Here is a 41,311-nt window from a genome sequence, read left to right as displayed (position 1 = left end):
CTTCGCCTCGCAGTACACGCGTATGTCGCGCTCCTCGATGATCGAGCAACTCCAGGAGGAACACGTCCGCACCGCCCGCGCGGATCGTCAAGGTCACGCCTTGCCGTAGTTGAAACCGCAGTCCTTCTTCACTCCGTTGGCGCCATCGCGGCGGCAGACCGTGATCTCCACCGTGGCGCCTTCCGGAACCTGCTTCCGCGCGATGTGTGCCGGCTTGTCGTCGCAGAAGGCAGACGAGCCGTCGGCGTCCGACAACGTGACCGAGCCGCCGTTCCACGACCAGTGGGCCCAGACGCGCATACCGTCCGACTCCGTGTCACATACCTGGAACGCCTCCTTGTCGTAGCCGCCCCAGAAGATCGCCTTACCGGCCATGGTGCTGCCGCCATCGCTTGTGTAGACGACGGTCGTGCTTCCGGCCGCCTGCGCGGGAGCCACGGTGAGAAGGAAGGCCGCGGGTACGGCGGCGAGTGTCGTGGCTATGTGCTTGGCGCGTACCCCGCGAATGGAGCGCATACATCCCTCCAGATGCTGTGTTCTGGTTCATGGGGACCTCTGGCCATTGCTTGTCGGCCCCCGGCCAGGAGTCCCCATCCATGTGCTTGTGCAGGCCGTCGCGCGGGCGGGGCAGGCAGCCCAGCCCGGCGCACGGCGCGGCGGGCCGCACCTCAGGTCGAACGGTGAGATCTGAACAGATTCAGGGTGTGGTCTGGCCCACAGAAACGATCGCGGCAGGCCGCAGCCATGACTCCCCCGGTTCTTCTCATCGCACGAGTGGTCGAATCGTGCGGCACCGCAGGGAGGGTAGATCAGCGCGTCCACCGATGCCACCTGCGAAAACCTGTGAAAGCTACGCCTTTGCTACTGCCCGCCACGATCCGCCCGACTTAAACAGCGGATATATGTGACGATCACGGCAAGAACCGATCACAAGCACCTCGGTGATGCCACTGTGCGTAAACCCTGAGGATGACTGAGTGAACTCAGTCACAACAGCAGCCGCCGCACACCCCGCAGCAGACCGCACCCACCTGGGTATCCCCACCCTGACCGAATTCGGCCACCCCCTCAGCCGGGATACGGCGGAAATACACCGGCCAGCTCCCGCACCTCTTCACGCGCCTTCTGGCTTTCGGTCTCCCCGCGCAGCACCCGCGCCAGCACCCCGGCCAGCCACGCCATCTCCTCATCCCCCATGCCCTGCGTGGTCACGGCCGCCGTCCCGAGGCGCAGGCCGCGGGCGTCGCCGTGCGGCAGGGCGCAGCAGTCCAGCACGATCCCGGCCGCCGCGAGCCGCCCGCGCGCGTCGCGGCCGTCGATGCCGAGCGGTGCCGGGTCGGCCGTGATCAGGTGGGTGTCGGTCCCGCCGGTGGTGACGACCAGCCCCTCCGCGGCCAGCCCGGCCGCCAGGACCCTCGCGTTGGCGACCACCCGATGGGCGTACGCGGTGAACGCCGGGGTTGCCGCCTCGCCGAACGCGACGGCCTTGGCGGCGATGGTGTGCATCTGCGCGCCGCCCTGGGTGAAGGGGAAGACGGCGCGGTCGACGCGCTCGGCGAGGTCCGAGCCGCACAGGATCATGCCGCCGCGCGGGCCCCTGAGCACCTTGTGGGTGGTGGCGCACACGACATCGGCGTACGGCACCGGGTTCGGCGCCGCTCCCCCCGCGACGAGCCCGATGGGGTGGGCGGCGTCGGCGATGAGATACGCGCCCACCTCGTCGGCGATGTCGCGGAAGAGGGCGTAGTCGATGTGGCGCGGGTAGGCGATGGAGCCGCAGACGACGGCCTTCGGCCGATGGTTGCGCGCCAGCGTGCGCACCTGGTCGTAGTCGATGAGCCCGGTCTCGGCGTCCACCCCGTATCCCACGAAGTCGAACCAGCGGCCGGAGAAGTTGGCCGGCGAGCCGTGCGTGAGGTGTCCGCCGTACGGCAGTCCGAGGGCGAGGACGGTGTCGCCGGGCCGCAGCAGGGCGGCGTACGCGGCGAGGACGGCCGAAGACCCCGAGTGGGACTGCACGTTGGCGTGCTCGGCGCCGAACAGCAGCCTGGCGCGCTCCACGGCGAGCCGCTCGGCGACGTCGACCATCTCGCACCCGCCGTGGTACCGGCTGCCCGGATACCCCTCCGCGTACTTGTTGGCCAGCGGCGACCCGAGCGCCGCCAGCACGGCCGGCGAGGTGAAGTTCTCGGCGGCGATGAGCTGGAGCGTCGTCGACTGCCGCTCCCGCTCCCCGAGCAGGATGTCGGCGAGCTGGGGGTCCTGCCGGCGCAGGACGTCGGCCTCGATGCCATGGGCGACCGTCATGGTGGGCTCCGGGCGTGCGTCGACGGTGACGTACGTCCAATGTAGGCCCGGGATGGCTGGGACGCCCGTGTTGTTACGCCCTCGCGGCGACTCCGGTGAGGGCGGTCACCACCGGATCCAGCGCCTCATGTATCTCGTCCCCCACCGACCGGAAGAACGTCAGCGGCGCCCCGTACGGGTCATACACCTCGTCCGCCTCCACCGTCGGCGCCAGAAGCCACCCGCGTAGAGCCGCCGCCGCACGGACCAGGGCGCGTGCGCGCAGCACCACCCCGTCCTCCAAGGGAGGCAGGGTCGCGGGGTCTATCGCCTTCACCAGGCGGGTGAACTCCTTCAGGGTGAAGGTGCGCAGGCCCGCCGAGTGGCCCATGGAGATGACCTGGGCGCGGTGGTCGCGGGTGGCTGTGAGGACGAGGTCGGCGCGGATGACGTGCTCGTCGAGGAGCTCGCGGCCGACGAAGCCGGAGGCGTCCGCGCCGAAGTCGGCGAGGACGGTCTCCGCGTTGGCCTCCATGGGCGCGCCCTCGTGACCCCAGGTGCCCGCGCTCTCCACGATCAGCCCGCCGCCGAGCACACCGAGCCGCTGCGCCACGAAATGACGGGTCAGCCGCTCGGTGATCGGCGAGCGGCACACGTTGCCGGTGCTGACGTGGAGGATGCGGAAGCTGTCGCGCGGAAGCCCGACGAAGGTCGTCGTGATCTCCGCGGCATGTTCCCCGTTGCCTATGCCACGCCCCGCTTCAGGGGCTGTCAATTCGCCACCTCGAGGTCGGGTACGACCTTCCGCAGCTCGTCCGCCGAGATCGCGCCCGCGCGCAGCAGGAGCGGGACCTCGCGGGTGACGTCGACGATCGAGGAGGGGACGTTGCCGGGGGTCGGACCGCCGTCGAGGTAGACGGAGACCGAGTCGCCGAGCATCTCCTGCGCCGCGTCACAGTCCTCGGGGGCGGGGTGGCCCGTCAGGTTCGCCGACGACACGGCCATCGGGCCGACCTCCGTCAGCAGCTCGATGGCGACCGGGTGCAGGGGCATGCGCACGGCGACCGTGCCCCGGGTGTCACCGAGGTCCCACTGCAGGGACGGCTGGTGCTTGGCGACCAGCGTCAGCGCGCCCGGCCAGAACGCGTCGACCAGTTCCCAGGCCAGCTCGGAGAAGTCGGTGACGAGACCATGGAGCGTGTTCGGGGAGCCGATCAGGACGGGGGTGGGCATGGTGCGGCCGCGGCCCTTGGCCTCCAGCAGATCGCCCACCGCCTCCTTGGAGAACGCGTCGGCGCCGATGCCGTACACCGTGTCGGTCGGGAGGACCACGAGCTCGCCACGGCGGACGGCGGACGCTGCCTCACGCAGACCCGTCGTGCGGTCGGTCGCGTCGTTGGTGTCGTATCGCCGAGCCATGTCTAGCGGGCCTCCTCGTACACGGAGTACACGTACTGGTGTACTTGCGGGACTGAAGTGCGGGGGGTGGTCACGGCAGCGCCTTGCGGGCGGTCGCGAACCTCGGGCGGTTGTTGAGGTCGGGATGGTCGGCCGCGTCGGCCCAGCCCCGCTCCTCGGTGAAGATCCACGGCACCTGGCCGCCCTGGGTGTCGGCGTGCTCGATGACGACGACACCGCCGGGGCGCAGGAGACGGTGTGCGGTGCGCTCCAGGCCGCGGATGAGGTCGAGGCCGTCCTCGCCGGAGAACAGGGCGAGTTCGGGATCGTAGTCCCGCGCCTCGGGAGCGACGTACTCCCATTCGGTCAGCGGGATGTAGGGCGGGTTGGAGATGACCAGGTCGACCTGGCCGTCGAGGTCGCGGAAGGCGTCCAGGGCGTTGCCCTGCCGCAGGTCGACACGGGAGCCCGCCACGTTCTTGCGGGTCCAGTGCAGGGCGTCCTCGGACAGCTCCACGGCATGCACGCGGGAGCGCGGGACCTCCTGGGCGAGGGCGAGCGCGATGGCGCCGGAGCCGGTGCACAGGTCGACGATGCAGGGCTCGACGACGTCCATGGCGCGCACCGCGTCTATGGCCCACCCGACGACCGACTCGGTCTCGGGGCGGGGCACGAACACGCCCGGCCCGACCTGGAGTTCCAGGTACCGGAAGTAGGCCCGCCCGGTGATGTGCTGGAGCGGCTCGCGCTGCTCACGGCGGGCGATGACCTCCCAGTACCGGGCGTCGAAGTCCGCGTCCTTCACGGAGTGCAGCTCGCCCCGCTTCACGCCGTGCACGAACGCGGCGAGCTCCTCCGCGTCGTTGCGCGGCGAGGGCACGCCGGCGTCGGCCAGCCGCTGGGTGGCCTGTGCCACCTCCGCGAGCAGCACGCTGCGGGGGCTTGAGGGTCGCCCCCCAAAAGATTGCTGCACGCAAATCCTCCGTGTCGTACTCGTACGTGTGTACGTCCCTTACATCCCCTACGTCCTTACGCGGCCGCCAGCTTCGCCGCCGAGTCCGCGTCGACGCACGCCTGGATCACCGCGTCGAGGTCGCCGTCCAGGACCTGGTCCAGGTTGTAGGCCTTGAAGCCCACCCGGTGGTCCGAGATGCGATTCTCCGGGTAGTTGTAGGTGCGGATCTTCTCGGAGCGGTCGACCGTGCGGACCTGGCTGCGCCGGGCGTCGGCGGCCTCCTTCTCCGCCTCCTCCTGCGCCGCCGCGAGCAGCCTGGAGCGCAGGATACGCATCGCCTGCTCCTTGTTCTGCAGCTGGCTCTTCTCGTTCTGGCAGGAGGCGACGACTCCGGTCGGAATGTGCGTGATGCGCACGGCGGAGTCGGTGGTGTTGACGGACTGACCACCCGGGCCGGACGACCGGTACACGTCGATCCGGAGGTCGTTCGGGTTGATCTCGACGTCGATCTCCTCGGCCTCGGGCGTGACCAGCACACCGGCCGCGGAGGTGTGGATGCGGCCCTGGGACTCGGTGGCCGGCACCCGCTGCACCCGGTGCACACCGCCCTCGTACTTCAGCCGGGCCCACACGCCCTGCCCGGGCTCCGTCGCGCCCTGGCCGCCCTTGGTCTTCACGGCGACCTGGACGTCCTTGTAGCCGCCCAGCTCGGACTCGGTGGCGTCGATGATCTCGGTCTTCCAGCCGACGCGCTCGGCGTAGCGCAGGTACATGCGCAGCAGGTCACCGGCGAACAGGGCGGACTCGTCGCCGCCGGCGCCGGCCTTGATCTCGAGGATGACGTCCTTGTCGTCGCTGGGGTCGCGCGGGACGAGGAGAAGGCGCAGCTTCTCGGTCAGCTCCTCGTGCTGCTTCTCCAGCTCCTTGACCTCGGCCACGAAGTCGGGGTCGTCCGCGGCGAACTCACGCGCGGTCTCGATGTCGTCGCCCGTCTGCTTCCAGGAGCGGTACGTGGCGACGATCGGGGTGAGCTCGGCGTAGCGCTTGTTCAGCTTGCGCGCGTTGGCCTGGTCGGAGTGGACCGACGGGTCCGCGAGCTTCTTCTCCAGGTCGGCGTGCTCAGCGACCAGGTCCTCGACGGCCTCGAACATCTTGGGGCTCCTGTGTAGGTACGACTGTGAAGGGCGGGCGACCAAAAACGCCGGTCCCGGCACGCCTGTGAGGGGGCGCGGCCGTGGACCGGCGGATTGGAGCTCGCTACTTCTTGGAGCCGGCAGCAGCCTTGCCGAAGCGGGCCTCGAAGCGGGCCACTCGGCCACCGGTGTCGAGGATCTTCTGCTTGCCCGTGTAGAACGGGTGGCACTCGGAGCAGACCTCGGCGCGGATGGTGCCGCTCTCGATCGTGCTACGGGTGGTGAACGACGCGCCGCAGGTGCAGCTGACCTGCGTCTCGACGTACGCGGGGTGGATGTCGCGCTTCAAGGTGTCTCCTACTGTTTCGGGAGGGCGCCGGGTCGCAGCCGCGGGATGCGGGAGCGTGAACCGGAGCCGACGTACCAGTCTGCCAGGACTGGCGCCTTCTCCCAAAACCGGGGGTTGCTGTTGTTTGTTCCCTACGGGCCGGTGGGGGCTGATCGCGCAGTTCCCCGCGCCCCTCAACCGGCGTTGACGACACCCTTGGCATCGCCCGTCGCGGTGCCTCGGGTGGCCGCCTCGGGGATCGGCCTGTCTGCCTTCAAGGCGTCCCACACCAGCTGCGACTTCTCCTTCTCCACCAGCACACGGTTGGGATCCGCCGGGTCGTACTGGACCGGCATCGTGACCATGGTCATGTTCTGGGAGCCGATGCCCTTCAGGCCGCTCGCGAAGGACATGAGCTTGTCGACCGAGCCGAGGTCGGAGTCGGTCGTCACCGTCTTGGTGGCGGTGTCGGCCAGGTCGTAGAGCCTCTTGGGATCGCCGAACAGGTTGATGTTCTTGACCTGGTTGATCAACGCCTTGACGAAGGCCTGCTGGAGCTGGATGCGGCCCAGGTCGGAGCCGTCGCCCACGCCGTGCCGGGTGCGGACCAGGCCGAGGGCCTGCTTGCCGGTGAGCTGGTGGGTGCCGGCCTCCAGGTCGAGGTGGCTGTCGGGGTCGTTGATGTTCTTGGTGGTGGTGACCTGGACGCCGCCGAGCTCGTCGATGAGCTTCTGGAAGCCGGAGAAGTCGACCTCCAGGTAGTGGTCCATGCGGATGCCCGAGAGGGACTCCACCGTCTTCACGGCGCAGGCCGCGCCGCCCGTGGTGTACGCGGAGTTGAACATCACGCCGGACGCGGCCGGGTACCTGTCGCCCTTGGTGTCGGTGCAGTCGGGGCGGTCGATGAGGGTGTCGCGCGGGATCGAGACCACGCTGGCCTTCTTGTGGCCCTCGTAGACGTGCACGATCATCGCCGTGTCCGAGCGGGCGCTGCCGTCGTCGGCGCCTCCGCCGAGCGCCTTGTTGCTGCCGGAGCGGGTGTCGGAGCCGAGGACGAGGATGTTCTCCGAGCCGTTGTCGACCTTCTCCGGCCGGTCGGTGCCGAGGGCGTGGTCGATGTCGACGCTCTTGATGTTGCCGTTGAGCTTGAAGAACAGGTACCCGGCTCCGGTGCCGCCCAGGACCACGATCCCGGCGGCCGTCCAGGCCGTGATCAGCAGGCCCGTGCGCTTGTCGCGGGGCTTTCGACGGCGGCCCTTGGCGCGGTGACGCGGACCGTTGGTGCCGGTGTCGCCCGGTATACCGGGCTCCGGCGTGCTCTCGGCGGACACTGTGCTCCTCGGTTCTCGTCCGGTCGGTTACCCCCTGCTTTCAGGGTCAGGCGTGGCCATTTGGCCCGTACCACACCATCGTCGCCCCGTCCGGTCAGACGGGGAAACCCGGAGAAGGGTTGCACAACGGACCATGCCCACCGCCTGGGGAGCGGTGGGCACGGTGTGCCGGCGGTGATCGGGCCGTACCCGTCTCACCTGCGGCTTCAGCCGAAGATGTCGTACTGCTTGAAGTCGGTGCCGACCGAGATCCTTGTGGCGAAGATCTCGCTGGTGGCCTTTCGGTGCCCTTGTACAGGTAGAGCGTGCCGCCGGGCGTACGGGCCAGGAAGTCCGCCCTGCCGTCGCCGGTGATGTCGCCGTGGCCGCGCAGGGAGTTGTACTGGTTCCAGCCGGAGCCGACCTTGACGCGGGTCCCGAGCGTGCAGGACGAGGTCGGCGCCGCTCCAGCTGCCCCAGGACGCGCGCGCGGCGAACGAGCTGCCGTTGGAGTCCTTCGAGCAGCCGGTCTTGGTGGAGGCGTTGCGCACCCACAGGTCGGCCTTGTGGTCGCCGCTGACGTTGGTGTCGTCGACCCGCGGATAGGCGGCACCGACGTAGGTACTGACCTTGGCGAAGACGCTGTGCGCGCCGTTGGCGACGCAGTTCTCCACCTCCCAGGAGACGACCCCTACGATCCGGCCGTTCACGACGAGCGGCCCGCCGGAGTCACCGTTGCAGGCGGACGTGGTCCCGCTGCCGCTCGCCGGCCGGCCCGCGCAGACCATGTGGCCCTTGACGAACTCGCCGCCGTAGTAGCCGGCGCAGGTGCTGTCGGACTGGACGGGCAGCGTGGCCGTCTTCAGCGTGTCGGAGCTGTCCTGGCTGGTGGAGCTGGTCCGGCCCCAGCCGTAGACCTTCGCACTCGTCCCGGCCGCGTAGGAGGCGGTGTCACCGGACGTCGTCATGCGGATCGGCGTCGTCCTGACCGGGTTGGCCAGCGTGATGACGGCGATGTCGTTGTCGATCGTCGTCGCGTTGTACGACGGGTGGTGCCACTGCCGGTGCGGCAGGGTGACGGTGCCGCCGTGCATGGTCGTCGTAGTACCAGAGCTGCGCCATCCAGGGCGCCGAGGCGATGGTGGTCTCGCTGCCACCGATGATCATGGGGCTCGCGGTGGAGTCGTCGTCGGAGCCGCTGGTGCTCGCGCTGTACGACGACTTGGTGGGCGTCTGCCCCGCGGTGTCGTCGCCGGCGAGGGCACCCGCGACGCGCCTCTCCGCCGGGCAGCCCGATCAGCGCCAAAGGGCCGCCCCCCGTCACTGTCTGACGGGGGGCGGCCCTGGGAGGTGTCCGGCTCAGTCGCCGTTGCCGGGCGTCGGCGTCGTCTTCTGAATCTGCATCAGGAACTCGACGTTCGACTTGGTCTGCTTCATCTTGTCGAGGAGCAGCTCGATCGCCTGCTGCTGGTCGAGCGCGTGCAGCACCCGGCGCAGCTTCCACACGACGGCCAGCTCCTCGTTGCCGAGCAGGATCTCTTCCTTGCGGGTGCCGGACGCGTCGACGTCCACCGCCGGGAAGATGCGCTTGTCGGCGAGCTTGCGGTCGAGCTTGAGCTCCATGTTGCCGGTGCCCTTGAACTCCTCGAAGATCACCTCGTCCATGCGGGACCCGGTGTCCACCAGAGCCGTGGCCAGGATGGTGAGCGAGCCACCGTCCTCGATGTTGCGCGCGGCACCGAAGAAGCGCTTCGGCGGGTACAGCGCGGTCGAGTCGACACCACCGGACAGGATGCGGCCGGAGGCGGGCGCGGCCAGGTTGTAGGCACGGCCCAGACGCGTGATGGAGTCCAGCAGGACAACCACGTCGTGCCCGAGCTCGACGAGCCGCTTGGCACGCTCGATGGCGAGCTCGGCGACCGTCGTGTGGTCCTCGGCCGGGCGGTCGAAGGTCGAGGAGATGACCTCGCCCTTGACCGACCGCTGCATGTCGGTGACCTCTTCCGGACGCTCGTCGACGAGGACGACCATCAGGTGGCACTCGGGGTTGTTGTGGGTGATCGCGTTGGCGATCGCCTGCATGATCATGGTCTTACCGGTCTTCGGCGGGGCCACGATCAGACCGCGCTGGCCCTTACCGATCGGCGACACGAGGTCGATGATGCGGGTGGTCAGCACGCCCGGGTCGGTTTCCAGGCGGAGCCGGTCCTGCGGGTACAGCGGGGTGAGTTTGTTGAACTCCGGGCGGCCACGGCCGTGTTCGGGCGCCATGCCGTTGACGGAGTCCAGACGCACCAGCGCGTTGAACTTCTCGCGCCGCTCGCCTTCCTTGGGCTGGCGGACCGCACCGGTGATGTGGTCGCCCTTGCGCAGGCCGTTCTTGCGGACCTGGGCGAGGGAGACGTACACGTCGTTCGGACCGGGCAGGTAGCCCGACGTACGGATGAAGGCGTAGTTGTCGAGGATGTCCAGGATGCCCGCGACGGGGATCAGGACGTCGTCCTCGGTGATCTGCGGCTCCTGGACGTCGTCGCGGCCACGGCGGCCACGGCGGTCGCGGTAGCGCCCGCGACGGCCACGGCGGCCGCCCTCGAAGTCGTCGTCGTCCTGCGGGCCGTTGTCACGCTGACGGTCCTGACGGTCCTGACGGCCGCCGCCCTGCTGCTGGCCCTGCTGGCGGTCCTGACGGCCGCCCTGCTGGTCGTCGCCCTTGCGGCGGTCACGGTCACCGCGGTCGCGGTCCCGGCCGCGCTCACGGCGGTCGCGACGGCGGCCCTCGGCGCCCTCACCGGCGTCGCCCTTGGCCTCGCCCTGCTGGGCCTGCGGCTGCGCGGGGGTCTCGGCCTGCGGCTCGCTCTTGGCCTCGGCGGCGACCGTCTCGGGGGCGGCGGCCGCGGGGGCGCCCGCCTCGGCGGTGGCGCGGCGACGGCGGCGCTCCGCCGGGGCGTCGTCTCCCCCGCGCTCGGCTGCGCTCGCGCGGGAGGGGCCCCCAGCCGGCTGGCCGGGGATCTCGATCTGCTGCTGGGCCACGGCCTTGTCGGCGGGGGCCTCAGCCGCCTTCGCCGCCTTCTTCTCGGCGGCGGCCTCGTCGCCCGTACGGGTGCGGGAGGTGGCGCGGCGCTTCGGCTTGGTCTCGGTGGCGGTGTCGGCCTTCGCGGCCGAGGCGGCGCCTCCGCCTGCGGGGGCGCCCCCGCCTGCCTGCGCCTCCTTGATGACCTCGATCAGCTGGCTCTTGCGCATACGCGCGGTGCCCCTGATGCCGAGGCCGGATGCGACCTGCTGCAGCTCGGCCAGCACCATGCCCTCGAGGCCGGTACCGCGGCGCCGCCGGGAGCCGGCACCGGTGGCAGGCGCGGAGGCGTCCGTGGCGGGCGCGGCAGCGGTCTCCTCGACACGTGCGCCCATCAGATCGGTGGTGTCGCTCACGAAGGGTCCTTCCCTGGAGCGGACGTCGGCCTGTCTGGCTCGGCGACCGGTTGTGCTGTCCGACTTCGGTCCCTGGTGTGTGGACCGTGCCGGGGCGGTGGTCCGCCAATACGGCGGAGGAATATCTGGTGATGGCGCTTCCCAGAGCCGTGGCACTCAGTGTCTGTGTCACTCGGCTCGGTCGCGCCGGTTCCGGAGCGTGCCCGGCAAGTCGCTCAGTGCCCGCGTACGAGGTACTGCCCGCGTACGTCGTACGGAACACAGTGCGGCTTGGGAGGCTCCCGGAAGAATGTCTGTCCCGGACGGGGACACGAAGCACCTCGCCATGGTGGGGTCGGGTGCAGACTTGAGGTTAACACTACCGGATCCAACAAACATTCCCCCTCTCGAAATCCGGCAACCGTGTGTCAGGTCGCAAGCGGCAGCACGCTCGCTCCCTGGGCGTCCAGCTCGAGCCGGTTCGCGGCCCAGCCGTCGCCTGCCAGATGGGCCACCTTGTCGGCGCTCTCGTGGTCGACCAGCGCCAGTACGGTGGGGCCGGCCCCGGAGATGACCGCCGGGACTCCGTCGGCCCGCAGCCGCTCCACCAGCGCCGCGCTCTCGGGCATGGCGGGCGCGCGGTACTCCTGGTGGAGGCGGTCCTCGGTGGCGGGCAGCAGCAGCTCGGGGCGCCTGGTCAGGGCCTCGACGAGCAGGGCGGCACGGCCCGCGTTGGTGGCGGCGTCGACGTGCGGAACGGTGCGCGGGAGCAGTCCGCGCGCGGTCTCGGTGAGGACCGGCTTTCCGGGCACGAAAACCACCGGAACGATGGAATCGGCAGGATCCATCCTGATGGCCCGCGCGGCGCCGCCCTCCATCCAGGACAGGGTGAAGCCGCCGAGCAGACAGGCCGCCACGTTGTCGGGGTGGCCCTCGATCTCGGTGGCGAGCTCCAGCAGCGCCGTGTCGTCGAGCTTGGTCTCGCCGCCTATGGTCACGGCGCGGGCGGCGACGATGCCGGCGCAGATGGCGGCCGAGGAGGAGCCGAGACCGCGGCCGTGCGGGATGCGGTTGGCGCAGACGATCTCCAGGCCGCGCGGCTGGCCGCCCAGCAGATCGAAGGCGGTGCGCAGGGACCGTACGAGAAGGTGGTTCTCGTCACGCGGCAGCGTCTCGCTGCCCTCACCCGCGATGTCGATGTGCAGCCCGGAGTCGGCCACCCGGACGACGACGTCGTCGTAGAGCCCCAGCGACAGGCCGAGGGCGTCGAAGCCCGGGCCGAGGTTGGCGCTGGTGGCGGGGACGCGCACCCGGACGGCGGCGGCGCGGAACGCTGGACCGGCCATCGCTCGATGACTCTCCTTGAGCTGCGTGATTGGCGTGATTGTCGAAGACCTTCGATGACCTAACGACGGACCCGGGGGCCGCGTCCGACCGCGAGGCCGGCGGGGTGCCCCTGCCGCTTGCGGGCCGCGGAGACGGCGCGGCACCGGCCCCATGCGGAGGCATATGCGGCGGGCGGGTTCGCTACAGCCTATCGAAGGTAGGTTCTGTGGCGACATAGGGCGCACAGGAGGCGCACGATGCGTGTCGTAAGCCCCCTGTGCACCCCCCGTAGGGAAGGTCCCCCGGTGAGCGCCCTCTTACTCGCGTGCGCGAGCCTGCTGCGACCGGGCGTGGCGGCGCTTACACCAGTCCGAGCCGCTCGGCCGCCGTCGCCGCGTCGACCGGGACGGTGACGGGCTGCGGGGCGCCGGCGACGGCCCAGTCGGGGTCCTTGAGGCCGTTGCCGGTGACGGTGCACACGATCCGCTGGCCGGGGTCGACCTTGCCCTGCTCGGCGGCCTTCAGCAGACCGGCGACGGACGCGGCGGACGCGGGCTCCACGAAGACGCCCTCCTGCGCGGCCAACAGGCGGTACGCGCGCAGGATTTCACGGTCCGTCACCTCGTCGATGAACCCGCCGGACTCGTCCCGCGCGGCCAGCGCGTACTGCCAGGACGCGGGGTTGCCGATGCGGATGGCGGTGGCGATGGTCGACGGGTCCTTGACGACCTCGCCGCGCACGATGGGCGCGGAGCCGGAGGCCTGGAAGCCCCACATGCGCGGGGTGCGCGCGGCGACCCCGTCGGCGGCGTACTCCTTGTACCCCTTCCAGTACGCGGTGATGTTGCCCGCGTTGCCCACCGGCAGGACGTGGATGTCGGGCGCGTCGCCCAGCATGTCCACGATCTCGAAGGCGGCCGTCTTCTGCCCCTCGATACGCACCGGGTTGACCGAATTGACCAGCGCCACGGGGTAGTTGTCGCTCAGGTCGCGGGCGAGCGTGAGGCAGTCGTCGAAGTTGCCGTCGACCTGGAGGATCTTCGCGCCGTGCACGAGCGCCTGCCCCATCTTGCCGAGCGCGATCTTGCCCTGCGGGACGAGAACGGCCGAGACCATGCCCGCGCGCACGGCGTAGGCGGCGGCGGAGGCCGACGTGTTGCCGGTGGAGGCGCAGATGACGGCCTTCGCGCCCTCCTCCTTGGCCCGCGTGATGGCCATGGTCATACCGCGGTCCTTGAAGGACCCGGTGGGGTTGGCGCCCTCCACCTTGAGGTGGACCTCGCAGCCCGTGCGCTCGGAGAGCACCTGCGCGGGCACGAGGGGCGTGCCGCCCTCGCGGAGCGTCACGACCGGCGTGGTGTCGGAGACGGGCAGCCGGTCCCGGTACTCCTCGATGATTCCGCGCCACTGGTGGGTCATTGCTGGTTACTCTCCTTCAACCCGCATGATGCTGGCGACACCCCGCACGGTGTCGAGCTTGCGCAGCGCCTCGACGGTCCCGTTCAGGGCCGCGTCGGACGCACGGTGGGTGACGACGACGAGGGAGGCCTCGCCGTCCTTGCCCTGCTGGCGAACCGTATCGATCGACACACCGTGCTCGGCGAACACGGTCGCCACCTGGGCGAGAACACCCGGTTTGTCCGCCACGTCGAGGCTGATGTGGTAGCGCGTGACGACGTCGCCCATCGGCGAGACGGTCAGGGCGGCGTACGCCGACTCGCCGGGACCGGTGGCGTTGCTGAGCCGGTTGCGGCAGACGGCGACGAGGTCGCCGAGCACGGCGGACGCGGTCGGGGCACCGCCCGCGCCGGGCCCGTAGAACATGAGCTGCCCGGACGCGTCGGACTCGACGAACACGGCGTTGTACGCGCCGCGCACGGAGGCGAGCGGGTGGCTCAGCGGAATCATGGCGGGGTGCACGCGCGCGGTGACGGACGCCCCGTCCTCGGCCCGCTCGCAGATGGCGAGCAGCTTGATGGTGCAGCCCATCTCCTTGGCGGAGGCGAAGTCGGCCGCCGTCACCTCGGTCATGCCCTCGCGGTAGACGTCGTCGAGGCGCACGCGCGTGTGGAAGGCGATACCGGCGAGGATGGCCGCCTTGGCGGCGGCGTCGAAGCCCTCGACGTCGGCGGTGGGGTCGGCTTCCGCGTACCCCAGGGCGGTGGCCTCGTCGAGGGCCTCCTGGTACCCGGCGCCCGTGCTGTCCATCTTGTCGAGGATGAAGTTGGTCGTCCCGTTGACGATGCCGAGGACGCGGTTGACCTTGTCTCCGGCGAGGGACTCGCGCAGCGGGCGGATCAGCGGGATGGCACCGGCGACGGCGGCCTCGTAGTAGAGGTCGCGGCCGTGCTGCTCGGCGGCGGCGTGCAGGGCGGCGCCGTCCTGGGCGAGGAGCGCCTTGTTCGCGGAGACGACCGACGCGCCGTGCTCGAAGGCGGTGGTGATGAGGGTACGGGCGGGCTCGATGCCGCCGATCACCTCCACCACGACGTCGATGTCACCACGCTTGACGAGGGCGGTGGCGTCGGTGGTGACGAGGGCCGGGTCGATGCCCTCACGGACCTTGGAGGGCCGTCGTACGGCCACGCCCGCGAGCTCCACGGGAGCGCCGATCCGGGCGGCGAGGTCGTCGGCGTGCGTCGTCATGATGCGCGCCACCTCTGAGCCGACCACTCCACAGCCCAGCAGCGCCACCTTCAGCGGACGCGTACGCATCATCCGACCTCGTTTCCTCATACCGTCTACGGTTGCACCAGTCTCACTCACCGGACGGGAGTTTCTGCCCCTCGTCCGGATTGTGAGACATCTATTTCATTGATCGGCGGGTGGCAGACAGGAGATCTTCCACCCGTTGTCGGTTCGGCTCAGCCGACGTCGAGACGCAGGAGGTCCTCCTCCGTCTCGCGACGGACGATCACCCGGGCCTCACCGTCGTTCACGGCGACGACGGGCGGCCGGAGCACGTGGTTGTAGTTGCTGGCCATGGACCGGCAGTAGGCACCCGTGGCCGGTACGGCGATGAGGTCACCCGGTGCCAGGTCGGCCGGCAGAAACGCGTCCCTGACCACGATGTCCCCGCTCTCGCAGTGCTTGCCGACGACGCGGGCCAGCATGGGCTCGGCATCGCTCGTGCGGGACACGAGGGCGACGCTGTACTCGGCGTCGTACAACGCCGTGCGGATGTTGTCGGACATGCCGCCGTCGACGGAGACGTACGTCCGCAGCCCGTCGAGGGGCTTGATGGTGCCGACCTCGTACAGCGTGAAGGCGGTCGGCCCGACGATGGCACGCCCCGGCTCGACGGAGATCCGCGGAGTCCGCAGCTTGGCGGCCTCGCACTCACGCGTGACGATCTCGGTGAGCGCCTTGGCGATCTCGTGGGGCTCGCGGGGGTCGTCGTCGCTGGTGTAGGCGATCCCGAGCCCGCCCCCGAGGTCGATCTCGGGAAGCTCGACGCCGTGCTCGTCGCGAATGTCCTTGAGCAGCCCGACGACACGGTGGGCGGCGACCTCGAAACCGGACATGTCGAAGATCTGGGACCCGATGTGGGAGTGGATCCCGATCAGCTCCAGACCGTCGAGCTTCAGGGCCCGCCGTACGGCCTCGGCGGCCTGTCCGCCGGCGAGCGGGACACCGAACTTCTGGTCCTCGTGGGCGGTGGCGATGAACTCGTGCGTGTGGGCTTCCACCCCGACGGTGACACGGATCTGCACGCGCTGCCGCTTGCCGAGGGACTGGGCGATGTGGGCGACGCGGACGATCTCCTGGAAGGAGTCGAGAACGATGCGTCCGACGCCGGCGTCGATGGCGCGGTGGATCTCTTCCTCGGACTTGTTGTTGCCGTGGAAGGCGATGCGGTCGGCGGGCATGCCGGCGGAAAGGGCGGTGGCGAGCTCGCCGCCGGAGCAGACGTCGAGGTTGAGCCCTTCCTCGTGCAGCCAGCGCACGACGGCACGGGAGAGGAACGCCTTGCCGGCGTAGAAGACGTCCGCCTCGGTCCCGAAGGCGCCGCGCCAGGCCCGGGCCCGGGCCCGGAAGTCGGCCTCGTCGAGGAAGTAGGCGGGGGTGCCGTGCTGCTCGGCGAGGGTCTTCACATCGACACCGCCGACGGTGACGACGCCGTCGGCGTTACGGCCGACCGTCTGGGCCCACACCTTGGGGTCGAGGGCGTTGAGGTCGGCCGGCGGGGCGGAGTAGTGGCCCTCGGGGAGGACGTCGGCGTGACGGGGCCCGGCGGGGTGTGCGGAACGGCTCATTGCTTTTCTCTTCGGCTCTCTCAGAGGTGATCGGGTGCGTCGATGCCGAGCAGGGACAGGCCACCGGCCAGCACCGTCCCGGCGGCTTCGGCAAGAGCGAGCCGGGCACGGTGGGCGGCCGAGGGTTTCTCCGCACCGCGCGGGAGCACGGCGGGCAGCAGCGGCAGGAGGGCATCGGCGACGGTGACGAGGTGCCGGGCGAGACGGTCGGGCGTACGGTGCGCTGCCGCTTGGGCCAGGACCCGGGGGTGGTCGGCGAGAGGGGTCAGGAGGGCACCGGGGGCGGACGCGCACGCGGGCTCGGGCGCGGTCGTGGTCGTGGTCGTGGACTCGGGCGCGGGCTCCAACGGGCCGGGTTCAGGGGTGAAGCCCAGGTCGGCGGCGTTACGGAGGAGGGCTCGGGTGCGGGCGTGGGCGTAACGGACGCGGAAGAGGGGGTTGGTCTCCCGCTGGACGAGGTGCTCGTCGGTGATGCGGGGCCGGTCGTGGGCGGCGGGGTGCAGCAGGGCCCAGCGGGCGGCGTCGCGGCCGAGCGGGAGGGGGTCGGCGGGGGCCGGGACGGGGCGTACGGTGACGTCGAGCGGGGCGGGAGCACCGGGCCGCCCGTACGCGTCGACGTGCACACCGAGCAGGGTCTCCCACTCCACCTCGGGCCGGGCTGCACAACTGCTGCGGACGAGGACGCCCTGCGAACTCAGCAGCCGGGCGACGGCGTCCATGACGACGACGGCGCGGATCTCGTGCGGACAGTGCACCCGCACGAGCTCCCCGGTGGGTGCGTCGGCGAACCCGTAGCGCGGGCCGCGCCGCAGGATCTCCGCGACGAGGGCGGTGGGCGCGGTGGCGCTCAGACTGATGTTGAGGAACCCGGGCCCCGTGACGACGACGTCACGGACGCCGTCGCTGCCGGCGAGCCGCGCCCTGAGGATCTCGGCGACCTGGCGGGGCGGCCGCCCGGCCGGGCGGGCGAGCTGAAGCGCGATGTTGGTGGCGTAGTCGCCACAGCCACCGGGCCCGGGCGCGGCGACCACGGCCCGCTCCGGCACGGCGACCCGCAGCTCCCCGTCATCGACAGCACGACGCACCGCGCGCAGCACGGTACGGGAGAGCTCGACGGGGGTCACGGGACAAGCGTATGGGAGGAGGGGGGTGGGTATGCGAACGGGTTTGGGTGGGGTTTCGGGATGTGGACGGGGTGGAGGGGGGAAGGGGGGAGGGGGTGGGCGGCGGAGGCAGGGGCGACGGTGACGGCGATGGCGTTGGTGGGGGGCTGGATGGAGATGGGGGACGAGTGTCACAAGTGTCACTGGGGGTGGGGATGGCGGGCGGAGCCTGGCGTCACGGCATGCTGCCGCCGATCGGGTCAGGAGCTGCGTCTCCGACGGGCCGGCGCCCCGCTGAATCCGGCCATCCGGCCATCCGTCCATCCGGCCATCCGGCCAGGTGAGAGGTACCGGGCCGGACCGGACCCCCACCACCGACCAGGCTGCCTGTCAGCCGCCGGTGTGCCCGGCGGCCTCACCGGCCCCGAAGACGCCTCCGCAGACGGCCTCGTCCGCGCCGCGCCCGTCCACTCCCGCTCCCCCGGCACGCTCTTTGCTCCGCCCGTCCCCCTGCCCCCCGCCCCTCTCCTCACTCCTCTCCCCACTCCGCTTCCGCTCGACCAACCCGCGTACGAGGCGGACGAGTTCGGCGGGCTCGAAGGGCTTGGCGAGGAAGGCGTCGACACCGACGTCGAGGCCGCTGTCGACCTCGTACTGGGTGCAGGCGCTGACGATGGCGACGGGAAGATCACGAGTACGGGGATCTGAGCGCAGCCGGGCGGCAGTCCGGAGCCCGTCCAGCCGGGGCATGACCACATCAAGGGTGATCACATCGGGGCGCACCTGGTGAACGACATCCAGACACTCGGCACCATCGGCCGCGGTCACCACCTCGAGCCCCTCAAGCTCGAGATTGACCCTGATCAGCTGCCGGATGACCTTGTTGTCGTCCACAACAAGCACCCGGCCGGACGCGCCTGGCACAACTCGAGAGTAGGTCGGCACCGGCCACCGCGTCCGGGTTTTCCCCACTTCCACCCCCTGCGGGCGAGCCGCCCCAGGGTCCCGCCCACTGCCACCACCCCTTGAACCCGTTCATGAACACCCCACCGGAGCTGGTAGTGTTCTACCCGTCGCCGCCAAGCAAGGCGCCCGACACGCCCCCGTAGCTCAGGGGATAGAGCAACGGCCTCCGGAGCCGTGTGCGCAGGTTCGAATCCTGCCGGGGGCACTCGCCAAGGATCAGCAGAAATCAAGCTCTGACCAGGGCGGATGCCGACATGAGAGAGCGGGACCCAGTCTCACTGGGTCCCGCTCTTTCTCACTGTTGCGCACTGATCGTGTGTGAGGGGCGTGTGAGCCACACGCGAGTGCGTTCCACCCCAGATCAGGAGGGAAGGCCTGTGGTGAGCCTTGATGCGCTGCGGCAGCAGGCGATGCGCATACATGATCTGTACGACGAGCTGAACCGGCACGAACGTGGCCGGGTGTGGACACGAGAGGAGTTCATGCTCGGCTTCGTAGGTGATGTCGGCGATCTGGCCAAGCTGGTGATGGCCGAGGAGGGCGCTCGGGAGGTGCCGGGCGGGCGGGCGGCACTGGAGCATGAACTCGCAGACTGCCTCTGGTCGGTGCTTATCCTGGCCCACCGATATGACATCGATCTTGAGGCTGCCTTCCGCCGCACGATGGCAGAGCTCGACACGGCGATCAGCGCTCGGCTCCCGAGAAGCGAAAAGCGGTCGTGACTGCGGGCCCAACCACTATCAGGGACGCGCCCAAGGAGGGGTGAGCGGGTGGAGCGGGAAGCGATGGATCTCACCGCGTATGCGGCCCGGGCCCGGACCGGCCCATGCTTCGTCTGTGCGTATCTGTCCGGAGACCGGGACTACTGGCATGAGGCGGTCTACGAGGACGACGCCCATGTGGCCTTCCTGGACCGGTGGCCCACCGTCCCGGGCAAGGTGCTGGTGGCGCCGAAGGCGCACATCGAGCACGTGGTCCGGGACTTGGACGAGGCCGCGTTCAGCAGGCTGATGGGCGTGGTCCGCAAGGTTGCGTTGGCCATGGAGGTGGTCTTCTCGCCGGAGCGGACGTATTTGCTCTCGCTGGGAAGCCAGCAGGGCAACGCCCACGTGCACTGGCACATCGCAGGGCTGCCGCCTGGGGTTCCCTACGAGCGTCAGCAGTTTCACGCGCTGATGACCGAGAACGGGGTGCTGTCCCCCACCCCTGAGCAGAGCGCAGACATGGCGAAGCGGCTACGCGAGGCGATCGTTCGCGGCCACCACCCCGACCAGGCATCGAACAGCCCAATGAATCAGGAAGATCCCGCCTGATCAACCGACCAGACGGGATCTCGTCAACGCAGGTGCCTCAGCCTTTCAGGAACAGCCGCAGGCGCAGGCCCCTACGAGCCGTCTGGCTCCCAGCCCATCGTTTTTTCGATCTTCTTGTTGTTCTCTTCTTCGCTGTTGTCGATACAGCCTGCATAGCGGCGGTGGATCACCTCTGGAGAGTTCCCCGCGCGCCGGGCCACCTCAGCCACGGGGAGGCCCGCACGGAGCCAGTTCGTGATGCAGGTGGCTCGCAGGTCGTAGTAAGTCGTCGCCTCTGCGGCTCCCTGGACGGCTGGCAACTGGAGCACGGCAGCCGACGCAGTTGCTTCCGCCCCGGCGCCGCGACGTTCGCCTTTGTGGCACCTGGTGCCGACGGCCCGTGTTGATATTTCGGCCGGCTGAGGTGGCGTACGGAGCTCGATTCGGACGCGAAAATCCACCGCGACATATGGTGGGCACTGACGCGCGGAGTTGAGTTCGTGACTGCGCTCGGCCGGACTGGTCTGACAGATCCCGTCGGCAACGACTCCCCAACTCGGCACTCGTAGAGGTGCGGTGAGTCCGGGCCAGAATGCCTGGATTCCGCTCCCGGGAGGACGGGGCGTTCGCCCCACGGATGCTCTCGCCCTGCTATGCGCCAGATCGCCCAGCGCGCCCGCGCCGTAAGCCTTGAACCACCGCGACCCCTGGGGCACCTGTGGCAGCTGGTCCGGCTCGCCGTGCGCGTCCTCGGCCTGGCCCTGGGACCCACCGTGCCCCCGCCCCGGTGTGTTCTCGGTGATGCTGTTGGCAAATGCGCCGCGCCCGGATCACACGCCCGCGGACGATTGGCCCCTGGCCACTGGGACATGCTCGGGGCGGCCCGCAACCGCCGGGCGGAATTCGCCAACAGCGTCTGTTCTCGGTCATCGGGGGCGAGGAGTGGGTGCTCGGCTCCGCGGACGAGCCCGTCCAGGCCGAGCTCACCCTCGATCCCGTCGACTTCTGCCTGCTGGTTGGCGGGTGGCACGCCCCGCAGACGGTGCCGATAGGCGAAACGGGCGCCGCGGCCGCCGTACGGAACGTACTGGAGCGGGCCGCGTCGCCGGCGTGGCTGTGCGGGGCACGTCCTCAGCGTGCGGGCCCGCCGTTCTTCGGGGAGACCAGGCCCAGTTCATACGCGAGGATCACCGCCTGGGCCCGGTCACGCAGGTCGAGCTTGGCGAACAGGCGGTTGATGTGGGTCTTCACGGTGTGGTCGCTGATCCGCAGCCGGGCCGAGATCTCCGCGTTGGTCAGCCCGCGCGCGATGAGCGTGAGGACCTCGGTCTCCCGGGCGGTGAGGTTCTCCAGTGACGGTGTCGGCCTGGTGGGGGAACGCAGGTGGGCGAACTCCGCGATGAGGCGCTTGGTCACGGAGGGGGCCAGCAGCGCCTCTCCGCGTGCCACTACGTGGACGGCGTTCAGCAGCCCGGGAAACGTCGTGTCCTTCAGCAGAAAGCCACTGGCGCCGACGGCCAGCGCCTCGTAGATGTACTCGTCGAGGTCGAAGGTCGTCAGCATGAGCACCTTCGGCCGGTGGGCCGGGGCTCCCGTTTCCTCGCCCGGTCCCCGGCCCTCCGGGGCGAGCATGCGGCGGGCGGCTTCTATACCGTCCATGACCGGCATGCGTACGTCCATGAGCACCACGTCGGGATGGGTTTCGCGGGCCATGCGCACCGCTTCCAGACCGTTCTCGGCCTCTCCCACCACCTCGATGCCGTCCTGCGTGGCCAACAGGTTCGCGAAGCCGGTACGGACCACTGCCTGGTCGTCTGCGACCAGCACCCGGATCATCCGGTGGCCACCCCCTCCCAGGTCCCTGAACGATCTTCAGGTGTCCGAGTCTGCCCCACGGGCAGGACGGCGTCGACAACGAATCCGCCCGACGGCCGGGGACCGGCCGAAAGCCGGCCGTTGAGCAGTGCCGCCCGTTCGAGCATGCCCGCGAGTCCGTGGCCGGTACCGTCGCCGGTGGACAGACTCCGCGGGGCGCGTCCGCCGGAGCCGGGCTTCCCCACGCCGTGTGCTCCGTCGTCCTCGATCCGTACGGTGACCCGGTCCGGGTGACGGCCGATCTCGACGACGGCCCGCGCGCCGGGGGCATGCTTGCGCGTGTTGGTCAGCGCCTCCTGCACGATGCGGAACGCGGCGAGGCCCACGGCGGCCGGCACCGATTCCGGCCCGCCGGTCCGGCGCAGTACCACCTCGCCCCCGGCTGCCCGGTGCTGCTCGATCAGCTCGTCCAGCCGTTCCAGGGTGGGCTGCGGCGAGGTCGAAGCGCGTTCGCCGGTCCGGTCGCGCAGCACGTCGAGGATCTGCCGTAGTTCACACAACGCGGTACGCGCCGATTCCGCGATCTGCTGGAAGTTCTCCCTGCCCTCCGGCCCGAGGTCCGCGATCGTGTAGGTCGCGGTCTCCGCCTGTACCGCGATCAGCGACACCGAATGGGCCACGACGTCGTGTAACTCCCGTGTGATGCGGGCACGTTCGGCCTCGGCGGCCCGCTGTCGCTCCGTGGCCATCCGCCGGGCCTCCGCCGCCATGCGCTCGCGGCGCATCTCCTCCCTGCTGCGCACCGCATCCCCGATGCTGACGGCCGTCACGATCGCCACCGCCACCACGAAGGAGTCGGTGAGGTACGGCAGCACCCCATGTGTGTGCTCCAGCGGCAGTCCGGTCAGGTCGTAGGTACCTGCCTTGATCTGACCGATGTTCACCAGTATCGCGCCGACCGTTCCGCAGACGACCAGCGTGACCGGATGGTGCGCCCGGTTGCGGGAGAGCGCGTAGAACCCCAGCAGCCCCGCCAGGGCCACCGACATGAACATCTGTGGCCAGACGAGGGAGTTGAGCAGTGCGCCCCCTATCGACACCCGGGCAAGCACTGGCCGGGAGTGGCGCCACGCCGAGCACACGGTGGCGAGCAGGGCCGTCAGCGGCACCAGGAAGGAGTCCGGACGCATCCGAAGCGCCTCCGCCGCGGCCGCGCAGGACAGCACCGCCGCCGTGGTCCATGGATAGGCGGGCGCATCGAGAACCTGTCGGATCACTGACCGGGCACGTCCGCCGTCACTGAGGGAGAGGACCGCCCGCTCCTTCACCGCCGGTAAGCGGCAACGCTCGTTGTCCATGCCGCCGATTGTCGGGCAGTGCAGGCGCCTGCTGCATCGGTGCACGGGTTGATCCGGCCCGCAGGAATCAACCCACGGGTTGACGCCAGGATTCGGATCACCGTTTGACGTAAAGCGATCAACGTCTCCCTACCGTCGTGACTCAGCCCGACGGAAGGAAGATGACGATGCTCCGGCAATGGACAGCCTGCCGTGCGCAACGCCGGCCCGTCGGCCGGCTTCGGGCCGTCGGCTGGGGTCTGTACGCGGTCTACGCGGTGCTGCTCGCCATGCTGACGACGTTGTCCACGCATCGCGTCTGGGGCGCGGCCGCGGCCGTCGGCTACGGGGTCGCCGCGCTGATGGCCGTGTGCCGCTTACCTCACCCGCGGTGGCTGCCCGGTGCTGTGGCCGCCCTCGGGGCGACAGTGGTCCCGCTCGTGCTGCTCGGCACCGCCCGTGCCCAGTCCGAGGTGCGTGTCGTGGAGGACGCGGCCGCGCTGCTGCTGCGCACCGGCACCCCCTATGTTCCCGCGCCCGACCAGCTGTCCGAGTACAACCCGTACCTGCCCGGGATGACGGTCTTCGGACTGCCCCGCGCGCTTCTCGGCGATGCGGAGTGGACGGACGCCCGATGGTGGTTCGCCGCCGGCTTCATCGCCGCGGCGGTCGCCGCGCTCCGTGTGATGCGGACGCCGGAGCGGCATGACCCGGCGGTGAAGAGGGAGCGTTCCGGCCGCCCGGCCGGCTCGGTACCGGTCCTCCTCGGGCTGCTCGCCTGTCCGGTGGTCGGCCTGCCGCTGGCCGTCGGAGGCATCGATCTTCCGGTGGTCGGGCTGATGTGCCTGGGGCTGGCACACGCGGGCCGGGCGCGGGCCGGGCGCGCCGGGGTGTTTCTGGGGCTCGCCACCGTGCTGAAGTGGACCGCCTGGCCCGCGGTTCCCGTCGCCGTTGCCCTGCTCGCCTCGGATGCGGTACGTCGGCGACGCGCCTCGCGACCCGCTGCGGATGCCCCGCTGGGCGGCTCCGAAGCACGCGACGGAATGAGGACCGCCCTGCGCTGCCTGGCGGCGACGACGGCCATCGCGGCCGCGGGGGTACTGCCCGTCGCGGTCACCGACGGGGCGGGGCTTGTCCGGCACGCGGTCCTCTTCCCGCTCGGCATGACGGATGTCCCGTCACCCGCGAGCAGCCCTCTGCCGGGCCATCTGCTTGCCTCGTCCCTGAGCGGAACCGTCGCCGTGGTGGCTCTCGGCGTGGCCGCGCTCATGATGGCCGCTTCCCTCGTCGTCCGCCCGCCACTCACCACGTCGGCCGCGGCCGCACGGCTCGCTCTCGGGCTCTCCGCCGCCTTCTGTCTCGCTCCGGCGACCCGCTTCGGCTACTTCGTCTACCCCTTGGTGCTGCTCATGTGCTGCCGTCCCGGCGGCCGGGACGCCGAGCGCGCCGCCGTCCCCGTGCTCCGGGGATCCCGGGCCGCACGGCCGGCCCACCGGCACGGATCCGACCTGCCTGCCCCTGTTCGCGTCTGACCACAGGAGACCACGTGTCCGCGGATACCTCACGAAACCTTCGCAGCATCGGAAAGAAGGCGGGCGCGGTTCGGGACCGGGTTGACGCCCCTGGCGCGGCCGGGCCCCGCCGTCCCCTGGCGCGGCGCCGGTTCCGGCTGTCCTGCACCGCCGGGATATTACGCCGGCTCGGGGGCCGGGTGTCCTTCGTGGAAGGGGAACTGGCCGGGCTGGCCGCGGTGGTGCGGGCGGGCGGCACCTGTCTGGACGTGGGCGCCGAGTACGGCCTGTACACGTACGCCCTCGCCGACCTGGTCGGGCGAAGCGGAGCGGTGCACAGCTTCGAACCGCTGCCGGGAGCGTTCACGGTGCTGTCCGCGGGAAGCACCGCGCTCGGCTGCCGGGGCACGGTCCACCGGCATCGGGTCGCTCTCGGTGCGCGTACCGAACTCGCCGAGATGAGCCTGCCCGTGCGGCGCGGCCTCCCCGTACACGGCCGGGCGTTCGTCACCTCCGGTGCCGACGGGCGGGGTGCCGAGCCCGCCGTACTGCTGGGCGCGGACCGGACGCTGCGCAGCGACCGGCCCGCTGTGCTCCTGGAGATCGAGGAACGCCATCTGGCCAAGTACGGGTGGAACGCTCAAGGGGTCGTCGACCTGATGGAACGGCAGGGCCATCGCATGTACGCGTGGCGGAACGCGTGCTGGCGCCCCGTCCCCCGGGTCACCGACGAGGGACGCAACTACCTGTTCGTCACCGACCGGGACGGGGCGTGAGCGCGGTGCCCCGCACCCTGGTCGTCACCAACGACTTCCCGCCCCGACAAGGCGGCATCGAAACCTTCGTGTACCAGGTCACCCGTCGTTTCCCCGCGGACGACGTCGTCGTGTACACCTCTGCCACCCCGGGAAGCGCGGAGTTCGACGCCGCCCAGCCTTTCCCCGTGATCCGGGACTCCGCCCGCACCCTGCTCCCCACCCCACGTGTCTCGGCGCGGGCGGCGGAACTGCTCCGCGCCCATGACTGCACCCGTGTCTGGTTCGGGGCCGCGGCTCCGCTGGGCCTGATGGCACCGCGACTGCGCCGCGCCGGGGCGGAGCGCATCGTCGCCACCACGCACGGCCACGAACTGTGGTGGGCAAAGGTGCCGATCGCCCGCGGGCTGCTGCGCCGCATCTGTGACGGGGCCGACACGGTGACGTACCTGGGCGAGTACACCCGGACGCGGATCGCCCGCGCCGTCGGGCCCCGGGGCGCGGCCAGGCTGGCCCGGCTGGCTCCGGGAGTGGATCACGAGGAGTTCCGGCCCCTCTCCGACGGTGGGGCGGTGCGCCGGGAGTTGGGTCTGGGCGACGACCCTGTCGTGGTGTGCGTGGCACGGCTGAAGCCGAGGAAGGGACAGGACACGTTGATCCGTGCCCTGCCCACGGTGCGCCGAACGGTGCCCGGAACGCGCCTGCTCGTCGTCGGTTCCGGATCCTACGCAGGCCGGCTGCGAGCACTGGCCCGTCGGGAAGGCGTCGAGGACGCCGTCGTCTTCACCGGTGGGCTGCCCCACGACCGGGTCGCGCCGTTGTACGCGGCGGCCGATGTCTTCGCCATGCCCTGCCGTACCCGGCGGCTCGGTCTCGAGGTCGAAGGGCTGGGCATCGTCTTCCTCGAGGCGGCCGCCGCCGGGCTCCCCGTGGTCGTCGGGGACTCCGGAGGTGCTCCGGACGCGGTCCGGGACGGTGAGACGGGGCATGTGGTCGACGGCAGAAGCGCCGAGGAAGTGGCCGCTCGCCTGACCGAACTACTCCTCGACGCCGAAGCGGCACGCACGCAGGGCGAGAAGGGGCGTGCCTGGGTGTGCCGAGAATGGAGCTGGGACCGTTCCTACAAGACGCTGGCAGGCTTGCTGTCGCAGGACGGGTGAACGGTCAGCTGTCGCGTCTCGCCTGGTCGGCGGAGAGCCATTTCGCCACGATCCCGGCACGGCTGCGCACCCGTACTTGTCGAACATCCTCTGCATGTGCGCCTCCGCCGTCTTCGGCGACATGCGGAGCGTGCGGGCGATCTCTTTCCCTGAGAGTCCTTCGGCGACGAGCGAGACGATCTCCGTCTGCCGCGGACTCAGCCGCATCTCGTCGCTCCGGGCCGACCGAACGGCCCCTGAGTGTGGATGGAGCGTCCGAGGAGCGAAGAAACTAGTGAGCAGTCGACGCTGCTCCTCGGCGCTCGGCCCAGACTGTCATCCGGGCCTCGGCCCAGGGGCGCAGCCAGGGGCACGCTGCCAGGCCGTCGCCAGCCGTGATCAGTCGATGCTGCGGGTTCCGCCACAAGGCCAGCAGGTCGTCTCTGCATGCCCTGGCCTCTGCGTGGCGCTCCCAGGCATCAGCATCGGCCTCGTCCTCCGGGAACTCGCCCAGCGACAGCAGACCCGCCGCGGCGGCGACATCCGCCTCGCTCGGAAGGGTGTCCTCCTCCTCTTCCTTGGACCACAGCCGCGACAGAGCATCAAGGGCGTCGAGGAAGACCGGCCAGCGTCCGTCGTCGGGCACCGCCCAGCGGCAGCTCCAGTTCGTGCAGAGCCGTTCCAGCGAGGAAGCGTCGAGGTTGAAGCCGACGGCGCGCACCGAGGACGCCTGCGCGAGGTGGGGGCAGTCCTCCACCGCGTGGATGAGGCCCGTGTCCGAAGCCGTCGTCAAGCCCTCGAAGCTGGTGCCCTCGAAAGGGCCCAGTGGCGTGCCCGCGCTGATGCAGCGGCCGAGCGCGATGGACAGCGTTCCGGTCTCTGGGAGGGGCATGGGCTCGACATTAGAGGGTGTTTAAAGTAGGCAGATTGCCCTTGATGCCCTAGTAAGTTCCTCGCCAGGTGGGGGTGGTCTCGTCCGTTATGCGACTGGCGAGGAGAAGACGGTCTCCTCAGCCACGTCGCCGTCGGCGTCGAGTCGCTGTTTGGCGGTGCGGCGGCCGAGGGGGTCGTATGCGTACCGCCAGGTGGTGCCGTCGGGGGTGGTGCAAGTGGTGAGGTGGTCCTCGGCGTCCCAGGTGTAGCGCCAGACCTCGGGTTTGCGGGAGAGGCGGGTCTTGCGGCGTTCGATGACGCGGCCGACCTCGTAGTGGACGTACGGCCACCGGCCTGCCTTGTGCAGCCGGGTGCCGTTGAGCTCACGGTCACCGAGTGCCGACTCACCGTTCACTCGAAGCCTGGCATCGTCCGGGGCAAGGAGTCAGGAACGTCCACAGCGGGTGAAATCGATCCGCCAGCCCTGGAGACGAGGACGGCACACACCTCAAGAATCCCTTGGAGCATTTCTCGGAATGCGAGGTTGTTCGTTCTCTGCACGGCTACCGAAAGAGCAGACGTGAAGGCTTCAAATTTATCGGCGTCGATATGACACTCGTCCTCGACGATCGGTTCGACGCCCGATTCCACTCCCAGAATCCGTGATGCGACTCCCACTTGCCCGACGAAAACCTCGGCAACCTGATTTGCAGGGTTCCACACATCCCGATCCGCGATCATCACGTAGCAGCTCACTAGGCCCACCTTACTCGAACTTCCACGCCGGGGTTGTTCGCCTTCCACTGCCCGACAGCCTGCTCAACGGCGGCCCTGAACTCGGGAGTTGCCCCTGGCGTGGTGAAGTCCATGCCGAGTTTGGCACTCTGCCACCCCTCCAGGTGGGACCGGGCCTCCACGTAGGAATCAAGCTTCTTGAACACATGCTTCTCGACCCAGCGTTCAGTATTGATCCGCGGGTCCTGGCCGGTGGCCTGCTTCTCCTCCCACAGGGTGTCACCCTCCACGCGGTCGATGTCCGTGATGGTCTTCGACCAGTCGGTGGGATCGTCGACAATGTAGTTCGTGTCGCCGTCTACCGGTGGCCTTTCCCTGTTGGTCATCCCGTCGGCCGGATCGCACTTCACGAGTCCCAACGGATCTGCCCAGACAAGCGGATTCTGGACCCAGGCCACGGGGTTCGGCGCCGGCCCCAGCCCGAGGGGATCGGCGCTCATGTAGCGGGCGGTCGCCGGATCGTAGTGGCGATTCAGGTTGTAGTGGAGGCCCGTCTCAGGATCTGCATACTGGCCAGGGTGGCGTAGAGGTGTGTGAGCGGTGGCGCCACGGGCGACTGCCGTGGTCCCCCACAAGGTACTGCGGGTACGCCAGGCCAGCTCGCCTTCCATGGTGACCAGTTCCCTGGGTGTACCGACAAGGTCGGTCACGATGGCGAAGAAGCGTGCGTCGACGGCCTGTTGGGTGTTCTGGTCAATCACCCGTTCCGTCTGGGTGAGGGGTATAAGCCCGTTCCACTCCCAGGTGAGGGCGATGGGCTGTGCCGTGCCCGCGACGGTGGCCTGCTCAATGAGCTGGTTGCCGTCCCAGGTGAACACAGTCTCCTCGACTACTTGTCCATCAGCGTCAAGGCGCTGCTTGGCACTGCGACGCCCCAGCGGGTCGTACCGGTAGCACCAGACCGCGCCGTCGGGCGTTGTGCAGGAGACCAGACGGTCTTCGGCATCCCAGGAATATCTCCATACATCAGGCTTGCGAGAGATGCGAGTCTTGCGACGCTCGATGACGCGGCCAGCCGCGTCATAGGAGAATGTCCAACGACCAGCCTTGGTCAGGCGTGTTCCGGTGTACTCACGTGCGCCGACGGCCTCCTCGCCGTACGTCTGCGGCCAAGTAGCGTGAGCAAGGTTGCCCGCAGTGTCGTACGCGTAGGTCTCAGTCCAGCCCTCCCCTGTGACCTGCGTTACACGACCAGCGCGGTCGAGACTGAAGCGTCGAGTGCCGTTGAGTCGGTCGGTGAGGCTGGTGAGGTGGCCGTCCAGGCGGTAGGCGTAGCTCCGATGCTGCACCGTTCTGGCAGGGGAACCTTCGCCGACTGCACCGGCCATCACAGTCTGCGCAGTGAGACGGCCAGCCGGATCCCAGGAGTTCGCCCAGGTCAGGGTCTTGTCCACGCGGCGCTCCACTTCACGGCCCGCGGCATCGAAGGCAGACTCCAGGGTGTGACCCTCCAGGCCCGTACTGATGCGGTTACCTGCGGCGTCGTACGCGTAGGCAGTGACGGCTCCAGCCGGGGTAGTGCGGCGAACGGGGCGACCGAGCTCGTCACGGTCGAAGCTGAGGACACGCCCCTCATACATCTCGGCGCGACGTCGCCCCATGCGGTCACGCTGCAACACCAGCTCGGCACCTGGTACTTCTGCGTAAACCAGCCGACCAGCCGGGTCGTAGGCGTACCGGGTCTCATTGCCATCAACGCTCTTGGCCGTGATCCGGCCAAGCTGGTCCCGTTTGTAACTCACGGACTCACCAGCCATGTTGGACCGCATTCGCAGTCGGCCGACTTCGTCGTGCCAGTAGTGCAAGCGCCGCCCGTCGAAATCCGTCTCACCGACGATCAGACCAGCGGGGTCGTGCTCATACTCCCAGGTCAAGCCCTGTGGGTTGGTGACCTGCCGCAAACGCAGCTCCGTGTCGTACGCGAAGGCGTGGCGCGTGCCGTCAGGGTCGGTGCGGGTCTCCAGGAGGTCGAAGTGAGTGTACGAGTACTCCGTGACACCACCGGCTGGGTCGGTGTATCGCAGAAGATTGCCCTCACCGTCCCAGTCCCATGTCTCCATCGCCCCGTCCGCGGTCGTCCGCTGCGTCAGCCTGCCCTCCGCTGACCAGGTCAGGAGTGCTGTGTTGCCCAGAGCGTCGGTCACGGCGGCTGGGCGGCCGAAGGCGTCGCGCACATAGGTGATGGTCGCGCCGAGCGGGTCCGTCACGCTGAGTGGCAGCCCGGCGGCGTTGCTCTCGACGCGCGTGGTGCGGCCCAGCGGGTCGGTGACCGCGGCCAGGTGGCCTTGCTCGTCGTACGCCAGGGCGATGGCGGTGCCATCCGGGCGCACCGTCCTGGTCAGCCGTCCTGCCTCGTCATACATGCGGCGGGTGACAGCGCCGTCCGGTTCCCGCGTCTCGACCGGATTGCCGGCCTCGTCGTACGTGAGGGAGGCGGTGGTGTCGTCGGGGCGCTTGACGCTCAGGAGCCGGCCCAGGTCGTCGTAGGTGTAGCTGGTCGTGGCACCGAGGGGGTCGGTGACGGTCAGGGGGCGGTGCTCGTCGTCGTACGTCGTACGGGTGGTCCGCCCCGAGCGGTCGGTCTCGGCGACGATCCTCAGGCGAGAGTCGACGGTGAACAGGGAGATGTGGCCGAGGGAGTCGGTGACGCGCGTCGTCGTGCATCTTGGCTCAGGGCTGTCCAGTCCGTACTCGAAGCGGGCCCGCAGGTGTCCGGCCTCGCCCTCGTGATGGACACACCGGTCCTCGTCGTCGTAGGTGTACGAGAACGAGCGTCCGTTGCTGTCGGTCCAGGCGACGATGCGGCCCCGCTGGTCGACCTGGTACTGAGTGGGACGGTCTTCCGAGTCGGCTACGGAGGTGAGGAAGCCGCGATCGGAGTACGTGTAACCGCGCAGGTGTATCAGTCCGTCAGGTGTGGCGAGTGAGAGACGGGTGATACGGCCGCCATCACACGTGAAACGGAGGTCGTAACCGCCGGAGTGGATCATGGAGTGGGGCTGGCCGAGGACCCACTCGACGGAGATCCAGTTTCCGAGGCGGTCGGATATGGAGGCCAGTCTCGCGACGCCGTCCCCGCCGGGTGCGGTGCCGGGCGGTGGCTCGAAGGTGCGGGTCGTGCGCGTGACGGGGTCGGTCAGCTCGTAGGAGCCGTCGGGGCTGCGCTCCAGGGACCATGGAATCCCCTGCGCAGGAGTCACGGGCAGGCCCGGAGCCGGATGCGGGTACGCGCGGACGCTGCCGTCGGCGGCGACGTGGATGACGCCTTCGGCGTCGATCTCGAGGCGTTCGTCGATGGTGGAAGCCCAGGTGGGCCCGAACCAGCCGCCGTTGCGGTACGCGGACTCGAAAGTCCGGGTGAACTCCAGCGGGAAGCTGCCAGGGAGGGTGATGTCGGTCTGCGGCAGCACCATGCGCCCGGTGGCCATGTCGACCGGCTCATTGCGCAGGACCTTGCAGTTCAGGTCGCGCGCCAGGTCGCTGAGGCGTTCCTTGACCGACTTGCGGGCGGCTTCCTTCACGCCCTGCTCGACAGCCTCCTTACCCGCCGTCTTCAGGCCGGTCTTCAGCCCGCCCTTGACGGCGCCGCCCGCACCCTTTCCACCCACTAGGTCGACGGCGACGCTGCCGAGAGCTTCGGCGGGGTCGCGCCAGTTCTGGTTCTTCACGATGCCCACCAGGCGTTCCGGGTGGGCGACGGTGGAGGCGAGGCTGGTGAGGACGCCGTTGACGTTCTGGAGGTACTGGCCTGGGTGGGTCAGGTTGTACGGGTCGGTGGGGTTGAGCATGCGTACCAGGCCGACCGTCTCGCCGACGGCTTTGAGGGCACCGCCGGTGAAGTGAATGCTGTTGAGCACCATGCCCTCGACCATGTCCCGGCCCACGGAGGCGGCCAGGTCCCAGCCGCCGGGCGGCTCCGGCGCCAGCCGCACCAGACCCATCATGGTGTCCTTGGTCCGGCAGGCGGTGTCATCCCGCTGGTGGCGGGCCTCGGCCACCATGTGTTGCGCCTGCTCCAGACCGGCCTTACCCGGATCCTGGAACGGGGCGGGACGGGGTCCGGGATCCTGCCCGGCCTCGTTCTTCCGGTTCCATTCATCCGCCTTGGCGTTGTAGTCGGCCACCGCTTTGTCCGACGCCGCCTTCGCCCGCTTGAAGATCGCGACAGCTTCTCTGGCCTGGTCCTGGGCCCACTGCACGGTGGAGGCGTACGCCACGAGCGCCTTCGCAGCTTCCTCGCACGCATCGGCGGCGGAAAGCCAGAACTTCGGCTGCGGTTCGAACTCGGCCCGGAACGCGTCCCCGGCCTCGCCCTCCCAGCCGTGGACGTCCAGGCCCTTCATCCCCATGCCGAGCCGGTCGAACGCCTTGAAGAAGTCCCGCAGATGCTCCGCCCGTTCCGTCAGCTTCTGCACGTCCCCGTGGATGATCTCCTTCGGGTCCTCGGTCTCGCCGAGCTGACGTTCGGCGACGTCCGCGCCGAGCTTGTCCGCCGTCCACTCCGATGCATCCCGCACTCCCTCGGCCGCGCCGTCGAGTCCTACGGAATCCAGGCCGCCGGCGGCCTTGTCACCCGCCCACTCGATTCCGTCCCCGACCGCCCCTGCGGCGTCACTTATGAAGTCGCCTACACCCACGGCCTACTTACCCCCGTCGCCCGTCTGATCGCGCCGGCCGCTCGGCTGTTCGTTCTCGGGTGGTGGTCCGTCCCACTGCCAGTCACTGCGGTCCTGCCCGGCCGGGCCCGTCACGTCCTGCCACGGCGAAGTGGAGAAGTCCTCGCCGACCTGCTCCCACTGATCGCCCATCGCACCCCAGTCCGGCTGCGAGGTGTCCACGTCCGGTACCCGGGGCCGTACGGTGTCCCCCACCTCGCCCCAGGACTTGTCCGCCGCCTTGTCGCCCTCGGCGAGGCCCTGCTGCGGGTTGTACGAGCCAGCCGTGACCGCGACCTCCTTCAGGGAGTCGACCACGTACTCCTCCTGCTCGTGGTACAGACCCGCCGACAGGCCGAGCTTCCGTGCGATGTCGTTCGCGTCCTGCATCTTCGAATGAATCGCCAGCGCCCAGCGGCCACAGAACTGACCGAACACATCCGCCAGTTCACCCGAACCCATTTCCATCCCCGACATGCTCAAGGACTGGAAACCGTGCCCCTGCTGCGCGGTGATCGAGAAGTAGCCCGTCTCCTCCAGCTCGTTGATCGCCGCGGTCAGGCCGCGCTCGACCTGCCGGGCCGACTCAGGATCGAACTTGTAGCCGCTCACAACGACGCCTCCTGGTCCGAGCCGTCAGTCACCGCCACGTGACCGGGCACGATGCCCTGCGCCGGAGGCAGCAGGAACGCCCCCTCACTGCCCACATCCACCGCGACTCCACACGGCACGCCGATCTCCGCGAGGGTCTCGTCCAGGAGGCGAGCACCGTACACACGCCGGAACTCCCACTGACCGCCCTCACCACGCGCCTGTGCGAAAGCCGTCAACGTGTCCGTGTCCGTGAACGCGAAGACCCAGCGCAGACCGGCCTGGTCACCTGTGAGGATCCCGCCGTCCCGGATCGGCACCAGCACCAGAGACCTGCGGAACTCACCCAGTACGGACTGCACTTGGGTCAGCGCCAGGTTCGAATCCCCGACGTCCTCCAACAGCACAATGGCCACCTGCTTCCCCATTCGAACAGCCCCTCGACTCTAGCCGGGCGCCGCAGACCCGCCCAGCAATGGGTGTTCGAGAACCGGCTGCACTTCGCCCGCTGCACCACCTTCGCGGAGGACGCCTCGCAGGTCCGCAACGGGCACGGCCGGGAGAACATGGCCATTGGTCGAGCAGCGTGCCGACGCCGGCGCAATGTCGCCATGGCTACGGAATCCAGCGAAGAGTCAACGCGCGCCCGCCAGGCACCTACAGCCCGCCGCACCACTCCCGCCCGGACGCCGCGGGCAGCGACCAAAGAACGAAGGCTGGACGGGCACGTCCCGAAGGCCACACCCATGGGACATTGAGGGCCATATAGGGTATTTCATTTTCGCGGGACATACACGGGACCGCGAGGCTGATTAACTATCAGTTACGCGCGTGACCTGCAGGAACGCAATCACTATGCCGCGTGACATCGCGGAAGCGGCCAAGGCCCGCAGCGGCCTCTCAGGGCTGTCCGCCTATGTAGCCGCCGCCGTGGCCCGCCAGATCGAACGCGACAACCTCAACGAAATCATCCAGGTTGCGGAGGCCGAGCACGGACCCGTCACCGACGAGGAGATCCAGGCTCTACGCGACCAGCTCCACCAGGCCCGCCAGCAGCAGACGCCAGGCGGGGCAAACGCCGCATGACCCGATCCCCCGCCGTCCCCGGCGGCACCCTGGTCCTCGACAGCGAGGGTCTGGCCAAGGCCGTGCTGCGCGACCGCACCGTCACCGGCTGGCTCACCCTCGCCCGCGCCGACGACCTGCGGGTGATCACCTCCGCGGCAACTCTTGTCGAGGTGGTCCACCCTCGGATCAACCGACCGGCCCTGGAGTGGACGCTCTCCCGCCTTGTCGTCGAACCGGTCACCGAGCCCATCGCCCGCCACGCTGCCGCCCTCCTGGCCGACGCCAGCCTGCACGGCCACAAGTACGCCATCGACGCCATGCTCAGCGCCACCGCCCTCGCCGCCCCGGGGCCTGTCACGATCCTCACCTCGGACCCCGAGGACCTCACTGCACTGTGCGGCCGGCGCGTCACAGTCATCAAGATGTGACGATCTGCTGTTGAGACATCGCGCGCTGAGCCTGAAGGAACAGCCTCGAAGAACACTCAAGGCTCCCGTCGCTCCATGACGACAAACTGCGGCACCAAGTGCTCCAGGTGTCATCGGCCGGCGGGAAGGAGAATGGGGTCGTCATGGGTGCGGTCGCTTCGGCCGCCCATGGGGCACGATGCCCTGGGCGCCCGCGACGAGCTTCCCGCGTTCGGCCAGAGTGTCCTCGCCGAGCAGCGAAGGGTTCACCTCCAGCATCAACGCGAGGTGCTCCCCGATGCGCTGAGGCGAGAGATCCTCCGTCGCACCCGGCTCCACCGGACCGTCCTCCCCTTCGTCCACGACCCGGGCGTTGCGCAACAGCCGTAGCTGCCCATCGCTGTATATCCGGGCCATCAGAGCCGCAGTGAACCGCTTCCGCACCTCCGCGCCGCTCATGGTCGTCCGCTGATCGCCTGAAACGGTGACGACTTCCTGCAGGTCCTCCGCGACCTCAGCCCGGCGGTCACTCGTGCGGCTTCGCGCCACGCTGCTCCACTTCGCTTTCCCGGACGGGAGCGCTTGGTCGTTCCACTTCGCCTTCACTGCCGGAAGCGCTTCCTCGTACCACCACTTCCTGACGTGCGGCGCGGCCTTCTCCGCACCCTGAAGCCGATCTGGACGAGTACCTCGGCGACGAACTCCGCGATCCTACGCTCGGGCCTCCGACTCGTGCCGGTCAGAGTCGAGCAAACCCTGCGGGTACGCCGCCACCGGATCCGGCTCGTTCTCCTTCAAGAAGATCTCGGCTTGACCCACCTGATTGGTGTCGGGGTCACGTGTCATGCCGCGATGAGCGCACTCTGTCTTCCTCGACCGCGCGAAACGCGCGCCTTTCCGGACTCTGACAATGGCCTCGTACTCGTCGTACTCGCTGCTGTCCATGCCACACCTTCGACCTGCAGGATGCCCTGCGTCCGCCGCCCGTCCCCCGGGAGCGACGCCCCCCGGCACTGTACGTCCGGCCGCCGACCGTCCGGCAGATCGCCAGATGTGACCCGATGATCCGGGTTCGGAGCAGCCCCTCAATTCGGTGACCGTCAACGGCTGGGTCTTCGGACCAGGACGGCTCACACCCGACTGACGTTGTACCTGGTCGCGGGCCCGGCTGTGCATCGGAAGGCTCCGTTTGAGGTCGGCGTTCACCAGCTCGTCGGGGTTCGGCTCCGGCGAGTACGAGGCAGAAAGTGCAGCTCGATCCGGTCGGTCCGGGTGATCGGGGAGCCAGGCGCGGACCTTGCGGGAGCGGTGGGCGGAGTGGCCGTCCACGACGAGGTGCACCTTGCGGTCGAAGTGGCCTGCGAGCCGGTCCAGGAAGCGGCACATCACGTCGGCGTCGAAGGTTTCGGTGAACACCATGAAGTGCATCCAGCCCTTGGTACTGATCGCGGACATCGCGTTCACCGAGAACCGGTTGCCCGAGCGGCGCACGATCGGGGTGCGTCCCTTGGCACCCCAGGTACGGCCGGTGACCTGGTCGGAACGGATGCCGACCTGGCCGGCGAAGATCACCTCACCACCCTCGGCCTTCGCCTTCGCGCGGATCACCGGCCAGGTCTCCTCCCGCCAGACGCGGACCGCTTCCGGGTTCTGCTCGACGCCCCGCTTGTCCGGACGCTGGAAGGACAGCCCCACCACCCCCCCACCCCACCCACCGGCGCAGGTACTTGCCCACCCCCTGCTCGGTCAGCCGCACCCGGTACAGCTTCGCGATCAGGTTCCCCACTCCGGCCCGCGTCCACAGCCGACCGGCAAGGCCCAGGTCACAGGGGCGGTGATCCAGAACGGCCTGCCGGACCGCCCGCTGCTCCACCCCGCCCAGAAGCTGATGCCCGCCGACCCGACGCCCGCGTGGCTGGGCCACGAGCGCCTCGCGCCCACCAGCCAGCCACTTCGCCCACCAGTTGTCCACGGCCCTGAGCGAGACTGGAACATCGCCGCGACATCCTCGCGGGTCCGGCCCGCCACCAACGCGGCCACCGCCCGCAGCCGAAGGGCCTCCTGCGCCGACGGCGACAACCGCCGCGCGTCCCCCACCAGTTCACTCACACAGGGAACAACGACCCAGAACACCTACCGTTTCCGATCAATAAGCATCGACTCTCACCTGCGGTACCGATCCCCTTCGGCGCTCCCCGCCGCAGGGCCGTCACCCTCGGAGCCATTCCGATCTGAACCATGGCAGTAGCCACCGGCCAGGGCAAGTTCAGAATTGAGCAGCGTCTGTCCAAGTCCCGTCCCAGACCTGAATGAGCTCACCCCTTCTTCCTTACCTTCAGCTCCTCGGATCGAGCCATCATTTTCTCCGCGAACTCATCCCAGTCGGGGCCGAAACTCAGGAGATCTGCCCCGGCTTGCCCCAGGATTTCGACGTCATCAGGCCGTTGTAGGCACAGCAGGCGGAAAGCCAGATTGCGCGCCCAGACCGGGAGTGCCATCCAGTCTTCAGCCAGGAATTCCTGCAGCGACTCCCAGATATTCTCAGGATCCGCGAAAGTCAGCTGCTCGATAAATCGCTGGACCTCGACGGGGATCCCCATGGCGCCGCCATTCACCCCGCCCGTGGAGATCTGTGACATGAGTTGCTTCAGTTCAGACACAGTCAACCTTCCGTCAAGGGTTCAACCAGTAGGTGGCGACCCGGTACGTACCGTCGGCGTCCGCGACACGCGATATCCGATGCCGTGCCCCTCTTTGTCAACAGCCCCCTCCGCCCACCGTTTGAGGTTCTCGCCCTCATCCGCTGCCCTGCCGTAAGCGACCTCACAGCCGGCGAGACCGGACGGGTCCACCCATGTGCGGGAATTGTGGACCCGTGCCACAGGGTTGGGGGCAGGCGTGAGGCCGAGGGGATCCGGGCTGGTGTAGCGGGTGTTGGCGGGGTCGTAGTGGCGGTGGAAGTTGTAGTGGAGGCCGGTCTCCGGGTCGGGCCAGCATGGCATCTGATTCGATGCTCGCCAACATAGACATTTGCCGAACTGGCGAGTAGTGATGGGTGCCTGTCGGCCACCGAACGACTACCGGCCCGACCTGGACCGCCTCGCCCCGCTCGGCATTCTCGACGCGTCCGGGCATCCTCGCCATCGCGAAGAGGTGCCGCTGACGCACCCGCGGCCGGCGTTCGTCGGCCCTGGAGTGGCGGCGCGGCCTGTCGTCGAACTCCCCGCGCGGGGCGGGCCGGGACGCCACCCGGATCGCCCGGCATGTCGCCGCCCACCTCCCCCGCGCTTGAGGGCCATCTCACCCTCGCCCGCCTGGATCGACGTATGTCAACATAGATGCATGTCGCATACGAAGGTGCTGCCGCTGCTGGACCCCGCCGACGGCGAGGCCGTGGCGCCGTGCTGTCCGCCGCTCACCGAGCGCCCGTTCACCGCCGAGGAGGCCGAGACGGCCGCCCGGATGTTCAAAGCTCTGGGCGACCCGATACGGCTGCGGCTGTTCTCCGCGGTGGCCTCGCACGAGGGCGGCGAGGCATGCGTGTGCGACATCTCCGACGTCGGCGTCTCCCAGCCGACCGTCTCCCACCACCTGAAGAAGCTCAAGGAGGCCGGCCTGCTCACCTCCGAGCGGCGCGGCACCTGGGTCTATTACCGGATCGAGCCGTCCGTGCTGGCAGCGATGGGCAAATTGCTGACCGTCGCGCCGGCCGCGGCCTGACCGGCATTTCAGATCCGGTCAGGTGGGTGCCGGTGTGCAGCCGGCGTCCGTCGAAGACCGTGCGGCTTGGGACGACGGAGAGGGAAGGACGCCACCAGGTGCCGGTCGCGCTGATCAGCGCGCGGGCGTGCCAGGTGCCGGAGTCTGTTTCCATGCCGAGAAGTTGAGAAGCGTTTCTCGTAGTCGGTGAGGTACTCCGCCACGTACCTGCGTGTCGGGGTACGTCTCGCCGGGCTGGGGGAGCGAGCAGAAGGCGGCCGGAGAGAACGGGCGCAGCGAGTCCCAGGCGGGTTGCCAGGCGGCGCAGGTGGTAGTCGGCGGGGGCCTCTCCGAGCACTGCCACCTGCGCGCCACGGGTCACTCGGCCGATCGTCCGGGCATGAAGATGAGCGCCACCAGCCCCAGTCCGACCGCGGCGCCCACGAGCTGCATGGCGATGAACCCCGCGAGGGCGCCGGGCGCGATGCCCGCGAAGGTGTCGGTGAAGGCACGGCCGATGGTCACCGCGTAGTTGGCGAAGGACGTCGACGAAGTGGACCAGTAGGCGGCGCCGATGTAGGAGGCGACGGCCACGGGCGCGATCCGCAGCCGGTCGGTGCGGGCCAGGCCGAAGATCAGCAGGATCAGCCCGGCGGTGGCGACGACCGCGCCGAGCAGCAGGTGCCCGGCGGACCGGTCGTGCGTAGACCACTCCACCAGCAGTTCGCCGAACATCGCGTCAGCCAGGATGGCGCCCGCGATCGCACCCACGATCTGCACGGGTACGTACACCGCCACCTCGCGCAGGGTGACCCCGGCGCCGCCGCGTCGCGCCGTCCACCACTCGGCCGGCGTGACGACCGGGTTGAAGTGCGCGCCGGAGGCCGGGCCGAGCAGGAGGATCGGGATGCCGAGGCCGAAGACGGTGGCCGTGGAGTTGGCGAGCGGTTGCAGGCCGACGTCCTTGGTCAGTTCGGTGGCCTGGATGCCGGAGCCGACCACGACCGCCACCAGGAGGGCGGTGCCTATGATTTCGGCGGCGGCCCGGGCGACCAGGGGCCTGCGCGGTGTGCGCTGTCTACGCGGCTTCGGCGGGGGTCATGGGCAGGCCCTCTTGTTCTCTGCGGCGGTACGGGCGGACTCGGCCAGGTCGGCGAGCTGACCGGCCGGCTGAGCGATGACGTCCGGGCGCAGCTTGTAGTACGTGTACCAGCCGCACGGGTCCGTCTCGGCGGCCCTGGCCCGCGCAGCGCTCTCAGACGGTCGGGGAGGTGGGTCTGCCCGGCGCGCATGCGCAAACTGTTCATGGTCGCCGTCCGCGCGGCCACGGCGCACGGTGCGCGCTCAGTGTGAGTTCCCCTTGGTCCTGCGCTGACGGGCGCCGTCGACGACCAGATGCAGCGGCAGATCCAGATGCAGCGGCATCGCTCTCGTGTCGCTCGACGGGCGGTTCTTCAGGGCCCGTTCGTCCCGACCGGTCGGCGATCTCGCGGTGATGCCCGCCGTCGCATCGCCCTGCGTCCATTTCCACGGGTTGGGTGCAGCGGCTTGCCACCTCCTCCGGGCGGTGACTGGACATGACGACGCACGTTCCTTCGGCCGCGAGTTCCCCGATGGCGTCCAGCACCACATCGGCGGTTGCGCGGTCAAGAGCAGAGGTGGGTTCGTCCAGCAGCGGTAGTCGCGGCCGTGGTGCCAGCGCGCGGGCGACTGCCACTCGTTGTCCTCGGCGTAGCCGGCCAGACTGCGCTGCCGGACCGACTCCACGCAAGGGCGCCCGTATCAGGCCGGCGTCGACTGGCCCGGTGAGCCTCAACAGTCTGCCTTTGACTCGATCCTTGGGGTACGGAACGACCGGTCCCTGCTCGCTGAAGAACAGCCGTCCGACGTCCGCCGTGCCGCTGGCGGCAAGGTGCTCGCGGAGCACGGCGACGTGGTGGGGCGGGAAGGGGCACCCTGCGGATGTGTCCCTCCCGCGGCCACCTCCAGCAGGAGGCGTACAGGGCGTCACCGACGTGCTCGGTGCAGGCGGCGGGATGCACTCGCGGATGCCGTCCCGGTTCGTCCAGGGCACGCCCATGTCGTCGCGGGCTTCCTGAACGCCGGAGAAGTTGCCGACCAGGGGCGGCCGGTGGCTTCCAGGGTGGCGCGGGTCGGGGCGATCAGGCCGGGGTGATCAGGTCGGGGCGATCAGGTCGGGGGCTCACGGCCCTGGACGCTCTCGCCGTCGTCCGCGCTGCGTGCATGCGGCCAGAGAGGAGAAAGCCCGCTGGGTTTGGGGCGGCCGGCTCCACCGCTTTAACCAGTCCCTTTGGCGCGAGCCCCGAAGATCATGGCCCCAACGTCGTGCTTTACCGGGCAGGTTCCCCGGACTGCTCGCCGCGCCCGAAGCTTACGGAGCCATGATCACTCGCATCAAAGCAGCTCAGGGCCAAAGTCGCCCAGTCTGGCGGCAAGTTGCACTGATATAGACTATCGCAACCATCCGACAACCCCTTCGGCAGGGAACCAGTGACGCAACAAAGCACCCTCGATCTCGGTGTCACCTTCAGAGACAACAGGAATCAAGCCGTCCACAGTTGGTATCCCTACGTCGAAGGATTTTCCGCGGACTACGTTCGTCAGAAACTCGCTCGCCGCGGCGGGATCACAAACGTATACGATCCATTCGGTGGTTCGGGAACAGTGCAGGTGGTTGCATCTCACGCGGGTATCGCATCCGCCTACTCGGAGATCAACCCCTTCATGTCCTTCGTGGCAGAGACGAAGGTCAACGCGGCACGCAGAGCCAAACAGCATCAAGCCGAGTTCCAGGCGTCGGCCAAGGAGTTCCTGAAGCGCCTTCATTCCGACCATTTCGAGCGGAATGCGAAACTCGTTGATCTTTCGCCGTATCATGAAGCTTTCC

At 69.3% G+C, this 41,311-nt stretch carries 35 protein-coding genes, 1 tRNA gene and 8 pseudogenes (1 of these 44 only partly in view); 10 read left to right on the top strand and 34 right to left on the bottom strand.

The features are described 5' to 3' along the window. Nucleotides 1-93: 93 nt before the first annotated feature. The 16 genes and pseudogenes from ABZ078_RS15000 to ABZ078_RS14925 form a co-directional block, all read right to left on the bottom strand. Nucleotides 94-516 carry a hypothetical protein gene (locus ABZ078_RS15000; protein ID WP_356575236.1) on the bottom strand — a complete coding sequence of 141 codons (423 nt, stop codon included), beginning with the start codon at nt 514-516 and terminating at the stop codon, nt 94-96. Between the two features lie 552 nt (nt 517-1,068). Continuing rightward, entirely contained in the window at nt 1,069-2,307 is a 1,239-nt protein-coding gene (gene glyA, locus ABZ078_RS14995; RefSeq protein WP_356575234.1) for a serine hydroxymethyltransferase, read from the bottom strand. A 73-nt stretch (nt 2,308-2,380) separates the two neighbouring features. After that, nucleotides 2,381-3,061, bottom strand: coding sequence for a protein-tyrosine-phosphatase (locus tag ABZ078_RS14990; protein WP_356575232.1), 681 nt, complete (start codon nt 3,059-3,061; stop codon nt 2,381-2,383). Continuing rightward, entirely contained in the window at nt 3,058-3,705 is a 648-nt protein-coding gene (locus tag ABZ078_RS14985; protein WP_356575230.1) for an L-threonylcarbamoyladenylate synthase, read from the bottom strand. Before ABZ078_RS14985 ends, ABZ078_RS14990 begins: the two co-directional genes overlap by 4 nt. A 70-nt stretch (nt 3,706-3,775) precedes the next feature. Beyond that, nucleotides 3,776-4,615 (bottom strand): peptide chain release factor N(5)-glutamine methyltransferase, encoded by an 840-nt coding sequence (gene prmC, locus ABZ078_RS14980; protein WP_194040578.1) that lies wholly within the window; start codon nt 4,613-4,615, stop codon nt 3,776-3,778. Between the two features lie 98 nt (nt 4,616-4,713). Continuing rightward, entirely contained in the window at nt 4,714-5,790 is a 1,077-nt protein-coding gene (prfA, locus tag ABZ078_RS14975) for a peptide chain release factor 1 (RefSeq protein WP_356575227.1), read from the bottom strand. 106 nt (nt 5,791-5,896) lie between these two features. Next, a complete protein-coding gene (rpmE, locus tag ABZ078_RS14970; RefSeq protein WP_014675000.1) occupies nt 5,897-6,121 on the bottom strand; it encodes a 50S ribosomal protein L31 in 225 nt (74 codons plus the stop codon). 173 nt (nt 6,122-6,294) lie between these two features. Beyond that, nucleotides 6,295-7,431 carry an LCP family protein gene (locus ABZ078_RS14965; protein ID WP_356575225.1) on the bottom strand — a complete coding sequence of 379 codons (1,137 nt, stop codon included), beginning with the start codon at nt 7,429-7,431 and terminating at the stop codon, nt 6,295-6,297. Nucleotides 7,432-7,637: 206 nt separating this feature from the next. Continuing rightward, a pseudogene (locus ABZ078_RS14960) lies at nt 7,638-8,691 on the bottom strand (serine protease); the annotation flags it as partial. A 78-nt stretch (nt 8,692-8,769) separates the two neighbouring features. Beyond that, nucleotides 8,770-10,836: a transcription termination factor Rho gene (gene rho, locus ABZ078_RS14955; RefSeq protein ID WP_356575223.1), complete on the bottom strand. Its 2,067-nt coding sequence runs from the start codon at nt 10,834-10,836 to the stop codon at nt 8,770-8,772. A gap of 407 nt (nt 10,837-11,243) precedes the next feature. Further along, nucleotides 11,244-12,161, bottom strand: a complete 918-nt coding sequence (gene thrB / locus ABZ078_RS14950) for a homoserine kinase (RefSeq protein WP_356575221.1) — start codon at nt 12,159-12,161, stop codon at nt 11,244-11,246. A 340-nt stretch (nt 12,162-12,501) separates the two neighbouring features. Next, a complete protein-coding gene (gene thrC / locus ABZ078_RS14945) occupies nt 12,502-13,560 on the bottom strand; it encodes a threonine synthase (RefSeq protein ID WP_356575219.1) in 1,059 nt (352 codons plus the stop codon). A 6-nt stretch (nt 13,561-13,566) separates the two neighbouring features. Further along, the gene (locus ABZ078_RS14940) at nt 13,567-14,859 is read right to left on the bottom strand and encodes a homoserine dehydrogenase (RefSeq protein ID WP_356575217.1); all 1,293 of its coding nucleotides are present in this window, start codon (nt 14,857-14,859) and stop codon (nt 13,567-13,569) included. A 146-nt stretch (nt 14,860-15,005) separates the two neighbouring features. Continuing rightward, nucleotides 15,006-16,397, bottom strand: a complete 1,392-nt coding sequence (gene lysA / locus ABZ078_RS14935) for a diaminopimelate decarboxylase (RefSeq protein ID WP_356575215.1) — start codon at nt 16,395-16,397, stop codon at nt 15,006-15,008. Between the two features lie 20 nt (nt 16,398-16,417). Next, nucleotides 16,418-17,521: an ArgS-related anticodon-binding protein NrtL gene (gene nrtL, locus ABZ078_RS14930; protein ID WP_356575213.1), complete on the bottom strand. Its 1,104-nt coding sequence runs from the start codon at nt 17,519-17,521 to the stop codon at nt 16,418-16,420. A 369-nt stretch (nt 17,522-17,890) separates the two neighbouring features. Beyond that, nucleotides 17,891-18,424, bottom strand: a complete 534-nt coding sequence (locus tag ABZ078_RS14925; protein ID WP_356575211.1) for a response regulator — start codon at nt 18,422-18,424, stop codon at nt 17,891-17,893. 175 nt (nt 18,425-18,599) lie between these two features. On the opposite strand from ABZ078_RS14925, the gene ABZ078_RS14920 reads away from it, so the two are divergent. The 3 genes from ABZ078_RS14920 (at nt 18,600) to ABZ078_RS14910 (ending at nt 19,779) form a co-directional block, all read left to right on the top strand. Next, nucleotides 18,600-18,671: transfer RNA gene (locus ABZ078_RS14920), tRNA-Arg, on the top strand. A 175-nt stretch (nt 18,672-18,846) separates the two neighbouring features. Continuing rightward, nucleotides 18,847-19,188, top strand: a complete 342-nt coding sequence (locus ABZ078_RS14915) for a MazG nucleotide pyrophosphohydrolase domain-containing protein (protein WP_356575209.1) — start codon at nt 18,847-18,849, stop codon at nt 19,186-19,188. Between the two features lie 48 nt (nt 19,189-19,236). Further along, on the top strand, nt 19,237-19,779 hold the full coding sequence (locus ABZ078_RS14910; protein WP_356575207.1) for an HIT family protein: 543 nt from the start codon (nt 19,237-19,239) through the stop codon (nt 19,777-19,779). Nucleotides 19,780-19,850: 71 nt separating this feature from the next. On the opposite strand, the pseudogene ABZ078_RS14905 reads toward ABZ078_RS14910, so the two are convergent. From ABZ078_RS14905 to ABZ078_RS14895, 3 genes and pseudogenes are all read right to left on the bottom strand, one after another. After that, a pseudogene (locus ABZ078_RS14905) lies at nt 19,851-20,039 on the bottom strand (site-specific integrase); the annotation flags it as partial. Nucleotides 20,040-20,889: 850 nt separating this feature from the next. After that, nucleotides 20,890-21,594: a response regulator transcription factor gene (locus ABZ078_RS14900; RefSeq protein WP_356575206.1), complete on the bottom strand. Its 705-nt coding sequence runs from the start codon at nt 21,592-21,594 to the stop codon at nt 20,890-20,892. Beyond that, nucleotides 21,591-22,931, bottom strand: coding sequence for a histidine kinase (locus ABZ078_RS14895; RefSeq protein ID WP_356575204.1), 1,341 nt, complete (start codon nt 22,929-22,931; stop codon nt 21,591-21,593). The genes ABZ078_RS14900 and ABZ078_RS14895 overlap by 4 nt, the downstream gene beginning before the upstream one ends. A gap of 167 nt (nt 22,932-23,098) precedes the next feature. Here ABZ078_RS14895 and ABZ078_RS14890 point away from each other — a divergent pair, with 167 nt between their 5' ends. The 3 genes from ABZ078_RS14890 (at nt 23,099) to ABZ078_RS14880 (ending at nt 26,336) form a co-directional block, all read left to right on the top strand. Next, on the top strand, nt 23,099-24,442 hold the full coding sequence (locus ABZ078_RS14890) for a glycosyltransferase 87 family protein (RefSeq protein WP_356575202.1): 1,344 nt from the start codon (nt 23,099-23,101) through the stop codon (nt 24,440-24,442). A gap of 188 nt (nt 24,443-24,630) precedes the next feature. After that, nucleotides 24,631-25,197, top strand: coding sequence for an FkbM family methyltransferase (locus ABZ078_RS14885; protein ID WP_356575201.1), 567 nt, complete (start codon nt 24,631-24,633; stop codon nt 25,195-25,197). Nucleotides 25,198-25,202: 5 nt separating this feature from the next. After that, nucleotides 25,203-26,336, top strand: coding sequence for a glycosyltransferase family 4 protein (locus tag ABZ078_RS14880; RefSeq protein ID WP_356575248.1), 1,134 nt, complete (start codon nt 25,203-25,205; stop codon nt 26,334-26,336). 129 nt (nt 26,337-26,465) lie between these two features. Here the strand turns inward: ABZ078_RS14880 and ABZ078_RS14875 are convergent. The 7 genes and pseudogenes from ABZ078_RS14875 to ABZ078_RS14845 form a co-directional block, all read right to left on the bottom strand. After that, nucleotides 26,466-26,543: pseudogene (locus tag ABZ078_RS14875) on the bottom strand (hypothetical protein); the annotation flags it as partial. A 64-nt stretch (nt 26,544-26,607) separates the two neighbouring features. After that, nucleotides 26,608-27,207, bottom strand: a complete 600-nt coding sequence (locus tag ABZ078_RS14870; protein WP_356575199.1) for a hypothetical protein — start codon at nt 27,205-27,207, stop codon at nt 26,608-26,610. A gap of 87 nt (nt 27,208-27,294) precedes the next feature. Continuing rightward, nucleotides 27,295-27,603, bottom strand: coding sequence for a hypothetical protein (locus ABZ078_RS14865; protein ID WP_356575198.1), 309 nt, complete (start codon nt 27,601-27,603; stop codon nt 27,295-27,297). Next, on the bottom strand, nt 27,600-27,944 hold the full coding sequence (locus tag ABZ078_RS14860) for a DUF6086 family protein (RefSeq protein ID WP_356575196.1): 345 nt from the start codon (nt 27,942-27,944) through the stop codon (nt 27,600-27,602). The genes ABZ078_RS14865 and ABZ078_RS14860 overlap by 4 nt, the downstream gene beginning before the upstream one ends. Next, the gene (locus tag ABZ078_RS14855) at nt 27,944-32,620 is read right to left on the bottom strand and encodes a putative T7SS-secreted protein (RefSeq protein ID WP_356575194.1); all 4,677 of its coding nucleotides are present in this window, start codon (nt 32,618-32,620) and stop codon (nt 27,944-27,946) included. The genes ABZ078_RS14860 and ABZ078_RS14855 overlap by 1 nt, the downstream gene beginning before the upstream one ends. Before the next feature lie 3 nt (nt 32,621-32,623). Next, a complete protein-coding gene (locus tag ABZ078_RS14850) occupies nt 32,624-33,250 on the bottom strand; it encodes a hypothetical protein (protein ID WP_356575192.1) in 627 nt (208 codons plus the stop codon). Further along, nucleotides 33,247-33,657: an SseB family protein gene (locus ABZ078_RS14845; protein ID WP_356575190.1), complete on the bottom strand. Its 411-nt coding sequence runs from the start codon at nt 33,655-33,657 to the stop codon at nt 33,247-33,249. Before ABZ078_RS14845 ends, ABZ078_RS14850 begins: the two co-directional genes overlap by 4 nt. 427 nt (nt 33,658-34,084) lie before the next feature. On the opposite strand from ABZ078_RS14845, the gene ABZ078_RS14840 reads away from it, so the two are divergent. Further along, complete coding sequence (locus ABZ078_RS14840; protein WP_356575188.1) at nt 34,085-34,315, top strand: CopG family transcriptional regulator; 231 nt, start codon at nt 34,085-34,087, stop codon at nt 34,313-34,315. After that, on the top strand, nt 34,312-34,725 hold the full coding sequence (locus ABZ078_RS14835; RefSeq protein WP_356575186.1) for a PIN domain-containing protein: 414 nt from the start codon (nt 34,312-34,314) through the stop codon (nt 34,723-34,725). The genes ABZ078_RS14840 and ABZ078_RS14835 overlap by 4 nt, the downstream gene beginning before the upstream one ends. A gap of 141 nt (nt 34,726-34,866) precedes the next feature. Here the strand turns inward: ABZ078_RS14835 and ABZ078_RS14830 are convergent, their stop codons facing one another. From ABZ078_RS14830 to ABZ078_RS14815, 4 genes and pseudogenes are all read right to left on the bottom strand, one after another. After that, on the bottom strand, nt 34,867-35,163 hold the full coding sequence (locus tag ABZ078_RS14830; RefSeq protein ID WP_356575184.1) for a hypothetical protein: 297 nt from the start codon (nt 35,161-35,163) through the stop codon (nt 34,867-34,869). A gap of 693 nt (nt 35,164-35,856) precedes the next feature. Then, nucleotides 35,857-36,753 (bottom strand): annotated as a pseudogene (locus tag ABZ078_RS14825) (IS630 family transposase); the annotation flags it as partial. A gap of 266 nt (nt 36,754-37,019) precedes the next feature. Next, the gene (locus tag ABZ078_RS14820; protein ID WP_356575182.1) at nt 37,020-37,364 is read right to left on the bottom strand and encodes a hypothetical protein; all 345 of its coding nucleotides are present in this window, start codon (nt 37,362-37,364) and stop codon (nt 37,020-37,022) included. A 21-nt stretch (nt 37,365-37,385) separates the two neighbouring features. After that, a complete protein-coding gene (locus ABZ078_RS14815; protein ID WP_356575180.1) occupies nt 37,386-37,706 on the bottom strand; it encodes an RHS repeat-associated core domain-containing protein in 321 nt (106 codons plus the stop codon). A gap of 340 nt (nt 37,707-38,046) precedes the next feature. Here ABZ078_RS14815 and ABZ078_RS14810 point away from each other — a divergent pair, with 340 nt between their 5' ends. Then, nucleotides 38,047-38,424 carry a metalloregulator ArsR/SmtB family transcription factor gene (locus tag ABZ078_RS14810; protein WP_356575179.1) on the top strand — a complete coding sequence of 126 codons (378 nt, stop codon included), beginning with the start codon at nt 38,047-38,049 and terminating at the stop codon, nt 38,422-38,424. Nucleotides 38,425-38,455: 31 nt separating this feature from the next. Here the strand turns inward: ABZ078_RS14810 and ABZ078_RS14805 are convergent. The 4 pseudogenes from ABZ078_RS14805 to ABZ078_RS14790 all read right to left on the bottom strand — a co-directional run. After that, nucleotides 38,456-38,724: pseudogene (locus tag ABZ078_RS14805) on the bottom strand (pyridine nucleotide-disulfide oxidoreductase); the annotation flags it as partial. Between the two features lie 57 nt (nt 38,725-38,781). Then, nucleotides 38,782-39,471, bottom strand: a pseudogene (locus tag ABZ078_RS14800) (aquaporin); the annotation flags it as partial. 30 nt (nt 39,472-39,501) lie between these two features. Continuing rightward, nucleotides 39,502-39,683 (bottom strand): annotated as a pseudogene (locus tag ABZ078_RS14795) (transcriptional regulator); the annotation flags it as partial. A gap of 749 nt (nt 39,684-40,432) precedes the next feature. Then, nucleotides 40,433-40,522 (bottom strand): annotated as a pseudogene (locus ABZ078_RS14790) (SAM-dependent methyltransferase); the annotation flags it as partial. Nucleotides 40,523-40,914: 392 nt separating this feature from the next. Here ABZ078_RS14790 and ABZ078_RS14785 point away from each other — a divergent pair. Continuing rightward, nucleotides 40,915-41,311: the start of a restriction endonuclease gene (locus tag ABZ078_RS14785; protein ID WP_356575177.1), read on the top strand. Its footprint extends 836 nt past the window's final position; only the first 397 of its 1,233 coding nucleotides appear in the window; the start codon lies at nt 40,915-40,917; its stop codon lies off the right edge, out of view.

The sequence above is a fragment of the Streptomyces sp. NPDC006385 genome (genome assembly GCF_040612485.1).
Lineage (GTDB): Bacteria > Actinomycetota > Actinomycetes > Streptomycetales > Streptomycetaceae > Streptomyces.
The sequence above is the reverse complement of the archived record's forward strand: the minus strand, read 5'-3'. Positions and strand labels throughout refer to the sequence as shown.

Excerpts from the sequence above, each read along its gene's own strand:
- ABZ078_RS15000 (WP_356575236.1), bottom strand. The coding sequence starts at position 516 with ATGCGCTCCATTCGCGGGGTACGCGCCAAGCACATAGCCACGACACTC.
- glyA (WP_356575234.1), bottom strand. The coding sequence starts at position 2,307 with ATGACGGTCGCCCATGGCATCGAGGCCGACGTCCTGCGCCGGCAGGAC.
- ABZ078_RS14985 (WP_356575230.1), bottom strand. The coding sequence starts at position 3,705 with ATGGCTCGGCGATACGACACCAACGACGCGACCGACCGCACGACGGGT.
- prfA (WP_356575227.1), bottom strand. The coding sequence starts at position 5,790 with ATGTTCGAGGCCGTCGAGGACCTGGTCGCTGAGCACGCCGACCTGGAG.
- thrB (WP_356575221.1), bottom strand. The coding sequence starts at position 12,161 with ATGGCCGGTCCAGCGTTCCGCGCCGCCGCCGTCCGGGTGCGCGTCCCC.
- thrC (WP_356575219.1), bottom strand. The coding sequence starts at position 13,560 with ATGACCCACCAGTGGCGCGGAATCATCGAGGAGTACCGGGACCGGCTG.
- ABZ078_RS14940 (WP_356575217.1), bottom strand. The coding sequence starts at position 14,859 with ATGATGCGTACGCGTCCGCTGAAGGTGGCGCTGCTGGGCTGTGGAGTG.
- lysA (WP_356575215.1), bottom strand. The coding sequence starts at position 16,397 with ATGAGCCGTTCCGCACACCCCGCCGGGCCCCGTCACGCCGACGTCCTC.
- ABZ078_RS14900 (WP_356575206.1), bottom strand. The coding sequence starts at position 21,594 with ATGATCCGGGTGCTGGTCGCAGACGACCAGGCAGTGGTCCGTACCGGC.
- ABZ078_RS14895 (WP_356575204.1), bottom strand. The coding sequence starts at position 22,931 with ATGGACAACGAGCGTTGCCGCTTACCGGCGGTGAAGGAGCGGGCGGTC.
- ABZ078_RS14890 (WP_356575202.1), top strand. The coding sequence starts at position 23,099 with ATGCTCCGGCAATGGACAGCCTGCCGTGCGCAACGCCGGCCCGTCGGC.
- ABZ078_RS14870 (WP_356575199.1), bottom strand. The coding sequence starts at position 27,207 with ATGCCCCTCCCAGAGACCGGAACGCTGTCCATCGCGCTCGGCCGCTGC.
- ABZ078_RS14845 (WP_356575190.1), bottom strand. The coding sequence starts at position 33,657 with ATGGGGAAGCAGGTGGCCATTGTGCTGTTGGAGGACGTCGGGGATTCG.
- ABZ078_RS14840 (WP_356575188.1), top strand. The coding sequence starts at position 34,085 with ATGCCGCGTGACATCGCGGAAGCGGCCAAGGCCCGCAGCGGCCTCTCA.
- ABZ078_RS14835 (WP_356575186.1), top strand. The coding sequence starts at position 34,312 with ATGACCCGATCCCCCGCCGTCCCCGGCGGCACCCTGGTCCTCGACAGC.
- ABZ078_RS14830 (WP_356575184.1), bottom strand. The coding sequence starts at position 35,163 with ATGAGCGGCGCGGAGGTGCGGAAGCGGTTCACTGCGGCTCTGATGGCC.
- ABZ078_RS14815 (WP_356575180.1), bottom strand. The coding sequence starts at position 37,706 with ATGCCATGCTGGCCCGACCCGGAGACCGGCCTCCACTACAACTTCCAC.
- ABZ078_RS14810 (WP_356575179.1), top strand. The coding sequence starts at position 38,047 with ATGTCGCATACGAAGGTGCTGCCGCTGCTGGACCCCGCCGACGGCGAG.